At 31.6% G+C, this 51,410-nt stretch carries 44 protein-coding genes and 1 pseudogene; 25 read left to right on the top strand and 20 right to left on the bottom strand.

From position 1 onward, the window contains the following. From B0A66_RS22885 to B0A66_RS14010, 11 genes and pseudogenes are all read left to right on the top strand, one after another. A pseudogene (locus tag B0A66_RS22885) lies at positions 1-673 on the top strand (hypothetical protein); the annotation flags it as partial. Between the two features lie 187 nt (positions 674-860). Beyond that, positions 861-2,087, top strand: a complete 1,227-nt coding sequence (locus B0A66_RS14060) for a gliding motility-associated C-terminal domain-containing protein (protein WP_089050487.1) — start codon at positions 861-863, stop codon at positions 2,085-2,087. 118 nt (positions 2,088-2,205) lie between these two features. Then, complete coding sequence (locus B0A66_RS14055) at positions 2,206-4,509, top strand: O-antigen ligase family protein (protein WP_089050486.1); 2,304 nt, start codon at positions 2,206-2,208, stop codon at positions 4,507-4,509. A gap of 869 nt (positions 4,510-5,378) precedes the next feature. Further along, entirely contained in the window at positions 5,379-6,752 is a 1,374-nt protein-coding gene (locus tag B0A66_RS14045; RefSeq protein WP_089050484.1) for a TlpA family protein disulfide reductase, read from the top strand. Between the two features lie 476 nt (positions 6,753-7,228). Next, entirely contained in the window at positions 7,229-7,909 is a 681-nt protein-coding gene (locus tag B0A66_RS14040; RefSeq protein WP_244283489.1) for a Crp/Fnr family transcriptional regulator, read from the top strand. Between the two features lie 87 nt (positions 7,910-7,996). Continuing rightward, positions 7,997-8,398 carry a DoxX family protein gene (locus B0A66_RS14035; RefSeq protein ID WP_089050490.1) on the top strand — a complete coding sequence of 134 codons (402 nt, stop codon included), beginning with the start codon at positions 7,997-7,999 and terminating at the stop codon, positions 8,396-8,398. 109 nt (positions 8,399-8,507) lie between these two features. Next, positions 8,508-9,218: an NRDE family protein gene (locus B0A66_RS14030; RefSeq protein ID WP_089050483.1), complete on the top strand. Its 711-nt coding sequence runs from the start codon at positions 8,508-8,510 to the stop codon at positions 9,216-9,218. A 472-nt stretch (positions 9,219-9,690) separates the two neighbouring features. Continuing rightward, positions 9,691-10,674: a helix-turn-helix domain-containing protein gene (locus B0A66_RS14025; protein WP_089050482.1), complete on the top strand. Its 984-nt coding sequence runs from the start codon at positions 9,691-9,693 to the stop codon at positions 10,672-10,674. A 455-nt stretch (positions 10,675-11,129) separates the two neighbouring features. Continuing rightward, positions 11,130-12,113 (top strand): helix-turn-helix domain-containing protein, encoded by a 984-nt coding sequence (locus tag B0A66_RS14020; RefSeq protein ID WP_089050481.1) that lies wholly within the window; start codon positions 11,130-11,132, stop codon positions 12,111-12,113. A gap of 2,768 nt (positions 12,114-14,881) precedes the next feature. Then, on the top strand, positions 14,882-16,006 hold the full coding sequence (locus B0A66_RS14015) for a chitinase (RefSeq protein WP_244283488.1): 1,125 nt from the start codon (positions 14,882-14,884) through the stop codon (positions 16,004-16,006). Positions 16,007-16,286: 280 nt separating this feature from the next. After that, entirely contained in the window at positions 16,287-17,621 is a 1,335-nt protein-coding gene (locus B0A66_RS14010) for a lytic transglycosylase domain-containing protein (protein WP_089050479.1), read from the top strand. Positions 17,622-17,748: 127 nt separating this feature from the next. Here B0A66_RS14010 and B0A66_RS14005 read toward each other — a convergent pair whose 3' ends face one another. The 5 genes from B0A66_RS14005 to B0A66_RS13985 are packed head-to-tail and all read right to left on the bottom strand — an operon-like array spanning position 17,749 to position 21,991. Further along, positions 17,749-18,402 carry a nitroreductase family protein gene (locus tag B0A66_RS14005; RefSeq protein ID WP_089050478.1) on the bottom strand — a complete coding sequence of 218 codons (654 nt, stop codon included), beginning with the start codon at positions 18,400-18,402 and terminating at the stop codon, positions 17,749-17,751. Positions 18,403-18,405: 3 nt separating this feature from the next. After that, positions 18,406-19,488 carry an RnfABCDGE type electron transport complex subunit D gene (locus tag B0A66_RS14000; RefSeq protein ID WP_089050477.1) on the bottom strand — a complete coding sequence of 361 codons (1,083 nt, stop codon included), beginning with the start codon at positions 19,486-19,488 and terminating at the stop codon, positions 18,406-18,408. Beyond that, positions 19,488-20,744: an electron transport complex subunit RsxC gene (gene rsxC / locus B0A66_RS13995; RefSeq protein ID WP_089050476.1), complete on the bottom strand. Its 1,257-nt coding sequence runs from the start codon at positions 20,742-20,744 to the stop codon at positions 19,488-19,490. The genes B0A66_RS14000 and rsxC overlap by 1 nt, the downstream gene beginning before the upstream one ends. Positions 20,745-20,760: 16 nt before the next feature. Continuing rightward, positions 20,761-21,696: an FAD:protein FMN transferase gene (locus tag B0A66_RS13990; protein ID WP_089050475.1), complete on the bottom strand. Its 936-nt coding sequence runs from the start codon at positions 21,694-21,696 to the stop codon at positions 20,761-20,763. Beyond that, on the bottom strand, positions 21,677-21,991 hold the full coding sequence (locus B0A66_RS13985) for a hypothetical protein (RefSeq protein ID WP_089050474.1): 315 nt from the start codon (positions 21,989-21,991) through the stop codon (positions 21,677-21,679). The genes B0A66_RS13990 and B0A66_RS13985 overlap by 20 nt, the downstream gene beginning before the upstream one ends. Before the next feature lie 231 nt (positions 21,992-22,222). Here B0A66_RS13985 and B0A66_RS13980 point away from each other — a divergent pair, with 231 nt between their 5' ends. Beyond that, positions 22,223-22,828, top strand: coding sequence for a biliverdin-producing heme oxygenase (locus B0A66_RS13980; RefSeq protein ID WP_089050473.1), 606 nt, complete (start codon positions 22,223-22,225; stop codon positions 22,826-22,828). Continuing rightward, positions 22,818-25,088 carry an ATP-binding protein gene (locus B0A66_RS13975; protein ID WP_089050472.1) on the top strand — a complete coding sequence of 757 codons (2,271 nt, stop codon included), beginning with the start codon at positions 22,818-22,820 and terminating at the stop codon, positions 25,086-25,088. Before B0A66_RS13980 ends, B0A66_RS13975 begins: the two co-directional genes overlap by 11 nt. A gap of 93 nt (positions 25,089-25,181) precedes the next feature. Here the strand turns inward: B0A66_RS13975 and nadB are convergent, their stop codons facing one another. Together nadB and nadA are read right to left on the bottom strand one after the other, a co-directional pair. Continuing rightward, positions 25,182-26,705, bottom strand: a complete 1,524-nt coding sequence (gene nadB / locus B0A66_RS13970; protein ID WP_089050471.1) for an L-aspartate oxidase — start codon at positions 26,703-26,705, stop codon at positions 25,182-25,184. Positions 26,706-26,733: 28 nt separating this feature from the next. Continuing rightward, the gene (gene nadA / locus B0A66_RS13965) at positions 26,734-27,666 is read right to left on the bottom strand and encodes a quinolinate synthase NadA (protein WP_089050470.1); all 933 of its coding nucleotides are present in this window, start codon (positions 27,664-27,666) and stop codon (positions 26,734-26,736) included. 473 nt (positions 27,667-28,139) lie between these two features. On the opposite strand from nadA, the gene B0A66_RS13960 reads away from it, so the two are divergent. Next, positions 28,140-28,418 carry a hypothetical protein gene (locus B0A66_RS13960; RefSeq protein WP_089050489.1) on the top strand — a complete coding sequence of 93 codons (279 nt, stop codon included), beginning with the start codon at positions 28,140-28,142 and terminating at the stop codon, positions 28,416-28,418. A 51-nt stretch (positions 28,419-28,469) separates the two neighbouring features. On the opposite strand, the gene B0A66_RS22880 is transcribed toward B0A66_RS13960, so the two are convergent. The 6 genes from B0A66_RS22880 to B0A66_RS13935 form a co-directional block, all read right to left on the bottom strand. Next, positions 28,470-28,613, bottom strand: a complete 144-nt coding sequence (locus tag B0A66_RS22880) for a hypothetical protein (protein WP_165766620.1) — start codon at positions 28,611-28,613, stop codon at positions 28,470-28,472. A gap of 11 nt (positions 28,614-28,624) precedes the next feature. Further along, positions 28,625-29,431 (bottom strand): mechanosensitive ion channel family protein, encoded by an 807-nt coding sequence (locus B0A66_RS13955; protein WP_089050469.1) that lies wholly within the window; start codon positions 29,429-29,431, stop codon positions 28,625-28,627. Positions 29,432-29,649: 218 nt separating this feature from the next. After that, positions 29,650-29,868, bottom strand: coding sequence for a hypothetical protein (locus tag B0A66_RS13950; protein ID WP_089050468.1), 219 nt, complete (start codon positions 29,866-29,868; stop codon positions 29,650-29,652). A gap of 153 nt (positions 29,869-30,021) precedes the next feature. After that, complete coding sequence (locus B0A66_RS13945; RefSeq protein WP_089050467.1) at positions 30,022-31,068, bottom strand: glycoside hydrolase family 130 protein; 1,047 nt, start codon at positions 31,066-31,068, stop codon at positions 30,022-30,024. 803 nt (positions 31,069-31,871) lie between these two features. After that, on the bottom strand, positions 31,872-32,525 hold the full coding sequence (locus tag B0A66_RS13940; protein ID WP_089050466.1) for an SRPBCC family protein: 654 nt from the start codon (positions 32,523-32,525) through the stop codon (positions 31,872-31,874). A 64-nt stretch (positions 32,526-32,589) separates the two neighbouring features. After that, the gene (locus B0A66_RS13935; RefSeq protein WP_123868242.1) at positions 32,590-32,769 is read right to left on the bottom strand and encodes a hypothetical protein; all 180 of its coding nucleotides are present in this window, start codon (positions 32,767-32,769) and stop codon (positions 32,590-32,592) included. Between the two features lie 301 nt (positions 32,770-33,070). Here B0A66_RS13935 and B0A66_RS13930 point away from each other — a divergent pair, with 301 nt between their 5' ends. From B0A66_RS13930 to B0A66_RS13890, 10 genes are all read left to right on the top strand, one after another. Further along, positions 33,071-34,129: a serine hydrolase domain-containing protein gene (locus tag B0A66_RS13930; RefSeq protein ID WP_089050464.1), complete on the top strand. Its 1,059-nt coding sequence runs from the start codon at positions 33,071-33,073 to the stop codon at positions 34,127-34,129. A gap of 296 nt (positions 34,130-34,425) precedes the next feature. Next, positions 34,426-34,812, top strand: a complete 387-nt coding sequence (tssD, locus tag B0A66_RS13925) for a type VI secretion system tube protein TssD (protein WP_089050463.1) — start codon at positions 34,426-34,428, stop codon at positions 34,810-34,812. Positions 34,813-34,962: 150 nt separating this feature from the next. Beyond that, on the top strand, positions 34,963-35,358 hold the full coding sequence (tssD, locus tag B0A66_RS13920) for a type VI secretion system tube protein TssD (protein WP_089050462.1): 396 nt from the start codon (positions 34,963-34,965) through the stop codon (positions 35,356-35,358). A gap of 41 nt (positions 35,359-35,399) precedes the next feature. After that, positions 35,400-37,205, top strand: coding sequence for a type VI secretion system Vgr family protein (locus tag B0A66_RS13915; protein WP_089050461.1), 1,806 nt, complete (start codon positions 35,400-35,402; stop codon positions 37,203-37,205). A 2-nt stretch (positions 37,206-37,207) separates the two neighbouring features. Beyond that, the gene (locus B0A66_RS22875; RefSeq protein ID WP_165766619.1) at positions 37,208-37,375 is read left to right on the top strand and encodes a hypothetical protein; all 168 of its coding nucleotides are present in this window, start codon (positions 37,208-37,210) and stop codon (positions 37,373-37,375) included. Further along, a complete protein-coding gene (locus B0A66_RS13910) occupies positions 37,362-38,450 on the top strand; it encodes a hypothetical protein (RefSeq protein WP_089050460.1) in 1,089 nt (362 codons plus the stop codon). The genes B0A66_RS22875 and B0A66_RS13910 overlap by 14 nt, the downstream gene beginning before the upstream one ends. After that, positions 38,429-39,103 carry a DKNYY domain-containing protein gene (locus B0A66_RS13905; RefSeq protein ID WP_089050459.1) on the top strand — a complete coding sequence of 225 codons (675 nt, stop codon included), beginning with the start codon at positions 38,429-38,431 and terminating at the stop codon, positions 39,101-39,103. Before B0A66_RS13910 ends, B0A66_RS13905 begins: the two co-directional genes overlap by 22 nt. Positions 39,104-39,338: 235 nt before the next feature. Then, positions 39,339-39,944 carry a hypothetical protein gene (locus B0A66_RS13900; RefSeq protein ID WP_089050458.1) on the top strand — a complete coding sequence of 202 codons (606 nt, stop codon included), beginning with the start codon at positions 39,339-39,341 and terminating at the stop codon, positions 39,942-39,944. After that, positions 39,941-40,615, top strand: coding sequence for a DKNYY domain-containing protein (locus tag B0A66_RS13895; protein ID WP_089050457.1), 675 nt, complete (start codon positions 39,941-39,943; stop codon positions 40,613-40,615). Before B0A66_RS13900 ends, B0A66_RS13895 begins: the two co-directional genes overlap by 4 nt. Positions 40,616-40,694: 79 nt before the next feature. After that, on the top strand, positions 40,695-41,123 hold the full coding sequence (locus B0A66_RS13890; RefSeq protein ID WP_089050456.1) for a DUF3592 domain-containing protein: 429 nt from the start codon (positions 40,695-40,697) through the stop codon (positions 41,121-41,123). 4 nt (positions 41,124-41,127) lie between these two features. Here B0A66_RS13890 and B0A66_RS13885 read toward each other — a convergent pair whose 3' ends face one another. The 7 genes from B0A66_RS13885 to B0A66_RS13855 all read right to left on the bottom strand — a co-directional run bounded on the left by B0A66_RS13885 (position 41,128) and on the right by B0A66_RS13855 (position 50,168). Then, on the bottom strand, positions 41,128-41,784 hold the full coding sequence (locus tag B0A66_RS13885; RefSeq protein ID WP_244283487.1) for an alpha/beta hydrolase: 657 nt from the start codon (positions 41,782-41,784) through the stop codon (positions 41,128-41,130). Between the two features lie 68 nt (positions 41,785-41,852). Continuing rightward, positions 41,853-42,686, bottom strand: coding sequence for a 4,5-DOPA-extradiol-dioxygenase (gene ygiD / locus B0A66_RS13880; RefSeq protein ID WP_089050488.1), 834 nt, complete (start codon positions 42,684-42,686; stop codon positions 41,853-41,855). Positions 42,687-42,855: 169 nt separating this feature from the next. Next, complete coding sequence (locus B0A66_RS13875) at positions 42,856-43,686, bottom strand: helix-turn-helix transcriptional regulator (RefSeq protein ID WP_089050454.1); 831 nt, start codon at positions 43,684-43,686, stop codon at positions 42,856-42,858. 122 nt (positions 43,687-43,808) lie between these two features. Next, positions 43,809-45,281: an efflux transporter outer membrane subunit gene (locus B0A66_RS13870; protein ID WP_089050453.1), complete on the bottom strand. Its 1,473-nt coding sequence runs from the start codon at positions 45,279-45,281 to the stop codon at positions 43,809-43,811. A gap of 9 nt (positions 45,282-45,290) precedes the next feature. After that, positions 45,291-48,404 (bottom strand): efflux RND transporter permease subunit, encoded by a 3,114-nt coding sequence (locus B0A66_RS13865; protein ID WP_089050452.1) that lies wholly within the window; start codon positions 48,402-48,404, stop codon positions 45,291-45,293. Between the two features lie 48 nt (positions 48,405-48,452). After that, on the bottom strand, positions 48,453-49,544 hold the full coding sequence (locus B0A66_RS13860) for an efflux RND transporter periplasmic adaptor subunit (RefSeq protein WP_089050451.1): 1,092 nt from the start codon (positions 49,542-49,544) through the stop codon (positions 48,453-48,455). Between the two features lie 267 nt (positions 49,545-49,811). Further along, positions 49,812-50,168: a hypothetical protein gene (locus B0A66_RS13855; RefSeq protein WP_089050450.1), complete on the bottom strand. Its 357-nt coding sequence runs from the start codon at positions 50,166-50,168 to the stop codon at positions 49,812-49,814. Positions 50,169-50,455: 287 nt separating this feature from the next. Here B0A66_RS13855 and B0A66_RS13850 point away from each other — a divergent pair, with 287 nt between their 5' ends. Beyond that, complete coding sequence (locus B0A66_RS13850) at positions 50,456-51,355, top strand: hypothetical protein (protein ID WP_089050449.1); 900 nt, start codon at positions 50,456-50,458, stop codon at positions 51,353-51,355. Positions 51,356-51,410 lie beyond the last annotated feature (55 nt).

The following is a 51,410-nucleotide window of genomic DNA, read 5'->3' as shown; positions in this document are numbered from 1 at the left end:
TGACTTAACACCAGCTTTAGGAGCTGCCACAACAGTTTCTAATTCATCAGTAGTAAACGCTTTGGTAACTACAGTAAATGGGGTTGTTGCGCCATCAGTTAATATTGTTAATTCAAATAATATTACAGCAATAGATGGAAAATTAGTTTCTAGTGTGAATGGTGTTGTGAGTACAAATACTGTTGATGTTTTAATTTCAGCAAGTAATGGCTTAACAGTTACAAATGGAGATGTTGCTTTAGGAGGTACTTTAGCAAATCCTACAACGGTTACTACTTCAGCTGCAAATACATTAGCAATAAGTGGTTTACAAGCGACAAGTTCTATTAGCACAGATAAAATTTTAGTTGTCGATGGAACGACAGGAGTATTAAAAACTACGTCTTCTATAGTAAATGCGATTTCAACTAAAACAAGTAATTACACTGCATTAGCAACAGATGAAACTCTTTTGGTAAATGCAACTGGAGGAAATGTAACAATCACATTGCCTTCTGCAAGTTCTTCACTTGGGAAAAAATATGCTATCAAGAAAATTGATAATTCAACTAATAATGTAGTTATAACGACTGCTGGAGGTACAATTGATACACAAGCTTCTATAACTGGTAGTGTTTGGTTACAAAGATGGGTTATTCAATCAGACGGAACCAACTGGTATATCATTAATTAATATTTTTAGAGGTCGGTATTTATTACATTTAAAATAGAAATCGGCCTCTAATTTATTTAGAATGTTAGGTTGTTGGTAGAAAAATTATTAGAGAGAACAAAATATCTTCTTTGCAAGAATGATAAATTTATCTTTCAGTTTTCTGTAAGCCAATAACCTAATTATTTCTATAAAAAAATAAAAAGATATGAATGTAAATAAAATATTATTCTTTTTACCATTCTGCTGGTGTGCTGTAGAGGCTCAGGTTGTTAGTAATACTGGTGTTATAACGATAAATCCAAAAACAACAATGAGTATTGTTTCAGATTTTGATAATAAAAGTAATGGAACACTCTGGAATGATGGCGAATTGTCATTGTTAGGTCATTTTAATAATGATGGTTTGGTAACCTTCAGTCCAACAATAAAAGACGGAAATACTCGATTTGATGGTAATTCGAAACAAGTAATTACAGGGACAGAAATTCCTGAATTTCAAAATATAATGTTTAATAATAGTGCTGCACAACCTGCAATTGAATTACATAATGAAATAAATATATCAGGAACAGCAGATTTTGCACAAGGTATTGTTAATAATCAAGATTTCGGAGGAATGGTTGTTTTTGAAGAAAATGGAAATCATGTTCACACAAATACATCCAGTTTCGCTACCGGAGAGGTTACAAAAAAAGGAGGTACATCCTTTACGTTTCCTGTTGGTGCTGGTGATCATTTCAGACATTCAGAAATTACGGGATCAAAAGATGCGTCAAATGTGTTTTTAGCAAATTATTTTACTAAAAATTCTAATCCTTCATGGCCTCACAGCAAGAAAATTGAAGAAATTGATGTTATCGATGATAGAGAATATTGGACTTTAGAAAAAAAAGGAGGTAAAGGGGATGTAATGCTTACTTTGAGTTGGGATGAATCCTCAACTACTCCAGGTGATATTGCTAATGCTGAAGAAGAAAATCTACATATAGTGCGTTGGAGTACAGAAAAAAATATGTGGGTAGATGAAGGAGGTGTTGTAGATGTTAGTAATAAAACAGTTTCAACTCCAGTAAGTGTATCCGGTTATGGTGTATTTACGCTTGCAAAAGTTTTTGCTTTTCTACCTTGTAAGTTAATAGTATATAATGCTGTTTCGCCAAATGGTGACGGTATGAACGATTACTTTAGAGTAGAAGGTTTAAATGCATGCTCGATAAGTCATAATTCCGTACAAATATTCAATCGCTGGGGTGTAATGGTTTACGAAGAAAGTGGTTATGGTGAAAGCGGAAAGCTTTTTAGAGGGTACTCAAATAAATTACCAAATAAACTATTGCCTGCCGGTACTTATTTTTATATTATTAATATGAGTTATGATGCTGGAGGAAAAAGCCAATCACACAAAAAATCCGGATATCTGTATTTGAATTAAACGTTTAAAGTTTTTTTCTCATAGTTCAGATTCGTTTTAGTAGTGATTAGTGTTTTTTTGTACTTTTAAGTTTGTTAAATTAATATAAAGGTATTTATGAAATAAATATTAAATCATTATGAAAACTGAGAATAAAATTGAAAAGTTTGATAAAACTGATACTTTGCGTCTTGCATTTTTAATTGGGTATTTGATAGTTATTTTTTTTCCCTCTTTTAATGCAATTGAAGCTTTTAGTTTTCAGTATTTGTATTTAGCATTAATCAATATAATCATTGGCCTATATATTTATTATAGGCCTTTAATTTTTCCTTTAGATACATTTATTTTATTTAGAAAGAGTAGTATTTTTAAAATGTATGTACTGTTTCTTTTTCTTTGTGGTATATCCATATTTAATGCAGGTAACATTTCTCAGGCTTTAGTAAGTTTTAGTGAACTACTAATAGTATTTGGAATGTTAGTTAATATTACAATATTACTCTATAATAGATTGAATGTTATTTATATACTTTTTTTTCTGTTTGGTATTAATGTCCTGGCACAAGTCTTAATAGTTCTGTTTGATTTTACGAAGTCACTTGATTTGTCTCTACTTAAAGGCAACATGGGAAATATTAATATCCTAGCTGCAAGTCTGAATATAAAAATTCCATTTCTTCTTTTGGGTTTATTATACTTCTCAAATACGAAAAGAGCCGTTTTAATAGTAGCTTTTTTATTAAGTACAATTATTATTTTACTGACGAGCTCAAGAGCTGCTTTCTTAGGCTTATCTGCACAACTTATCATTGTTATATTGTGTTTTAAGAACACTTTTTTTCAGAATAAAAAAGATTATGCTAAATTATTGTACATAATTATACCGTTTGTTATTTCAATTTTTATTGTGAATATTATTTTTGATAAAGTTGGTAATTCAGATCGATATAAGTCAGTTGAAAACCGAATTAGCCAAATTGTATCGGAAGAAAGTTCTTCACAATTAAGGCTCGATTTCTGGAATAATGCAATGGAGATAAGTATTAAAAAACCATTATTTGGAATTGGTATAGGAAATTGGAAATTAGAAAGTTTACCATATGAAAAAATAATCATAGCCGGATCAGGTATTTCGAGTAATGTACACAATGATTTTTTAGAAATTACGGCAGAAACCGGAGTAATAAATGGACTACTTTATTTATCTCTTATTTTAAGTATGCTTTTTATTAATTTAAAGCGAATCATATATGGTAAAGAAAAAGAACCAAAAATAACTGCAATTCTTTGCCTGATGTTAGCTGTTAGTTATTTTATTGATGCTTTCTTCAATTTTCCACAATATATTCCAGCAATGCAGATAGGATTCTGTTTTTTGGTTGCACTGACAATATTGAACACTCCAAATAATGTTGAGAATAAAAATACTGGTTATCGTTCAAAAAGTATATTGATTTTTCTGATTCTTGGAGTGGTATGTAGTTTTTTTGCCTTTTCTAAATTTAAAGCTTCCCAATTAGAAAATAAATTTAAAATTTATCAAATTTTATATCGTGCAAATGAAACGCTGCCAACTAATGAATATAAATTGGAATCAAAAGAAATTATATCCAATTTACCTAATTTTCCCAATATAAGTAATTATGCAGAACCATTTATGGAGTATGCAGGTGTAGCACTGTATTATGAGAAAAAAGAGGAAGAAGCCTTAAAGTATTTTAAAGAAGCGCTTAAAATAAATCCTTATATGGGGATTTCTGATTGGTACATACATAAAATTGAATTTAATAAAGGAAATATTGAGAATGCATACAAACATGCCAAGATTGCATTTTATAAGAGACCGAGAAACATAGATTTTTTTCACACTTCAATTAAAATGGCAAATGAAAAAAAGGACACGTTAGAAATGTTGAAGATTCATGACTTATTTACTAAATACCATAAGAAAGCTGACTATTGGATTTATACTGCAGATGCACTCCAGCTATCAAATTACAGCCGTAAAAATTTAATTGCATTTGTTGATAAAGGCCTTAAAGAATTTCCAAAGGATACGATTTTAACAGCAAAAAAAGATAGCTATATATATTTAGAAAGAGATCTTTATATAAAAAAAGCTGATGAATTTGCTGCTAAATTACAATTTGATCAAGCGATTTTTTATTACAAAAAAGCTTTAAACCAAGATCCAAATAACGAGATACTAATTCAAAATTTAGGAATTTTATATTTTAAACTAAATCAATTTGAAACTGCAAAATCGTATTTGTCAAAAATTGTATCAAAATCAAGTTTGAAGGATGGTAAGACAGAATATGTTTTAGGAGTTTGTTTCATTGTTTTACAAAATAAAGAGAGAGGATGCTTTTATCTAAATGAAGCTAAGAATAGAAACTATGTTGGATCTGAATATCTATTAGATAAATACTGTAAATAGAACCAGTTCTGCAATTTTTTTATCAAAAAGCATTAATTTATTAATATCAAAATAATAGTAAAAATGAAAAATATGAATTTAATAATTTTTATGATTGTTGCTTCAATTTTTGTTCTTGGATTAAGAATAATAAAGAAAGTTAATGAACTGAAATAGATAGCACTTGTGAAAAAACACAATTAGTTTGATTTACTCCGGAGAAGAATGGAATTATGGCAAAGAAAAGAGCACTTGTATATGACAGTCAAAAAGGTTTCTCAAGATTTTTAAAATATGAATTCAAAGAGTAATATACATTTGATGTATATACGAATTTTAAGCAATTTGATGATGAAATAGAAAAGTATTCAATAATGTTGTTTGTAGTGTATTCAGATAAAGAAGTGCTGGACCTGTTAAGAATATACAAAAGAGGAATTCCCTTAATAGTTTCTACATTAAATCATGAAATGAAGTCTAAACTTGAAAATATTAAAGATATTTTACTTTTTGATCCGGATAAAGTGAAAAGCGAAATGCGAAAGGAATTAAAATTTTATTTAAATATTGTATCAAGCAACTAATAATTGACAGCCAAATCAATCTGTTTTTTAGTGTTTACATAATGAAGTGCTCTTTACTTTAGTGAAAATCTTGTCCTTTTAACTATATGTTCTTTTGTCTTTAGCTAAATTATGTCTTATTCTGATATTATTTAGATGTCATTAAATCAAAATATTCCTTCTCTTTGTAAAAGAAAATAGTAAAGCAAATTAATGTATTAAATATTCATCCTGCAGATGTAATTTTTATCTAATATTTCTCAATAAATCTGTTAGATGATTAAGATGGCTTTTAAAATTAATTTTAATTATTAAAAAATAAATAAGATGATGATCGCAATAAGACAATTATTCTTTTTTTTAGTGTTAAGCAATTTTATTGGATATGCGCAAATGAATTATACTGTTAAAGGTAATTTTCCGCAAGTTAAGAATAAGCAAATAGAATTAATTGGTTTTGAGGTTTTAAAAGATACCATTATCTCTAAAACTAAAAGTGATCATTTGGGGAATTTTGAACTTTCCTATTCAAAGAAGTATGTGGGTGGAGCATTATTAAAAGTAAAAGGTGAAAGTGTTCAGGAAGATATAACATTAGTTGTACTGCTTAATAAAGAAAATTTTGTCATCAATTGGTTAGATCTTGCAGATTATAAAACGCTTCATTTTGAGAATTCATTAGAGAATGATACATTTTTTAAAGGAATGACTTTATATCAGGAATCAGAATCTATTTTAGCCGGATTAAAGTATTTAAAACCTTTATATAAAAAGCAAGGCAATGAACTGAAATGGCTGGAAAAGGAAATAAAAGTAAAAGAGAGTATGCTGCCTTCTATGCTAAGTAAATTAGCAGAAACAAATTACGCAGGATATTATCTAAAAATTAGAAAGTTAGTTGCTGACATGCCTGTTACCGCTAGTAGTTATTCAGAAAGAATACCGGATACAGAAAAGCAATTTAAGACTATTAATTTTAAGGATGAGAGATTATTAAAATCCGGATTGCTGACACAATTAATTGAAGGATACTATCAGTTAATGGAAAGTTATGGAGATACAGAAATAGTTACGGAGCATTGTAACAGTGCTACTGATGCACTATTAAAAAGCCTGAACGGAAATAATGTGCTTAAACAAGAGATTGCAATATTTTTATTTAAGGTATTAGAAAAACGAAGTTTGTTTAAAAGTGCAGAACATGTTGCATTATACATGTTAAATGATAATTCTTGTTCACTTGACGATAGAAGTATTGGTTTTTACGAACAATACAGAAAAATGGCGGTGGGCAATCAGGCACCAGAAATAAAATTAGTTTCTGACAATAAAGAAATTAAAACGCTGTCTTCAATTAAAGCAGATTATAAGTTAGTTGTTTTTGGCAGTAGTTGGTGTAATAAATGCAAAGAAGAAGTCGTAGAGCTAAAAAATCAATATAAAGATTGGAAAGAAAATTACAATCTTGAAATAGTGTTTATAGCCCTAGATAGTGAGAAAGAAGCTTATGATGCTTTTATAAGTGATTTTGCCTGGATATCCAGTTGCGATTTTAAAGGATGGAAGACGCAAGCAGCAGTTGATTATTTCATTTTTGCTACACCAACATTATATTTATTAGATAGTAATGATAAAATACTCCTTAAGCCTTTTAGTGGTGCACAAGTAAATTCTTGGCTAATTGGCAATGGGAAAAAATAGAAAAAAATTATAAAAATGAAATAAATAACAAAATATAAGCAACCCTTAAAAGCTATATTTATTTCAGGATGATTAGTAACTCGGGGGGCAAATGATTGTTTTAAAGTTTGAATTCTTTTGTAGGTATTTGTTTTCAAGGTAGATCATCCCGAACGAAGACTCCGAAATGTCGTTATTTATTGTATCGTATTTAAGTCTTAACGCGATATTACATTTTATGCGCACAGTTTTAAACTGTGCGCTTTTTTTTGCTCTAATATTTTGCATTTAGATGCGAAAGCTAAATAATTTAAAATATATCAAAACCTATTTACAACTTAAAAGATGTCCTATTCTGTTATAAATAGAGCGTAATTAGATCAGTTTTTTTTGTCACTTTGTTAATATAAAAAGTATGTTTTTTTAGTGATTAACTTTTAAGAGTAAGTCACTAAAATTAATGTGAATTCTGGTAAAAAGACTAATTAGTTATTAAAATGATGTACGACGATTTAAAATATTGGTATTTGCGCGATCATGAATTGTTTACGAGTCTGAGTTTATCTCAACTAAAACAATTATCTATTATCACCGGATTTAAGAAAGCTTCTAAAGGAGAAATTGTTTATCTGTCATCGTCTGATGTTCCACGGATTTTTTTACTTAAAAAAGGTAATATCAAAATTGTAGCTGTTGATGAAGATGGTAACGAAAATATTAAAGACATTATTAAAAAAGATGATCTATTTGGAGAACTAAGCTTAGATACTGGTGGACAGTACGAAGAATATGCAAAAGTGCTTTCAGACGATGTAGCTATATGCAGTTTTTTAATGTCAGATTTTGAAAATCTTTTGCTTCAAAATCCAAGTTTAGCCCTTTCTTACACTAAACTAGTTGGGTTAAAAATGAAGCGTTTAAAAAATAATTATGATAATTTACTTTCTAAAGATGCTAGAATGAGATTATATCAGTTTTTGAAGGAATGGGGAGAAAATGAAGGAATTAAAAACGGAAATAGTATAAGTATCGAAAATTACTTAACTCAGAGTGAAATCGGTCAGTTGATTTGTACTTCAAGACAAACGACTACACAATTACTAAACGAAATGGAATTAAATAACCTTTTGACTTACAATAGAAAAGAGATCATTATTAATGATATTAGGAAACTATAAGTTTTTTGATTTTAAATAAATCGTTGTACTGATAGAGAACATATTTGAAATCAATAATAGATATAAAATTTGTAAATATATATGATTATGAAAATTGAAATAGTAACATTTTGGATTTTTAAATTAATAGCAGCTGGTATTTTACTTCACACGCTGTTTTTCAAATTTTTTGCGATAAAAGAGAATGTTTACATTTTTTCAGCATTAGGAATTGAAATGGATGGTATTATATGTCTAAGCCTACTTGAGTTGTTGATAGCTATTTTAATTTTAATTCCTACGACTACTATTTCAGGTGCAATATTAGGTAGTATTATGATGATAGGTGCTATTATTTCGCATTTATGGGTATTTGGAATCGAAATACAAAACGATAACGGATTTCTTTTTGTGCGGGCAGTAATAACCTTAATCTGCTGTCAACGTTTACTCTTTTTTACTAAAAATAAGTTATTCGAAATCTTAAAATTAAGGTATGCTTGTTATTAATGGACAAGTATTATATAAATGAATCAAATAATAAATATGACTTGGAATTTTTTAAATACTTTATAAATAAAAAATTTTATTGTCGTTTTTCATAATACATATAGAAAGCATGAGTACAGTAAGTTTTGTAAATAAAAATGGAGTTGTTACTATTACTTTAAACCGTAACGAAAAGGTGAGTCGTTCAACCGCGATTGCTCCAAGAAATTATAATCATAATGGTAAAAATGTATTTTATCCAAAAGATGTAAAATCAGGTGGGACATGGTGTTCTGTTGCTGAAAATGGGACAGTTTTAGTTCTTTTGAATGGCGGAAATAAATGTCACTTACGCAGACCTTTTTATCGCAAAAGCCGAGGATTAGTTGTGTTAGATTTGATATCGAAGTCGTCTCCTAAAGATTCCTGGAATGAAATTAATTTATCAGATATCGAGCCCTTTACTTTAATATTATATCAAGCACAAAAATTGTATAAATTAATTTGGGATGGAGTTGGAAAAAGAAAAATAATGTTGGATGAAACAAAAAATCATATTTGGTCATCGGCAACTTTACAAAATGAAGATATTATAGAAAAAAAGATAAATTATTTCTTTGATTTTTTAGAAGAAAACCCAATATATTCAGCATCTGAAATCATGCATCTTCATAATCAGTATAAAGATTTTTATTGTCAGGATAATTTGATACTTAGCGAAGAGGATACTGTAAAAATGGTAAGTATTACTCAGGTAATTGTAGATAAAAATAGAGGAGTTATAAGATATTATGATGTACTTAATGAAAAAAAGGCATTATGTACTTTCAGTCATAATTAAAATATTTTAGGTGTTATTCATTGTTTATAAAGAGCTTAAAATTTAACTGCTAAGAAGCTTCATATTATACTCAATAATCACTTTCACAATATATGAGGTTATCATACCTGTAAAAAATTTAATTCTTAGATTTTGTCTTAGATAGAAATATTTGTAGAAAGAATTTATTTTTCGATGTAAGTATCTCTTGTTTAGTTGTTTATTGTGTTTTTAGTATCGTGTATCGGCTTGTTTTCATCTTTTCAAAAAAGTCCTGAATTGATAGGATTTGAAAATATTTATTCGTCAATTTTTAGTCTCTTTGTATAGTAAAATTACTATCATTCTGAGATACATAATAAGAGTTTTATTTTAAAATTCAATCATTTGTAAAATACCCACTAGTAAAATTTACTTCAACATAGATTCGGTTTTTCAAAACCGGAAAAATTAAAAATTAAATTTTAGAGAACATTGTTTTTATTTTTAAATTATGAGAAAAATAGTACACAGTTATGGGGTTGAGTTAGATTGGGTTGAGCCATATGCAAAAAAAATGGGAGGTGAAGTGGTAGGAAATTTTGTTGTAATACCGGATAATATAAATACAGGAACAAGTTATTTTTTAAATTGTGATTTTGGAATTTCGGCGTTTTATCTGGATGTTTTATATCAAAAGCAAATTCATTTTAGACAAGTAAATAAGTCAAAAGATTTTATAGGTATATATTTTAATCTTACTGAAGGAGAAGCTATTTTAACAGCTGATGATGTAGCAAATCCAATTGGTAAATGGGGATACAATTTAGCTATTGTAGATAGTTCTTTTAAGTATGATTATATAGTGAATTCGGGATGTTCTGCTTTTGCGCTGTGTATATTTGTTAAAAAAGATGTTATAAAAAAATACTTTTTAAATACACCATCTCTAAAGGATCATGTTACCAAAATTTTTGATCCTAAGTTAAATACCATCGTCAAGTTTACCCGTATGAGTAATGATAGCTATCATTTGTTGATGGATTTGCGTTCAAAGGAGATACAGAGTCCAACATTCGATTTATATTTAAAAGGAACCATTCAATGTCTATTGGCTGAATATATTGAAAGACTGACTATTGAAGATATTGTAATAGATACGGTGAATGATAGAGACTTAATCGAAATTTTAAAGTCACAGGAATATTTACTAGGCAATTTAAAAGAGCCTTTCCCAAGTATCGCTTACTTAGCTAAGAAGGCAAATATGTCAGGATCAAAGTATAAAAACTTGTTTAAAAAAATTACTGGTTTAACACCTAATGGATATTTTTTTAATAACAAGCTTTTAGAATCAAAAAAGCTTTTAGGAAAAAAGACGCTAACAATAGCGCAGGTATCTGCTGAATTAAATTTTTCTAATCATTCTTATTTTGCAGCAAAATTTAAGGAATTCTTTGGAATGTCTCCAAATCATTTCATTAAACAATTGTTATGACCATTTAAGAATACGAAGGGGAAATTATTTTATATAGAAATTTAAATTAAGGAATTGTTAATAGATTAAATGGAATAAAGCTTTAAGCCTCTCAATCAATGTAGTAGTATATAGATTTGTTATTTTGGTTGATTTTGATTTCTGTAATTGAGAGAAGGTACGTTGAGAGGTTTTTTTTTAGACCATTTAAAGATTTGTTTATTAGCAATGAATATTTTTTAGGCAGTTTAAGTCAGCGTAAAACAAATCTAAAATTTTCTGTTCCTCTTGATCAATGAAAGAGAGAGAAACTATTATTGGCTTTAATATCTGAAAATTAAAGTGGGAAGGTCAAGAGGATGAAGATTTTTTTAAACAATACTTATTGTTCATAAATAACTATGATCAAGGATTAATTTTTATTTTCTAAAATTATTAAGTATTGCCAAACTATATTATACAACAATCACTGTAAAATGAAAGAGATAAATCACTACTATACACTTACATCAGAATGGCATAATGCATTAGCAAAACAACTTGGTGCGACTGTAAAAAATAATAAATTATTATGTTTACCGGAATCCATAGGCAAGGGGCATTCTTTATTTTTAGAAGTTGTTCCAGGTCTTTCGGCTTTGCTATTGGATATTGAGTTATCTGTTCCCCTTAAAATTACAAGATTAGAAGGCGAAAATGATTTGCGAATCTTCCATTTTGATTTAAGTGATGAAGTAAATTCTATTCAAGTAGAAGACTCTATTTATCCAATTGGATATACTGCAAATTTAGGTTTCGCAATGACAAGTAATGATGTTGAAAATACACACAAGTATGATACAAATAAGAGAATATATTCTTTAAGATTAATAGTTGACAGGGAGCTTTTTGACCCTATATTAGAGGATTTAAACAAGTACGAGAACAATAAAGATACTTTTAATCAAAAAGCCTTATATTTTAGTGATTACATCGATAGTAACAGTAAAATTTTGCTCTATTCTATTAAGAATAAATCGATTTTAGATAATGCTTTTGATTTTCATCTAAAAGGAATCTCTTTAAGCTTACTTGCTAATTTTGTTAACAGATATGCAAAGTCAACTACAGTAAGTCGGTACATTAAAGAGTCAGATTTAGAGAGATTTAGAAATTCTACACAGTATTTGAGGGATAATTTAAAAGATAAATTCCCTGGCGTACCTTATTTGGCTAAAAAAGCTGAAATGTCTGCTAGTAAATATAAAAGCCTTTTTCAGAAAATTGAGAAAACAACTCCATACATCTATTTTGTAAGGAATAAAATGCTTCTTGCCAGAAAGCTTATTAAAAGTGGATCTTATTTATCAATAAAAGAAGTAGTCTGCGAATTAAATTATAAAAGGAAGGATTATTTTTCTGTTAGATATTACGAATACACGGGACGAAAACCCTCTGCAGATTTTGTAAAAAAGAAATAGTCATTTTGTTAAAATCTAATATTGTCTTAAAGTGATATTATGTAGACGTAATTATTAACTAATTCTTCGTCTCTTTGTAGTGTAGATTTTAGTAATTAATTTTTTTCTATGTTACATTGTGTGAAAAAAAGAAAAAGAATATTTGCTGGAAAAACACTAGAATGTTCTAATGATTGATATCGTATAATTAAGAAATATATAGTGATTAACACCACTGCAAAGATTTTATTTAGTTAGTTTTTTACGTTAGTTTTAGTTAGTAAGAAGAGACCGGTTTGTAGAGAGCTGGTCTTTTTTTGTATAAAAGTTTTTGTTGCTGATTAGAGAAATAATTAGTCTTAAAGTGATATTATGTAGACGTAATTATTAACTAATTCTTCGTCTCTTTGTAGTGTAGATTTTTAGTAATTAATCTTTTTCTCTATTAAATTTTGTAAAAAAAGAAAAAGAATATTTGCGAGAAAAACACTAGAATGTTCTAATGATTGATATCGTATAATTAAGAAATATATAGTGATTAACACCACTGCAAAGATTTTATTTAGTTAGTTTTTTAAGTTAGTTTTAGTTAGTAAGAAGAGACCGGTTTGTAGAGAGCTGGTCTTTTTTTGTATAAGAGTTTTTATTGCTGATTATTAGAGAAATAACTTTGTCTTTAAGTGTTATTAATTAAACGTATTTATTGGCTAATTCTTCGTCTCTTTGTAAGGTAGATTTTTACCAACAAATCTTTTTTCTGTTATACTTTGCTTTAAAAGAGAATAAAGAATACTTGTAAAAAAATGATAGGACTTCGACAGGAATGTTTCGATGATCACTAACAAAAATAGTAGTATTAGAATTAAAAAAAAGAAAAGATTTCTATAGAGTAAGATTACTACACAGACTTTATTTAGTTTATAAGAAAGACCGGTTTGTAGAGAGCTGGTCTTTTTTTTGTATAAGAGTTTTTATTACTGATTATCAGAGAAATAACTTTGTCTTTAAGTGTTATTAATTAAACGTATTTATTGGCTAATTCTTCGTCTCTTTGTAAGGTAGATTTTTACCAACAAATCTTTTTTCTGTTATACTTTGCTTAAAAAGAGAATAAAGAATACTTGTAAAAAATGATAGGACTTCGACAGGAATGTTTCGATGATCGCTAACAAAAATATTAGTATTGAAATTCAAAAAAAGAAAAGATTTCTATAGAGTAAGATTACTACACAGACTTTATTTAGTTTATAAGAAAGACCGGTTTGTAGAGAGCTGGTCTTTTTTTGTATAAAAATTTTTGTTGCTGATTATTAGAGAAATAACTTTGTCTTAAAGTGATATTATGTAGACGTATTTATTAGCTAATTCTTCGTCTCTTTGTAGTGTGGATTTTTAGTAATTAATCTTTTTCTCTGTTATATTATGTAAAAAAAAGAAAAATAATATTTTCAAATATAATACTAGAATATTTATAATGATAGATATCGTATAATTAAGAAATATATAGTGAGTAGCACCACTGCAAAGATTTTATTTAGTTAGTTTTTTAAGTTAGTTTTAGTTAGTAAGAAGAGACCGGTTTGTAGAGAGCTGGTCTTTTTTTATATAAGAGTTTTATTAAAAATTATTAGAGAAATAACTTTGTCTTTAAGTGTTATTAATTAAACGTATTTATTAGCTTATTCTTCGTCTCTTTGTATTGTAGATTTTGAATAACGAATCTTTTTATCTGCTGAGTTATGTTTTAAGAGAAAAAAAGAATACAGTTAAAATCACTTAGATTATTGTGATGATTTATATAGTATAATTGAAAATATAAAGTGATAACCTCACTGCAAAGATTTTATTTAGTTAGTTTTTTGAGTTAGTTTTAGTTAGTAAGAAAAGACCAGTTTGTTAAGAGCTGGTCTTTTTTTATTTGCAATAATTAAGGATTATTGATTTTTAATAAATAAAACTTTAATGGTTGATAATCACTAAAATAATTTTGTCTTAAAGTAATATAATGTGAATGTATTTATTTGCCGATTCTTCGTCTCTTTGTAATGTAGATTTTGAGTAACAAATCTTTTTTTTGAGTTTTACTTTTATGAAAGGATAAATACTTTGAAAGGAATGTTTCGATGATCGCTACCAAAATAAAAGTATTCAAATTCAAAAATAAAAGATATTTAATGATCAGTATTATTATAAAGATTTAGTTGGTTTAGTTAGTTTTAGTTAGTAAGAAGAGACCGGTTCGTTAAGAGCTGGTCTTTTTTTATTTGCAATAATTAAGGATTATTGATTTTTAATAAATAAAACTTTGATGGTTGATAATCACTAAAATAATTTTGTCTTAAAGTAATATAATGTGAATGTATTTATTTGTCGATTCTTCGTCTCTTTGTAATGTAGATTTTGAGTAACAAATCTTTTTTTTAGTTATACTTTTTTAAAAGGATAAAAGATACTTATGAAAAGGAAGAAGACTTTGACAGGAATGTTTCGATGATCGCTACCAAAATAGCAGTATTCAAATTCAAAAATAAAAGATATTTAATAATCAGTATTGTTATAAAGATTTAGTTGGTTTAGTTAGTTTTTTAAGTTAGTAAGAAGAGACCGGTTCGTTAAGAGCTGGTCTTTTTTTTGTTAAGACTAAGAACAATTATGTCTTTATCTGATAGCATTTAGAAATATTTATATCGGGCGATGTCTTAAATTTCAGCGATGAAATATTTATTAATTATTGGCATTAAAAGGAAATTCATCTAAAAAAATAATGTCAGAAAATCCATTTTTTATTTATGAAAAGAAAATTATCTATTTCTGTGCTAAGCTTATTTTGCTTTTTAGTACTAATGTCTTCCTGTGACAAAGATAGCATACGGGTAGAAGATCCTAAAACAGAAAAGCCTGAGGTACCAAATCCAGAAAACCCAGCCCCGGAAAATCCAAATCCAGAAGTTCCGAATCCGGAAATTCCACTTCCAGGTTCCGGTGAAAATCAAATCGAAAAGCTTATTACTCCTGAGCAATTTTTAGAATTGTTTCCATATCGCTATGGAGCAGATGTAAATAATAATTGGATAATTGATCCTTCAAAAGACTTTTATACTTATGATGCTTTAATTAAAGCCGCTAATCAAATTGCAGATGTTAAAGTTGTAATTGAAAGAAAAGGTTTCTTTAAAAAAATTACTCGTACTCAAAAATCGACCAATCAAACAAAAATAATTAAAGAAGATCCTGAATTTAGTGCTTCGTGGAATAATGAACCTCTAATAAAGGACGAAGTTGATTATGCACATTTTATTAATACAGGTTCTCTTGAGGATCGTAAAAAAGAACTTGCCGCCTTTTTAGCTAATATATCTCATGAAACTACAGGAGGCTGGGCAACAGCTCCGGGAGGACCATTTTCATGGGGATTGCATTTTCGTGAAGAAGTTGGTTATGAAAATGGAGGTCTTGGCTACAGACAGGACAATGCAGATTTTCCGCCTGCTCCGGGACAATCATATCATGGTCGTGGACCAATTCAATTAAGTTGGAATTACAACTACGGACAAATGAGTGAGTTTTTGTATGGAGATAAAAATATTCTACTTAAAAATCCAGGAAATGTAACAAAGGATGCAGCATTGGCATTTCAAACTGCAATATGGTTCTGGATGACACCTCAGGCTCCTAAACCTTCATGTCACGCAGTAATGGTTGGAGCCTGGAAGCCAACCCAAGAAGATATTACTGCCGGACGTAAACCAGGTTTTGGTATGACAATTAATATTATTAATGGAGGACTAGAATGTAGAAGACCTGATAGTGATAAAACACAAGATAGAAGAGGTTTTTATCAAAGATACCTTACTGTGCTAAATGCTAGTGATCCTAATTGTGAGTGTAAATGTGATACAATGCAATTTTACTAAATGGTAACAATCTATTAATTCAATATAAACGGGATAAATTTTCGGAATTATCCCGTTTTATAATAATCTAGATAGTTACAACTGCTTATCTTCAAATCGTTAAAGATTAATTGTGTCCTTATCTAATACTTATTGAAAGTATTAATTTTCAGACATTACCTTACTTTGCATAGTTGATTATTTAGAAACATTGCCCGTTACAAATCCTAAGTATGATGCTTAATGAAAATATTAATCAATACGCTTAAATTAAAATAACAACGTATTAATTCTTAAAATTATGAAAACTGCAAATACCACACTTTACTTTTATCTATTACTTTTAATTCCATTCTTTTCGCAGCTAACCGCTCAAAAAAAAGATGTGAAAATAAAATTCGAAAATAGTATTAGCCTTGATTCTGTAAAAAAATCATTTGTAAAGGATGATATGGTAGCCCGTGTTGACAGTTTATGGTTACATGAACTAGTAAGCCTAAACTCTTTAAATGATCTGGATGAAAATAGTACAGAAGATGTAAATAATGAGAAAGTTAATTTAGAATTACCAACACAGCTGCTTAAAGAGAGATTGGCTGAAATGAATGCTAAATCTCCATTTAATATAGAGTATAATGAAGGGCTTGAAAGTCTTATTAAATCGTTTCTTAAGTACAGAAAGAAATCATTTGGCAGATTACTAGCAGTTTCAGAATATTACTTTCCTATGTTTGAAGAGGCTCTGGCAAAAGAAAAAGTTCCATTGGAGATTAAATATTTAGCCGTTGTAGAATCAGCTTTAAATCCCAGAGCAGTTTCTAAAATGGGAGCAACTGGTCTTTGGCAATTTATGTATCATACAGGAAAACAATACAATCTTAAAATTGATTCGTATGTTGATGAACGACATGATCCTTTAAAAGCATCTGCTGCAGCCGCAAGATATATGAGCAGCATGCATAAAGTTTTTGGAGATTGGGATTTGGTATTGGCATCCTACAATTCAGGACCAGGTAACGTTTCTAAAGCAATTAGACGTTCTGGAGGAAAGAAGAATTACTGGAATATTAGAAAACAACTTCCAAAAGAAACACAAGGTTATCTTCCTGCATTTTTGGCAACAATGTATCTTTATGAATACCATACACAACATGGTATTGAATCTGAAAAATCGTTGTTACAGCACTTTGGAACAGATACGGTAATGGTTAAAAATAAAATAAACTTTAAACAAATCTCTGATCTGATCGATATTCCGGTTAAAGAATTAGAACTTTTGAATCCAAGTTATAAACTTAATACAATTCCGGTTTATAACAACCAGAAACATTACTTGAGATTGCCATTAGATAAAATAGCTGTTTTTACTTCTAATGAAGATAAAATATATGCTTATGTTGCAAGTCAATCTAGTCTTCGTGAGCGACCAATGCAATCATCAAAAGCAATCGCAGGTAAATCTAAAAATAGTGGTAATAATGCATTACAATTGTACACCATAAAAAAAGGAGATACATTAGGAAGTATTGCCAGAAAGTTTGCAGTAAGTGTTACCGATTTAAAGAAATGGAATAAGATAAACGGAAATAAAATTGCCATGGGCAAAAGTTTAAAAATAAAAGCAAAAATCAATTAATAACTAAGTGATTACCACCCTTTGACCCCCAAAATCTAAGTATAATAAATAATACATTTTAGTTATTAAAAAAGCTGTACCTTCTGGCACAGCTTTTTTGCATTTATGTGATTAGCCCTTGGTATGATTAGTGTATTATCTTTACTCTTTCAGGAATACGTTTTGGCGCTGTAGGCGTTTCAGCAGCATAACCTAATGATATGTTGATAGAAACTTCATAACCTTCCGGAATATTAAGTAACTTAAGGATATCCTGATTTTCAGGAAGATTTAAAATAGGAACAAGTGAACCAATTGGACATGTGCCTAAACCTATTGCATGCGAACTTAAAAGTATATTTTGCAATATGATACCGCTGTCTAGAGAACTTGTACCGCTATTTTTGTCTCTCGCAATAACAATAAGTGTTGGCGAATTATGAAAAATACTAAATCCCGGTTCGCGATAATGAGCGGCACTTCCCTGAAATTCTTTGCCTTGAGCAAAATTCAAAAAACGATCATTTATTTCTTTTAAAATCTGTTTGTTCTGAACTACTCGTACTTCCCAAGGTTGTTTGTTTAAGGCACTAGGCGCAAAAATGGCACATTTCATTATAGTGTCAATTTGGGCTTGCGTTACTTGCTGGTCAGTATATTTACGAATTGATCTGCGGGTTAAGATATTGTCAAGTATCGCTTGCTGTGATGTACCTTTATACACTTTTTGTTCGACTGGAGTATCCTGTTTGCAAGAGAGCATCGTAATTAAGATGGTGCTGATAAGAATTATTTTTCTCATGTTTTATATGGGATTATGAATGTTTTTTATAAATGAAAAATTGAATTTGAAAGTAATGTAAACAATATAGATGTAAATAAGATATTTAATAAAATCATAGTAGTGTAAAGTTATTATAGCTAATGCAACTGTAATAATAGCCAGCGTTAAAAGGAATATTTTTTCTGTTTTAACGGCATAGTCTACTTTTTCTCCCCAAGCTCTCGGTCTGAATATTTGGTTTATAAAAGGAGTGAATCCGTTTAGTAATAAGATAGAGTAGGATAAGTATTCAAAGCGGACATTCCCTAAAATAAAGAATATAGAAACTAATCCAATCATACTTCCGTAGTAAAGCATGCCGGGATAACCATTTGGACTTGATGGCATATCTGTTGCCATAAAAATGCTGCCCAAGACCATTCCTGCTATTGAATATTTTAATTCTAAATCGTAAGCACTACTAATCCATGTACCACATAGAAAAATGGTAAGAATTGTAAAGGGAATATGCCATGAGATACGTTTTCTGATAATTAGATATAGACCTCCAAGAACAATAAACAGCATAGAATATTCTCCTAATGCACCTGTAGTTTTAAATACCAGATTATTACTATACATTCCTAACAAACTATCATTTGCAAACAAGTGGAAATCTTTGATGTTACGAATCGAATTGGTTGACCAAATAGCAGCTGTAGACATTATAGGAAAAAAGGCAGTCATAAATTCTCTGCCCAAAAGTGCCGGATTAAAACGGTTTTTACCTAATCCGCCCCACAATAATTTTCCGAATACAATGGCACAAAACGAACCAAATGCAACAACATACCAAGGAGTGAGAGGAGATACTGTAAAAGATAATAGTAATGCGGTGATAATAGCTGATCCGTCAAGGAATGAATTGTATTTTTTAGCGTACAAAGCATTGAATAAGAAGTCAGTTACTAGACAAGTTATTACAGCAGTAGTAATAAGCCAGATAGCCGTAAAGCCAAATGCTGCATAAGCAGCCAATACAAGTGGCACTAGTGCAATAATGACATCAAACATAATGGCAGATACAGAATTTTTCTTTGCTTTTATATGGGGATTTAGATTCATTATAGTGCAATAGTGTTTTGTAAAATTTCTTTACCATGATAAATACTTCTCATAAGCGGTACATCGCTGGGGCATATATAAGCACAAGCACCACATTCTATACAATCCAAAAGACGGTGTGACAGCAATTGTGTTGTATTTTCTGTTTTAGCATAGCGGGCAAATTCCATTGGCATTAATCTTTGTGGACAGGCATTAGCACAATATCCGCATTCAATACAGTTGTATTTTTCGTTTTGAATCTCAGGTAAAATCAATACACCTCCGGTTCCTTTAGTTACAGGACTTTTATAATCTGTCACGGCTTTACCCATCATAGGTCCACCTAATACGATTTGTTGTCTTTCTTTTTTTGAAGCAGATAAATTAAATAAATGAGAGACCGGAGTTCCAATTTTTACATAGAAATTACCTTTTTTAACAGCATCTTCTCCTGATAACGTAATGACACGTTCTACATACGGTTTATTGTGAAATAAGGCATTATAAATTGCCCAAAGTGTTCCAATATTACTCAACACAATTCTGTGATCTAAAGGTCTGCTGCCTTTGGGTAATTCTTTTTTAGTAATAGATTTAATAAGCTGTAATTCTCCTCCTTGCGGATAAGTATTTGGCAATAGTTTGATTTCTACCGGAAAATCGCATAAACTGTAAAAGGCTTTTAGAATAGTTACTAATTCCTTATTTTGTTTTTCGATACCAAAAACAACTTTTTTCGCTTTTATTATTTTTTGAATACTGATTATAGATTTGAATAATGCTTCTGTTTTATTTTGCATTAAGGCATAATCAGCAGTAAGATAAGGTTCGCATTCGGCTCCGTTGATAATAAAAACATCAACATCCTCATTCCTTAAATTATATTTTAAGTGCGTAGGAAAACGTGCACCTCCGCTTCCTTCAATTCCGTATTGTTTTAGAATTTCAAGTATTGCTGCTGGTTCTAATTGTACTGACTTTTGTAAAGGAAGATCAATTGCAGTTTCTTTAAAATCATTTACAAGTTTAAGATGCGGTTTTCCTTCTATGATTTCAATGCCTTCAATAATTCCTGATGCAGGTGCATGCATTGCAGTCGAAAAAAGATCTTCGGCCTGAGCAAGCAATTCATATTTTTTTACATATTGTCCCGTTTCTACAATAGTCTTTAATACACCTTTATAACCATATAGTGGTAAATAAAACTCAGGAGGATCTGGAATGTTTTCTATCAGCACGTGTTTTGTAATATGTTTGAGTGAAAGTATATGCATTGTTTGTGTACTGTAATTATTGTAATTGTTCTTCGTTCAGAACAAATTGATTATTGAGAATACTGCCATTTTCATCCGTTAGAAATGATTTGAATTCAAAGTGCGCCTTGAGTTTTTCATTTAAATCATTAAAATTTTGAGCATCACAACTAAACAAGGCGGAGGAAAGTACATCTGATACAAAAGCATCTTTTGCTATAACACCACATTGAAGATTTGTTGACGGATATCCCGTCGCTGCATTGATGATATGACCATAGCGTTTTCCGTTGATCTCTTTGTACTGTTTTTTTACAGCAGAGAAAGAAAAACATTCATTTTGCAATGTTATTCGGGCAAGTGAATTGGTTTCATGAAAAGCATCTGGTATGTTGATTCCCCAATAAGGATGCTCGTTATTGTTTAATGTATAAATGGTGCTCCCACCGGCATTTACAATTCCGTCTGAAACACCTTCTTCTTTTAGCATCTTAATAACCTGATCCACTGCAAAAGCTTTGATAAATGATCCCGTAATAATTTCCTGTCCTTTTAGAATTTTTACGCAGTTATCTTTTATTTCAATATTTTGATATCCTACTTTTATTAAAGTCTCATTTATTGCAGAGGTAGAGGGAAGATTATTTTTGTTATGGTAAAATCCCCAGAGTTTAAGCAATGGCATCGCTGTAATGTCATAAGTTCCGTTGGTAAGCTCGCTTACGAGAATCAGCGTTTTTAATAGTTCAGTGACATGATCATCAACTTCTACCCATTCACCTGCATGTTTATTGATATTAAAAAAATGAGATCCGCTCTGATAGGAATTATACATTAGATCAGTTGTCTCCAGAATACTGAAAGCTTTATCGATTAAACTTTCACTAAAGTATACAGGGATTTTAATTTTTACATTACAGTAAAAAAGCTGACGGGATTGTGTTATGTATAAATTATTGACTGTCTGAGGCATTTTCGTCCGTATCAGTTTCTATAGTTGTTTTATTTTTCTTTAAAGCTTTAAAGTTTATTTTGCCTACATTAATTACCTGAAAATAGAAATTAGGATTACTCCATTTCTTAGAAACAGAATCATATTTTAGTTCCTGAATTTCAAAACGTTTTTCTACATCGTCGTTTGCGGCAAGAAGTAATTTGGCTTCTTTTTCGTCTTCTTTAGATTTGATATATTTTTCCCAAAATTCTCTATTGCCAAATAAAAAAAGAGCAATAGCCAAAAGGAATAATAAGATTGATTTCAATTTCATGCTTTGTAATTATGATTAAAGGCTCATAATTACAAATATAAGGTTCTAATGGGGATAGATTTGAATTTAAATGACGAATTAAATTCATCCTTATGACCTTTATCTTTGAGTTTTTTTAATTATAATAGCCGATAGGATTAAGAATAGTTAATATTTTTAGCGTGTTGTTGCTTATATTAGATAAAGCTTTATTTTTGCTTATTAAGACCACATTACCTATAATTTTTTGCTATGACGACAAATTCAGATATATCTCAGCCTTTTTTAAGTAATTTAAAAACTAAAACAGCTTCTTCTCATCAAAAACTGGAAAGTTTACCAGTTTCTGCTTCTATACTTTCTCCTAATATGAAAATGAATGATTATGCTCATTATCTTAGTTTAATGCATGATGTTCATACAAATTTAGAAGAAGAAATTTTTCCTTTATTGACTGATATAATTGATGATTTAAAAGCAAGAGAGAAAAAAGAACTTCTTGAGGCTGATCTTTCCTATCTTAATTATACTAAAACTAATTCAAATAGAGTTTTTAATAAAGAGAAAGTTTCAACTGCATTTGCTCTTGGAATTTTTTATGTAGTAGAAGGTTCAACATTAGGAGGAAGGTTTATTTTGAAGAACCTTGAAACAATTCCGGGATTAACAGAAGAAAAAGGAGTGTCTTATTTTAATGGATATGGAAATAAAACAGGAAGTTACTGGAAATCGTTTTTGAATTTACTTAGCACTTATGAAGAAGAGCATAATTGCGAGAATGAAATCATTGACGGCGCAATCTATGCTTTTGATTGCATCCACGACCATTTCCTGAATACGCGAAAGAATGAAAATTAAAGACATAGTTAACCGTGATATTGTTACCCTTACCAATTGCGAACATGAGCCAATTCATATTCCAGGAAGTATACAGCCCCACGGATTTTTATTAGGACTTACTGCAGATTGGAAAATTGACTTTGTTACAGCAAATACAGAAGTCTTTACGGGTTTGTCGTATACACAAATTATTGGAAAAGATTTTAGTGAAGTTTTTGGAAACGCTGCACAGAAAAACATAGAAGAATATTTTCTTAGAGATGAATCTCAGTTTGTTTTACCTATTGAAACTGAGCTTTTAGAGAATAAATATCAGCTCACTATTCATAAAAGCAACGATATTTATGTTCTGGAAGCAGAACCACAATTTTGTGAAAAAGAAAAACTTCCTGATGTGTACTCACAAACGATTCAGTTTGTGGCGCACATGAATAATACTCGTTCGCTTCAGGAACTGTGTGCTTTTGTTGCCGATGGTATTCAGCAAGTAACAGGCTATGACAGGGTAATGATTTATCGTTTTGATGAAGATTACAACGGAGAAGTATTTGCAGAGAATTGCCGTGAAGATCTGGAACCTTTTCTGGGATTGCATTATCCGCATACCGATATACCACCGCAGGCAAGAGAATTGTATTTAAAGAATCAGCTTCGATTGATTGTTGATCTTGATTACGACCCTGTTCCTGTTTTTACAACAGATGATCAGGATAATAAAAATCTAGATTTAAGTTTGTCCATTCTTAGAAGTACTTCCCCCATTCACGTTCAATATCTTAAAAATATGGGCGTAGGTGCAACGCTTACGATTTCTCTCATCCATAAAGATCGTCTTTGGGGACTAATAGCCTGCCATCATTATTCTGCTAAAAATATTTCTCCGGAAATTCGTCTGGCAGCTAAGCTTCAGGGACAATTTATTACTTCTCAGATTGATTTACGTCAATCAACAGAAGAATATCAAGTGGCACGAAGGACATCGCTGGCTCTGGAAAAACTTACGGGACTGGATTTACCATTAGGACATGAACAATTTCAAACACTGGTTGATAGTCCGTATTTATTACGTTTGTGTAATGCGGCCGGCGTTTCAATCTCAGTGGGAGGTGTTATTTATAAAAATGGTATTACTCCTGATGAAGATGAAATTAAAAATATTGTTACAGCAATTACCAATCATACCAAAGAACAAACATTTACAACCAAAAAGTTAAGTGGTGATTTTCCGCAATTGAATCATCATACCGATGTTGCCGGGGTTATTTTTCATGCATTGGGGAGTGATGACCATATAATTTGGTACAGACCACAAACCATATCAGAAATTAAATGGGCTGGTGATCCTGCAAAAGCAATTATAAAAGATAGTAAAGGACTGCATCCAAGAAACTCTTTTAATGTCTGGAAGCAAATTGTAAAGAACCAAAGTAGTACTTGGCTACAGCCGGAAATTAATTCTGCGGCTAACTATGCGCATGCGTTACACAAACAGATCATAATGTTAATGCTTCGGGAAGAAGAAGAAAAATACCGTTCGCAAAGTCTTGTTTTAAAAGAGACCAACTCAGAATTAGAAAATATTAACTGGATCAGTACGCATGACCTTCAGGAACCGCTTCGTAAAATTCAAATGATTATCTCTAAACTCCTAACTGAAATAGACGATGTTCCTGCAGCTTCGGTATTAGAATCGTTACAGCGAGTTTCTAAATCAGCCAATAGAATGCAAATTCTGCTGGAAGATATATTGAAATACACACGTATAAAATATACTAAAGACGCTTTGCAGAAAATCAATATGAACTTTATTATGGAGTCTACTCTTGATGAAATGAAAGACGTTATCTCTGAGAATAATGTTGTGATTGAATGCGAAAGCTTACCCGAAATTCATGGAATCAATTTCCTGATGAAACAATTGTTTTCTAACCTGCTTCAGAATTCAATAAAGTATGCATCGGCAGAAAGAGACTTGGTTATTAAAGTAACAGCATCACAAGAGCCGGAAATTAATATTTATTCGAATAATGTTTATTGTTACTGGATTACTTTCTCAGATAACGGAATAGGTTTCGATCAGCAATATGCAGATTCTATTTTTAAAATATTTACAAGACTTCACAATCAGGATGAATATAAAGGATCAGGTGTTGGACTTGCCCTTTGTAAAAAAATTATGCAAACCTGCGGCGGAAATATAAGAGCTGAAGGTAAAGTAGGCGAGGGTGCGGCAATCACCGTTTATTTTCCTTGTGATCCTGAGGATTCACTATTTTAAACAATAGGTAAAATATAATGAAAAAAGGGAATATTTAAAACAAGCGTTTATAATATTCCCTTTTTTGTTTGTTTCCTATCTGAATAATATCAATTAATTAAATAAAAAATCGGTTGTGTTTTTTCGCTCTATTGTACATTGCTTAATAACAATTTGAGCTGTGGTAATCATGTTAGAAAGTTCAATGACCGGAAGAATTATTTCACTTCTGTTAATCATTGCTACTGTTGCGTTTTTAATTCTTTCTACTTTTGCTTTAATGTTATTAATATCACTGTCTTCATTCGTATAAAATGTGGTCATAATATTTTGAAGTTCTTTTTTTAATGCATTTGTTTTTTCGCATTCTGTTTTGATTTTAGCAAAAGGAAGCTGTGGAACAAATACTTTAATAGAAAAAGGAAATTCTTTAATGGTATTGCAGATATTTTCAGAAGCCTGGTGTGCAAAAACAATTGCTTCGAGAAGTGAATTAGAAGCCAGACGGTTTTTACCATGCAAACCAGTTCTGGAGCATTCGCCTATGGCATATAAATTTTTGATTTTTGTTGCTCCATTCTCATCGACTTTAATACCTCCACACTGATAATGAGCGGCAGGAACGATCGGAATCAGGTCTTTTTCAGGATATAACCCTAATTTGTTACAATGCGCTGTAATGACCGGAAAATGCTTGTAAAATGCTGTTTTGTCTAAATGTCTACAATCTAAATAAACATGATCAGTTTGTGATTGCTGCATTTCCATGCTTATTCCTTGCGAAACAATATCACGTGTCGCCAATTCACCTCTCGAATCATATTTAAACAGAAATCTTTTTTCGTCTTTATTAACAACATGAGCACCAAATCCCCGAACAGCTTCTGATATTAAGAAGAAAGGATTTTTTTCTCCTGCATATAAAGCAGTGGGATGAAACTGAATGTATTGCATGTCTTCAATTTCAAGTCCAAGTCTTTCTGCCATAGCAACACCATCGCCAGTTGCTATTTCAGGATTGGTAGTATTCTCAAATATTTGCCCTGATCCGCCAGTGCATAAAACAATGGTACGGCTGTTGATATATTTAATCTGATTATTGGACTGATCGTAATAGAATGCACCACTACAAACCGTTTCGTCTCTTTTCTCTGTGTTGAGGTCAATTACAAGATGATGTTCCAGAAGATGAATATTAGGCATATTTTCTAAACTTCTCAATAGCGATTGCTCAATTTCTAATCCAGAACTGTCTTTATGATGCAGAATACGATTGTGGGAGTGTCCGCCTTCTAAACCAAGATCCCAATTTCCTTCCTGATTTTTATCAAATGAAGTGCCTAATGCTATTAATTCTTTAAGTCGTTGAGGTGCTTGTCGTATTACCATATTGACGATATTCTCATCACAATGTCCGCCACCGGACTGCAAAGTATCTTCAATATGTTTTTCGAAACTATCATTTACTAAATCGGTTACTACAGCAATACCGCCCTGAGCCATTTGTGTATTTGTTCTTTCAGCACTTCCTTTAGTCATGATGACAATAGATAAATCAGGACGTTTTTGAGCTGTTTTTAAGGCAAAGAAAAGTCCGGCAATACCGGAACCAATTATAAGTATATCTGTTTTAATCATGGTATTTTTTTAATGGTATTTTAATTTTTTATGACAACTCAAGCATTTTTGTGATAGGTTCAAGTGCTTGGATTCTAAGTTTCTCATTGATTGAAATTTCCGGACCTTCATTTTTAAGGCATTGAAAAAGTTTTTCTAGTGTATTAATCTTCATGTAAGCACATTCGCTACACGCACAGGTATTGTCCTGTACAGAGGGTGCCGGAATCAACGTTTTTTCAGGAACAGTTTTGGCAAGCTGGTGCAATATACCTGCCTCTGTAGCAACAATAAATGTGGTAGCGGTATCCGTTTTTATAAAATTCAATATTCCGGAAGTCGAACCAATATAATGTGCTGTTTTCAGAATATGACTTTCAGACTCAGGATGAGCTGCGATTTTTGCGGTGGGATTGTTTTTATAGATTTCAATTAACTTGTCTAAAGAAAATGCTTCATGCACAACGCAGGAACCCTCCCAAAGAATTAAATCCCGCTTTGTTTGCTTTGAGAGGTAATTTCCTAAGTTGCGATCGGGGGCAAAAAGAATATTTTTGCTCGATGGTATTGAATTTATAATTTTTTCAGCATTTGAGGATGTACAAACGATATCGCTCAAAGCTTTTATTTCCGCAGAACAATTAATGTATGTTACGACAACATGCTCGGGATATTTTTCTTTAAATAATTTAAAATCATCATGATGACAACCGTCAGCAAGAGAGCATCCGGCATTGATATCCGGAAGTAAAACTTTTTTATTAGGGTTCAGTATTTTTGCCGTTTCTGCCATAAAGTAAACACCAGCAAAAACAATAATGTCAGCATCTGTTGTTTGTGCTTTTTTTGATAGTTCAAGACTGTCTCCCACAAAATCTGCGATTTCCTGTATGTCTTCACTTTGGTAATAGTGAGCCAGTATAATGGCATTTTTTTCGGTTTTTAATCTGTTTATTTCAGAAATCAGATAGGATTTGTTCATTCTCGACGGATTATAAAAATGATTTAGACATAGGTATTTCCTAATATCTTATGTTATCAATTAAATTTGTTTTCTGCGATCATCCTTTACGAACAAAAAACAAATATTTAAGAAACAATTTAAGACTAAGAATCTAAGAGGTGTTTTCATAATGTATTATTTTTGAACATTTTATGGATAAATTTTCATGATGCAAAAATAATAACGCTAACTTTCTTAAAACATGATTATAATCATGCTGTATGAATTTTATTTTACTTTTTTAAGGAAATATTTGATGAGACACTGAATCTATTGTGAATAGAGTTGAAAAAAAACATTTAAGGACAATAAATATTAAATTTATTCACAAAGGAGGTTAGTAAGTTGTTGATAAATAGTGGTTTGTGTTGGTTGTTTTGTAGCTGTATTAATCAATTTAATTTCTAAATTTGAGTATTGACAAGGTGAGTGCTAATTTAAAAATAGCTATGATGGAAAAAGCAATACAATTAAAAGTTCGGAAAGAACTAAACAATCAGCAACAGTTTAATGTTATCAAATTAAAAGGCAGTTTAATTTCTAGCGGGTATACAGAAATTATTCATATTGTAGATGAGGATGAAGAGTATCATATTAACTCTTTTGAGACAGCCTCTGGAAGTAAAAACGAAGTGCATGATTTTATTACAGCCTTTATTACCAGAGAAAATCTGGAAGACACAATCTCAATTTTAGATAAAAAATTTACAGATAGATTGTTTACTATTTAAAAAGGATCGGTGTCTGAAATACTAAGATCTGAAATACTATAATTTGTTTTTTTATGGGTTGTTCTTTACCAGAATAGACTTTTTGACTTCAGTGGTAACCTTTTCATTGTTTCTTGATGAGGTTGATTTTATTGTTGTTTTCTTGTCAGAAGTTCTGCTGCTTGAAACGTTGTTTTTATGATTTGAAGTAGTCATAATTATGATTTTTATTTAATTATAAAGTCATTTTCTTTTAGGGCTTCTGCTACTTTAATTACCACTTCTGATCGGTGTTTACCGTCTGTGATGGTTCTGTCTGTAACAACCCAATAACGAACATTAATTTGAATGGTACTTCCTGTAATGCCGGACACTACAGCTGAGTTAGAGTAACCTTTATCTACAACAGCATTGTCTGTTTCCATTACCTGAGTGATGATTTCAATAGCTTTTCGGTAATCTGATCCGTATTCAAGACCAATAGTAAAGTCCTGCAATAAAAAGCCCTCACTATTAAAATTTACAAGGGTGTTTTTAACTAAAAGGGCATTAGGAATATAAATGTTCTTACTGTCGCTTTTTACTTGTGTATCACGCAGGTTAAGCGCAACAACTTTACCTTTTACTCCATTGCTTTCGATGATGTCGCCTACAGAAAAAGGACGTTTAAAAGCGAGCAATATTCCAGCAAGGAAATTTTCTCCAATATCTTTTAAGGCAAAACCAATTACAAATGCTGATATTCCAGCACCGGCGAGTACACTTTGTGCTACTCCTGTAAGACCAATAACGCGGAACATAAAAAGTAAACCAATTACAATAAGAACCGCTTTTATTAAATTGGCAATAAAAGTGGCTAGTAATGGGTCGTGCATTCTTGTTTTTAATCTTCGGTCTGCAAATGTTTTAACACGTGCTGCAATAAACCAGGAGATTAAAACTACAAGTATAGCCAGAAGTATCTTGGGTGTTATGTCGACAAGGCCATAATAGTAACCTTCCAGATGTTTAAAAATATCACTAATAAATTCCATATAGTTTTGAATTGTCTTAAACAATAAAATTAAAAATCGTCGTCGACATTATTTTACATGATAATAAGGCATGTTTTATATAATCTTTAGATATATTTAAGTTAAAATGTATAGTATAATGCATACAATAAAACCATTAGTTTGTTACTAATGGTTTTATGATCTTACTTAAAGTTATTTTTAAAGTAGTGTAATATTAATTGCTTATATTTAAATTCTTATGATTTATTATCCATAAATTTTTGCCCTTTATCTTCTATTGGAGGATTTGCTCTGGAAGAAAATTTACTTAAATATACAGCTTCATCACCCCAACACAAGAGTTCTTCTTTCGTAGAAAAATAAGGTATGTTTTGATCAACTTGTTCTTCATACATAGAAGTAGCGGTAGAGATAGAATTGTTTTGATTTTGTTCGATGGAGTTGTTTGGTGTCATAGCTTTATTTGTTAAGTTTAGATAGTAAAAGTCAGGATATAGTAAATAATTTTTGTAACGCAATGAGGATGTAAATGTAGAGAGAAGGTTTGTCAATTATTTACATGATTTTTAATAATAGTTATTTAATTGTCAGTTTATTATGCTATTTTTCTATTCAAGTTTAGAGAGGATTTCTGAAATAGAAAATTGCGCACCACAGACAAATTCATCAGCAGCTCCGTAATAAACAGTAAGCGTATCGCCATCGACAACATGTCCGTTAGTAAAAACAACGTAACCAAAGAAACCACTTAATTCATAGCTTTCTGTTGGTACCATTATAGGATCGATAGTTCTGGCTAGTACTTTTGAGGGATCTTCCAGATCCATTAGAAAAGCCCCCAGACAATATTGATGTTGGGCGTTTGCTCCATGATATATTTCCAGCCATCCCATAGCTGTTTTGATAGGCACAGCACCGGCACCAACTCTGGCACTATCCCAAAATCCAGGTCTTGTGCCTAAAAGAAATTTATGATTGCCCCAATGAATACCATCTGGAGATTCTGCGAGCCAGATAAAATTCCCTCCAATCTGCGGACTCGAAGGTCTGTGTAGAGCGTAATACGTACCATTTATTAATTCTTCAAAAATAGCACAGTCTTTATTGTGAGGAGGGAAAATCAGACCTTTGTAATCAAAATTTTTCCAGTCTTTAGTAATTCGAAGTCCCACACCAACACCGCTCGATGATACTGCTGTATACGTTATGTAATATTGATCGCCAAGTTTGCTGACACGCGCATCTTCGATACCAAATTGCTCGAGTTTTCCTGAGCCTAATAAAAGTGATAGGTCATTAGGTTCTGAAAAATGTATTCCGTCTTCGCTTGATAACAATCGTAAATGCGAAAGAGTAGTAAGATAATCTAAACCTTTATATTGTACAATTCTGGCATCTGTGGCGACTAGATCAGGATCAGAAAGAGATACTTCGATAATTTCTATTTCGCCAGCTGCATTTACTATCGGAAAAAATAAAACACCTTCTTTTTCAGCGATTGATTCTGCTACCCGAACCAATAACCATATTTTGCCTTCAAAAACAAAAACACCGGGGTTCAGTAAACTAATAATTTTGAGATCCTTGTTGCTGGGTTGCAAATCTTTAGGCTCTAAAAGTGGATTTTGTCTAAATCTGCGGGCAATATCACTCATACGATTTTGAATTTATTTCTACTAGTCTGAAGTTGTAACAGATTTGAAATTGCAAAATTTATATGCTAATAAAACATCATAATGAATTGAATTATAGCGTTGTAAAGTAAGTGATTAGGCTGGTTTTTCATTTTATACAATAAATAGCGAATGTTATAATATTCACATTCAATAAGATATCTAATGTAAAAAGAATAAAATAATAAGTTTATTTATTGCGTTACCAATAGAATGCTAATAAATAATAAAAAGCCTAGACAGAATATAAAACTAGCAGGATAATGTTATAAAATCTTCATGAAGCTGATTATGTAATTTTGTATTTGTACTACTAAAACAATTATTAGAAATATTCACATTGTTTAAAAGCGATAGAATAGGTTTTTAATATCTTAAAGTAGTTGTTCAAGTAATTTATTTTATTAATTTGATATTTAATTTATTAAATGATATAATAAAATCTATTTTTTTCAGTTAAAGGAAAATAGAATTAATATATGAAAAATAGTAAGAGCACTTAGGGGAAATAAATTTTACCTTAGTGGTTGATTATTTATTTATTTTTCTTGCCCGCGGTGTCTCATAGCGCTGCGGGTTTTTATTTGCTGTTTTTAAAGGCTTTAATTGAGTTTACTTAACTGTTTAGATTAATAAATAAAATCGCCACGAATTCACGAATTATTTTTATACGCTACTATAAAAAAGCGTATTCATTCGTGAATTTGTGGCGAAAAAACAATTTGGAAAGTCTCCAAAAAAAAAGCGTTAGATTCATATCCAACGCTTTTAGTTTTTTTTTTAAACTAATGAATAGATTCCATATATACCTGAAGATTTTTGATATCGTCGTTTACCATTTTTTCAAAATAAGGATTCAATAATTTTGCTGCGCTTTCTCCTGCAATTCCTAGTGGTGCGCGATAGGATATCATAACTTCAATTTCGGTTTTGTAACCTTGTGCTTTAAAAAGCACTTTACCAAAATTTTTAATAGGTGCATTAGGAAGCGATTGCCAGCTAATAACTTTCTCTTTTCGGTCTTTTATAATTTCCGCATTCCATGAAAGAGTTCCTATTCCTCCTGGTCCTTTCACTGTCCATTCTGATTGTGTATCACTAATTGTTTTTACCGAAGCCAGGTGATTCATAAACTTAGGCAGGTTTTCCAGATTACGCCAGAAAGAATATACGTAGCTAATTGGTCGGTTGATAACAATACTTGTTCTGATATTTACGTTCGTTGGTTTATCATTTTTTAAATGATCTACAGCGTTATAAATAGGGCAGTAGCCACTAATTCCTCTTGCCAGCATCGCACCTCCTGAACTGATTTGCGCAAGACTTTTATTTTCCTGTGCAAGTCCTTTATATAAAAGATACGAACCGCTTGTTACCATTAATATACGCTCTAATGTCGAAACATTGGCGGTACTTTTAGATGTTGATTTCGTTTCCATGTTTTAGATTTTTAATTAATATTTTCTATTGTTTTTTAAGATAGAATTTTTTGCCAGTTAGATTTTAGTCAGTAGCAAAATCTTCAGATTCGCTGTAGTTTTGATCAAAATCTTCTTCAAGATTATCGTCTTCACCACGTTGTTGCAGTTGCTCTTCATTGTAGTTTTCATTTTGAATGTGATCTACAGTTTCCGGATTATTCTGAATGTTATCATACTGGTTTTTGTTTTCGTCTGTTTTCATCTTATTGTAATTTAAATTTGCAATTGACTTTGTCATTAAACAGAATGACATCATTCAAATTTAGGCATGAGACGATAAAATAATTTTATAGAATTACAATTGAGATTTCTGTAATTACAAGTGTTTTAACTTGTACGGTGCTGTTTTTTTAGTTGTTTGTAATTACTCGTACTTGTTAAGAAATAACTCGTACGGATAATTTCGGAGAGAAATGCGTACGAGTATTTTCATTCGGTCGTGTAGGAATAGTATCTGCTGCATATTTGCATCAGAATAATTTTTTAAACCAAAACACCATATCATGAAAACATCATTTAAATTTTTAGCAGGACTATTATTAGTAACTACTTTTTCTATTGCACAGGATATTACAAAAAGAATTGATTCGATTATACAAGTTAATTATCAAAAAAATCCAAACGTAGGTATGAGTATTGGTTTTGTCAAAGACAATAAAGAATATTTTACAGCCCAAGGTAATTTGAATGCGAAAAGTAAAATTCAGATTGATAAAAATTCAGTATTCGAAATTGCTTCTGTCACAAAAATTATCACCTCAAATTTTATAGCGCAGGCCGTTTTAGAAAAAAAGATTAATATAGACGATTACATCGATGACTTTTTGCCAAAACAATATGCGCTTCAGGATAATCTTAAAATGAAAATAAGAATTTCAGATTTAGCGTCTCATCAATCAGGTTTACCGGATATTGATTTTGCAAAATTAATAGCGCTCAATCCACAACAGCCTATAAGCAATGTAACTTCTGAAACGTTGGCAAATTTGGTTAACAATTGCGCTGAACTAAAAGATTATGGCAAGTACCGCTATTCAACTATTGGTTACACCTTACTTGGGCAAATATTAGAAAAGGTATACAACAAAAGTTACGATCAGATTGTGAAAGAAAAAATGATCGCACCATTGAAGCTGAAAAACACTTTAACTAAAAATTTTGATGTCTCAAATACTACAGATGGTCAAAGTCCTGATGGAGCAAGCCAGCAATTTATGGAATGGAACGTTACTGCTCCTGCAGGATTAATAAAATCCAGTGCTTCTGATGTAGTAGCCTATTTAAAAGCTGTTCTGAATAAAGAAAGTACAATAGGAAAGGCCGCACTGTTAACAGAAAAAACATTTTATAAAGTAGACAACAGAGAATTAGGTCTTGGCGTAAATATCATGAGGGAAGATAAGAATACCGTTTATTTAAAGTCTGGAGATTCTATGGGGCAATCTTGTATAATTGCATATGACAGAGCTAAAAATTGGGGTATTATTATATTATTGAATGAAAGAAATTCAAAATTGAGACAGAGTATATTAGATCAGATTTATGAGACGGTACTTAAATAATTTTAGATAATAAAATTTTAATTTTTCGTATTTTTTAAGCAATAAATTCTTGTTATATTGTAAAGTATTGATTAGTGAAAAGTATTACAGAAAGAAAGATTTTAGTTAATAAAATCATGTAATATTTTTGTTTTTTATTAAGAATTATAGGGGTAAAATAGTGTTTTTTAAATGTAACTATTTGATTTAATGATAATTGTTAATTGTAAATATAATTTTATTAAATTTAGTTTGTTGAAACAAAATTATTTCTATTTTTACTGCATAATTAAATAAATAATTTAAATCTAAACATTATGTCATTCTTAACTACATTAACCGTTGCAGGTAAAGATTACAAAGTATTAAACGTGAGCTATGACTTAGCTCAAGAAACAGATGCTTCAGGGCGTCCATCTACAGTAACACGTGGAGGAAGAATTATGATTCAGGTTGAATCAACTGGTGGTACAGAATTGTTCGAATGGATGACTAACAACTTCGAAAGAAAAGAAGGTTCAGTAAAATTCATCAAACGTGATTCTAATGCTACTTTAAAAGAGTTAAAGTTTACTGAAGCTTACATGGTGAAGTACAAAGAAAACTTTGATCATAACAGTGAAAATCCGTTAACGGAGACTTTTATGATTTCTGCACGTAAAATTTCAATGGGTGGAGGAGAATTTGATAATGCTTGGGTTTAATCCTTTAGTATTATTTAAACTTTATCACACATAAAAACCATAAAAGGGAGTTCATGATGTGGACTTCCTTTTTTGCTTTAAACTGAAAACTTCTCGATGGGGCAGAAGCTTTTATAATTCACTAATCTACAATCTAAACACCACAGCAAAATGAGTTTTTTATCTAAATTACACATAGACGGAGAAGAATATAATGTTCTCGATTTTAATATTAGTTTTAAACAAGAAATAGACACAGCCAGCAAGCCAACAGGCGGAGCAAAAGGCGGTGTGATCAAAATAACAATTGAGGCAAACCAAAACACCGACTTTTTAAGCTGGATGTTAAACGGTGACCTTACTAAAGATGGTAAAATAGTTTTTTACAGACGAGATGCTTTAAGTAAAATGAAAGAATTAAGTTTTACGAAATCATTTTGTGTTGGCTATGACGAACAGTTTTCAAGCACCAACGATGTTCCAATGAAAATTACAATGGAAGTCGTAGCTAAAGATCTGACATTTGGAGATGCAAAATTCTCTAATAACTGGATTTCTTTAGCATAATTAGAGAAAGTAAATAAAGCTAATTAAAAAACAAGTACATCATGTCACATTTTTCAGAACAAGTTCATATTTCAGTAGGAAGTTTTAGCCAAAACGTTGTATATTATGATTTAAAGGTTTCTCAGAAAATGGGCGATCACCATCATTTTTCATTCGTTTGGCAATACACCGGTAAAGCAATTATAAACCCGGCAGATCAGGCAAAAGCTTTGAGAAGTTACTTAGGCGACGAAGTAATCTTTACTTTCAAAAGCCTTACTGGAATTAAGTTAATGAGCAAAGGTATTATTACTGAACTAACCTCAATTGATCTTCACGGAGGTCCGGCAGGATTACACGTTTCAGGAGTAAGTCACAGTATCGTTTTGGATGATATGAAAAGATCAAGATCTTTTAAAGAACGCACTATGGACGATATCGTAGTGAGTATTTTTGGCGAAGGTCCCGGCGAATTCTACCAAAGAGATTCTATTAAATCAACCTACCGCAAAGAATTCAAAAATCTGGTTCAGTACAACGAAAGTAATTTCGAATTTATAAACAGATTATCAAAACGTTACGCACAATGGTTTTATTTTGACGGAATGCGTATGCAATTCGGGCAAACCAAAGAAAGCAAAGTAAAACTGGTAAACGGAGCTTCACTTCATGGTTTTACGATACAAACGAATATGGCTTCTCACAAAATAGCTGTAGAAGGTTTTGATTATAATAGTGTTTCAACGCTTAAAAATTCCTCAGCCAAAACAGCTACAGGAAGTAAAGATAGTTTTGCAACGGTAATTGGTTACAATCAAGGAACCGTTACTAATCCCAATCTAAATGACGGAGTGTACACTGCAAACGCCAACAATAAAGAAGAGATCGAAGAAATGGTAACGATGCAAACCGCAGGAAGTGACGCCAACAGCGTTTACTACAGTGGAACATCGTATTTCCCAATTGGTGTTGGACAAGTATTTACTATTCAAAACCAAACGGTAGAACACGAACTTATTGCAATTGAAGTGGTTCACCATTCAGAAGTACACGGAAATTACTCTTGTGAATTCAAAGCAATTCCAGCCGATGTAAGTGCTCCACATTACACTGATGTACATGCTTTCGCAAAAGCAGAAACACAACCTGCACAGGTAAAAGACAACAACGATCCCGAAGGATTAGGAAGAGTAAAAGTAGAATTCTACGGCGCAAGTGGAACTGCTGTAACGGAATGGATTCGTATGGTACAGCCGTATTCCGGATCTGGAAAAGGTTTCTACTTTATCCCGGAAATTGGCGAAGAAGTACTAATAGGTTTTGAAGGAAACAATGTTCAGAATCCGTATGTAATTGGAACACAATACAACGGAAATGATAAAAGTGCCTATTCCGATAGTAAAAACAGCTTAAAAGCGATTCACACGCGTTCCGGAACTAAAATGATCTTTAATGACGAAGACGGAAGTGTTCTAATCGAAGACATTGGAGGCAGCAGCTGGTTAATGGATGGGAAAGGAAACATTAACGTTACCGCTGCTAAAGACATTACCATAAATGCAGGAGAGAATCTGAATATTACTGCAGGTAAAAATGTTTCTGTTAGTGCAGGCGAGAATATGGAACATTCTGCTAATAAAGATATAATGCAAACAGCAGGAGGGGATCTTAATATAAATGCTGCTGGGGATATTTTAGAAAATTCAGACAATCGAACAGAGATTTCAACAGAAACAACATCTCGTCAGTCAAAAAAATCAGAGTTGTTTTCTGATGAGATTGATATTAATAGTACAAAAGAGAATATAAAAATGAACAGTTCCAAAACGATAGAGTGGAATAGTGCAGAACAATCAAATCTTTTTTAGTTATGGCTATAAATAAAATTGCTAAAAATATTATTACAGTATCACAAAATAAAGAAGTTAGTATTTCTAAAAAATTTGTAGAAACAACAGAAGAAAAATATGTTGAGGCTACAAATGGTAATTTAGTTTTAACTTCTATGAAAAAAATCTTTTCAAATGGCAACACCTAATAATTCTTTCGGAAATTACGTAGCGGGGAAACCGACGGTATTGATCCCACCAACATTATCCTTATTTTGCGAAAAAATAAATACTTTACCAGCTAATAAAAAAATTTTATTAAAGTTTGTTGTTAGTGGAATTAGCAAAAAAGATTGGGGAGGTAAATATTCATTAAAACTGGTTCCTTCAGATCCTAAAATCAAATTATCGACTAATGAATTTGAAGTTGAGGAGGGGTGGACTATTCAGACAAATATTGAATCTAAGGCTGAAATTAAAGGCTCCTATTTGCAAGTCAAGATTAATGATAAGGATAGTAGTAGAATTAGTATAGACTTTACAAGTGATATTAAAAAGGATATTTTTTCAGATGTTGCGATAAAAAGATTACTAGATGAAAATACAAAACTAGCAGAACTTGTTGATTCGGACCACCCATTGCCTGAGTATGCAGGTAATTATTGTATGGCTGCTGCTGAGAGGGGAATTTCCGAATTACTTCAAGATTATAAAAATTTTTATGCGATAGATAAAAAAACTCAAAAAAGAAAGAATTCGGTATATTTTACAGGAAAGACTGCAATTGATAGAGGTAATGTTATGCATGGCCTGGGAAATGTAAAATCTAAATGGGAATTTGATAAATATAAGATAGATCACGATTTGTTAAAGAAATTAAACAGTTCAAAAAATAATAGTGATGCTAATAATGTTTTTCAATCAATCAATAATGACATAATAACGATATCAGAGGAATCTAAAAAAGCATTATATAATTTATTTTTAAAAGATATATCTTCCGTATTTGGTTTTCATGTTTATTATTTCTGTATTGTTGGTGGTTTTCATACGCTACTTCTTATCATCGATTCTACAAAAGGTCCTTGTGAATCTACCTATGCAATGTATGATCAGCATGGTATTAAATCAAAAGGACAGGGAAAATTAAGTGAAATAGGAGAAGGATTTAGAGCACAATCTAGTTTTAATTTTGCAAATTCATGTCTAAATAGATTTAAAGGCGGAAAAACAAAATATTGGGATTCAACAAAAACGTATCTATGGAAAATACAAAAAAAATAGTTTTATTACTTATCATATCTTTTTTTAGTTTAACAGGTTGTAAGTCGCAAAATAAAGAAATAAAATTACTAAGTAATAATTTATATAAAGATGATAAAGGGAATATTATTTTCCGTATTCGTGATCTTGAAGGTTTAAAAGAAGAGAAAGGATTAACTGTTAAAAATGATACTTTAAATTTTAGCCATGTATACGATAGTAAGACTAATACATATATAAAAAATAACGAAGTTATCGATTGGGAAACCTTTGATAATATATTCAATGACCCTAAGAATGTTGAAAAAACTAAGGAAAAACAAAATGGAATAACTTTTTACTGTTATTTTTCAGACAAAAACAATATGTATCTCTATCCTTTTTTAAGTACCAGATTACTATTCATTAAAGGAAATGATTATGAAGTTTTGGGTGGTGCTTATTTAAAAGTAAACAATGAAATATACTGGAAGGCAAAAAAACTTGAATCTGTCGATATAAAAACATTTAAAACAATTCAAGTTATTAATGCTGCTGATTATCATGAATCTTCAATTGGTTCAGATAAAAATCATTTATATATTGGAAGTAAAATAATGAGTTATGAAATATTTAAATATAGATATAGTGAATATCAAGAGTTAAAGAATAAGTATTTTAAAGATGATATTTAATTTATTACATCTGTTTATTTTTTTACTTTAATATTAAATGAAAATTAACGAGATATCACTTCTTTAAGGGAATTTGTTATTTACAAATCAGTTTATTGAGGTGGTAACAATGGTTTGGAAAAGTTGTTAATGTTCACAGAGGTAAAAAATTAAAGAGAAATGCAGATTTTGATGAATATGGAAATGTTTACGCAACAGGAAGGATATGTCGTTAAGATTTTAAATTCGATAAAGAATGCGTAAAAAAAAAATATTAATAACTGTTCTATTTGTTTTTCAAGTAATTACTGCGCAAGATAAAAGTAATTTACCAGTTTATTCTAAAAAGGTAATAATAGGTTTTGTAAATGAAGATTCCAAAGTTGAGAGCTGTAATGAATGTTATGTATTAGATACTTTAAAAGTATTAACTAAAAATATTTTAGTTAAATCAGAAGTTCAAATAACTAAAGTAGCTGATAAAACTAAGTTTGCCAGATTGTATACTGTAGAATATATTCAAAAAAATAAAAATGGAATATTGAAGTTTAATAATATAATAAACTCAACATTTAATGAATTGTACATAAAGAATATTAATGGTAAATTATTAATATTTAGACAGCTTACTTATAGTAATTCATCTGCAAAAATAAAAATCAATGAGGACGATTATGTGGATTTCCCTTCTAGTTTAATTTGTATGCAAAATTGTAATATTACAATAGAAAATAATACTTTAGATTTTATTGATTTATTTAATTATAAGAAAGATGTTGAATGTTTTAACTGTCCAAATAGATATTCTTTACAAGAATGTATCATGATTAAAAAGAAAAAACAAAAATTTTCCTGGAAATGACACATATTATAAAAATGAATAAAACAGTTTTATATTTACTATTGTTAGTGCTTCTTATCAGTTGTAAAGCGCAAAATAAAGAAATAAAATTACTAAGTAATAATTTATACAAAGATGATAAAGGGAATATTATTTTCCGTATTCGTGATCTTGAAGGTTTAAAAGAAGAGAAAGGAATGACTGTTAAAAATGATTCTTTAAATTTCAGTCATGTTTACGATAGTAAGACTAATACATATATAAAAAATAACGAAGTTATCGATTGGGAAACCTTTGATAATATATTCAATGACCCTAAGAATGTTGAAAAAACTAAGGAAAAACAAAATGGAATAACTTTTTACTGTTATTTTTCAGACAAAAATAATACGTATCTATATCCTTTTTTAAGTACCAGATTACTATTGATTAAAGGAAATGATTATGAAGTTTTGGGTGGTGCTTATTTAAAAGTAAACAATGAAATATACTGGAAGGCAAAAAAACTTAAATCTGTCGATATAGAAACATTTAAAACCGTTCAACTTGTTAATACTGCTGATTATCATGAACTTTCGATTGGTTCAGACAAAGATCACTTATATGGTGGAAATGAAATAATGAGTTATAAAGAATTTAAAGATAGATATAGAACAGATGAAGAGCTAGAGCGTAAGTATTTTAAAAAATGATTAAGAAGAGCATTTTAAGTATAGCTGGAGAACTATTATTTTACAATAACTAAAAAGAAGAATACGCATTAAATAATACATGAAAAAAAACAAATTAAAACTATTCTTATTAGCAATAGGAATTATTCTTTCGGTTATAACTGTAAAACTAATGTATGATAGTACTAATTATTTAAACAATGCCAAACGTGCATGGGCTACTGTTACAGGGTACAATGTTAAATTAGTGGAAGAAGATATAAAGCGAAATGGAAGAACGGTAACAGAAAAGAGAAATTATTATTATCATAAATTTCAGTTTAGAGATCAAAAAAATAGAGTAATACAAGTAGAGTCTAGTATAGGAAATGGAGATTCAGGTGCCTATCAAATTGGAACTAAAGTGATGGTACTCTATATGGAAGACAATCCTAAAGATGCAATGATAAATAATTTTACAAATTTGTGGTTAAGAGCTTTTATCTTAGGATTTTTTGCATTCGTTTTTTTACTTATTGGTTACAACTGATGTTTTACTGTTTTAAAATCCAATTGATAACATCGTTTAACATAGCAGGATTGATAGTATGATCTTCGCTATACTGATGAAAATTAGGATTTAATTCCTTAGATTTCAGGTAATCCTGAGCATCAAGAGCATATTGAAATTTCAATACAGAATCATGCGTACCGTGCGAAATAAAGATTTTCAGTTTCTTAAGTCTGCTTTTATCAGCAACAACAGGCTTTATTTCGGGAAGTAATCTTCCACTCATTACCGCAATTCCGGCGATCTTTTCAGGTTCAGTCAGTGCTACACTATAACTCATAATTCCGCCTTGGCTAAAACCCATTAAATAAACTTGATTTTCATCGAAGCTTTCTATTGTTTTTAGATCTTCAATAAATTTCAAAATTTCTTTACGGGAGCTTTCTGCCTGAACTTCATTAATTACAGATCCGGCGGCAGTAAATTGTACCTGAAACCAAGCAAAACTATTAGCGCCTAATGTTATTGGTCCTCGTGCAGAAACGACTAGAAAATGATCCGGAAGCGCATTAACAAATGAAAACATATTTTGTTCGTTACCACCAACGCCATGCATCAGGATTAACAAAGGTGGTTTTTGAGATTGTATTTTTGGATGCCTTACTATATAATGTAAAGCAGGTTTTTGTTTGGGTATCATAGTAAAATTTAAACTAATTATAACAACTAAAAGTAACAATGCGGAAATCCACAGGAATTTGGATTTTATCATGCCTTATTGATTATGACAGACATCATATTGAGTGATCCCGCAACAAGCGCATCATTAAATATTGTGGCTTTTTCGTCTTTTTCCTGTAATCCCAAAATATAAAGTAATGGATTGTAATGTTCCGGAGTTGGAATCGAAAGTTGTACTTCTTTACCCAGTTTATCATAACGTATTAATGACTGATGATCTCCATCCGTAATCAGGTGTTTGATTTTTTCATTAGCAGCAATTGCCCAGTCAAAACCATATCCAGGAATCATCATTTTGTCCCAGGCAGCCATTCGTAGGTTATGGATCGTGTTTCCACTTCCTACTATAAGCACTCCTTTTCTTCTCAAGGCAGCTAATTCTCGACCTAATGCATAATGATATTCAGGACCTTTAGTGTAATCCATACTCATTTCTATGATCGGAATGTCGGCATCAGGATAAAGGAATTTAACCACTGTCCAACAACCGTGATCTAATCCCCATTGATCGCTTAAACCAACTTCTGTAGAAGTAATGAGTTTTTGAGTCTCTAATGCAAGTTCCGGACTTCCAGGCGCAGGATATTGTACATCAAACAAAGCTTGCGGAAATCCACCAAAATCGTGAATCGTTTCCGGATGTTCTGCTGATGTTACAAAGGTACCTTTGGTTTCCCAGTGTGCCGATATACAAAGTATTGCTTTTGGTTTTGGTAACGTCTTTGCAATAGATTGAAAACCTTGGGTAAAAACATTGTCCTCGATGGCATTCATTGGGTTTCCGTGTCCTAAAAAAAGTATAGGCATTCGTTCCGTTGGTGCTAAGGTATCGGTAATATGGTGTAATGAATTTAGTTTCATAGCTGCTGCTCCTAGTGGCAAAAGTGCCATTGTTTTTAAAAAATCTTTTCTATTCATAACTACTTAAACAGATTTAGTATTGGTTTACTGCCTCTTTTAAAATTGTAGTACAAAGTTCTAAAATAATGACACCAAAAGAGTAACACAAATCAGAAGAATAGTTGTGGTTTTAGGAAATAAGCTTGGCCATTTCTTTGCGGTATTCGGTTGGGGTGAATCCGGATTTTTTCTTGAAGGCATGCGTGAAATAGGTTTTTTCATTAAAACCCAGTTCGTAGCCTATCTCAGCGATAGTTTTATCGGTAGTGATTAAAAGATTTTTTGCCTCAGTGAGTTTTCGGGTTTCTATAATTTCAGAAACACTTCGGTTTAAAATTTCCTGACAAATGATGTTTAGATTTCGGGTAGTCATAAAAAGCTTTTCGGCATAGAAATTTACATCTTTGGATTCTTTGTAATGTTCGTCCAGAAGTTTTAGAAAATTTTTGAAGGTATGACTTTGAATCTTTTTAGATTCATCATTGTTGAGATTCAGTTTTTTTCTTTCGGATTCAATAATTGTAAATAAACTGCTCAAAAGTTGTCTGATTATAGAAAGGTCAGGAGCAGGCTGAAGATATTCGTCATACATCATCGAACATAATACATCCAGACGCTCAAAACATTGATCTGACTGAAGTGAAATATTGGCTTTATCATGGTAAGACGAATAGAGCTGAAAAACCGTTTCGGCAATAAATTCGCTTTTAAAACGGATAGCCCAGAGGTCACATTCTCCGTTTTTAGCCATAGGTTTAACGCGATGGACTTTCCCCTGCGCAATGAAGCTAACAAAAGGCGCGTCTATTACTTGTGATTTCGAATCTATAAAATGTTCTAATTGACCGTTTTTTCCAATCAAAAGTTCTTCAAAATCATGATTGTGTGGTTCATTTGGAATTTCACTAATTCTTTCGGCTTCTGCAGCATCAACTTTGAATATTTTAAAAATTTCGGTCATCTAAGGAAAATAAAATATAAATGTAATCAAAAAAAAATCCCATTTCAAAAGAAATGGGATTAGAAAACTACAACGCTGAACCACTAATTCAAAGGGTAAAAGCATTATTGACCAACATTTAACTAATTTATTCCTCCTCCTAATGCTTTATACAATAGGATTTGAGAATTAGCATTCCTAAGTTGAATATCAACAAAATCAAGTTCAGCCTGCAGTTTGTTTTTTTGTGCATTGATTATTTCCAGATAATTGGCATAACCACTCAAATACAGATCATTGGATACGTTTACAGCTATTTCCAGATGATCAATTTCTTTCATTTTATATTCCAGAACATCTTCAAAAGCTTCATTTCGATGCAGTAAAGCACTCAATTCATTAAAAGCGGTTGTAACAGCATTTTGGTATTGTAGAAAAGAAATTTCCTGTCTTCTGTTCGAAACATAAAATTCCTGTTTAATTTGCCCTTTATTGAAAACTGGAGCCGTTAAGCCGCCTAATAATTGCCAGGCAAAAGATCCCGCATCAAAAAAAGTATTAAAAGAAAACGAGTTAAATCCAGCATATCCACCCAAATTTACCGTTGGAAAGAAGGCAGCACGAGCTGATTTCGCATCGGCATTACTGGCTAATAACTCAAAGTAGGCTTCAGCAACATCAGGTCTTTTGTGAACAATAGAATCTACACTTATCTTTTGGTTTAAAACCTCAAGATGACCTGATAAAAAATCAGTACTTCTGTCTATTTTTCCGCCATATTCGCCTAAAAGCGTTAGTAAAGCTTTCTCTGTTTGATCTATACTTAAATGTAATTCTGTTGCTTGAGCATAAATGTTGTTGTTTTGCGCATTAAACTGCTGTACAGCTAATTCTGTAGCTTTACCCACAGAACGTTGAGCTGAAACAATATCAAGTGCTTTTTCCTGCGTTTTTAAGTTATTCTCGTAGATTGCAGCTTGTTTGTCTAAGGCAATAAGTTTGAAATACAAATCGGCAACATCGGTCAAAAGTTTCGTTTGCAATAAACGCATACCTTGTTGTGATGCAAAATAGCGCTGACGTGCCGCTTTTTTACGATTACTCAGTTTACCCCAAATATCAGCTTCCCAGGAAACCTTTGCGCCAAGAAATAAGTTAGGCGTAACATCCGTATTGATTCTTTGTTTATCAGTAATATTCTGAGAAAAATTAGTATCATAATTACCAACACCATCCATCGTGTATTTACCATAACGAGTTCCTGAAATATCTGCCTGAAGATCTAATGAAGGAAGAAGTGCTAGTTTTGCCACTTTCAAATGAGAATTAGCAATTAGAATTCTTTCTTGCATGATTAGGAAATCAGGATTTTGAGCAACAGCTTTCTTTAGTAACTGTTCTAACTTTGGATCTTTAAAATACGTTTCTGTTTTTAAAGGAATAAACGGAGCTGAAACGTTTGAGGTGTCTTTTCTTTTCGCATCAAAGTTTTCAGGAAGTTTCGCAGCCGCTAACTTATCACTGATTTTGGGTGCAGAACAGGCAGTCAGAAGTAAAATTCCAACTAGCACAGCTGCACCTTTAAATTTTTTATATCGTTTAAATATGTCTTTCATTGTTTAAATTTATTTATTCATTCCTTTTTCAAGTTTTGCAAACAGTATGTAAAGTCCCGGAATAATCACCAGACCGAACACAGTTCCAATAAACATTCCACCCGCAGCCGCAGTACCAATCGAACGGTTACCAACAGCTCCTGCACCTGTAGCGATACAAAGCGGAATCAATCCTGAAATAAAAGCAAAAGAAGTCATAAGAATAGGTCGAAAACGAAGTCTTGCTCCTTCAATAGCCGCTTCCGTAATATCACGCCCAATTTTGTTTTGAGCCATAGCAAACTCTACAATCAAAATGGCATTCTTGGCGAGCAGACCAATCAGCATGACGAGTGCTACCTGAGCATAAATATTATTGTCTAACCCAACAGCTAGCAGTGCCAGATACGAACCGAAAACTCCAACAGGAAGACTTAGTAATACCGGAAATGGAAGTAATAAACTTTCGTATTGTGCTGCAAGCAATAAATACACAAAGAGTATACACAAAGCAAAAATGTAAATGGTTTGGTTTCCGGACAAAATTTCCTCGCGTGTCATACCAGACCATTCCAGTTCAAAACGGCTAGGCAGTTTTTCGGCAGCAATTTTTTCAACAGCTGCAATAGCTTCACCAGAACTAAAACCTTCCGCTGGTTCACCGTTAATCATTGCTGACATATACATGTTGTAGCGCGTTAAAACTTCTGGTCCGTACACTCTTTCCAATTTTATAAAAGTCGAAAACGGAACCATTTCTCCTGCGTCATTTTTCAGATACATGTCCAGAATGCTTTCCGGATTTTTACGGAATTGCGGACTTGCTTGCACCATAACTTTATACATTTGAGAAAAACGAATAAAATTGGTAGCATAAAACGAACCTAGCATAGTCTGCAAGGTCGACATGGCATTGTCTACTGAAATTCCTTTTTTAGCCGCCTGATCATAATCAATATGAATTAAATACTGCGGGAAAGTAGCATCAAAACTCGTAAAAGAGTTCTGAATTTCAGGTGAAGCATTTAGTTCTTTAATGAAATTTTTAGTTACTTCATCAGTATTCGTAATGCTTCCTCCGGATTTATCGAGTAAACGAAGCTCGAAACCGCTGGTATTACCAAAACCGGGAACAGTTGGCGGTGCAAAAATCTCGATCTGAGCATCGTTTATTCCTTTTGTTTTTTCAGTTAACTGTGCAATAAAATCAGTTACAGAAATATCGCGTTCGCTCCAGTCTTTCAGGTTAATCATTCCCATTCCGTAAGAAGCACCGGCAATTTCAGTAACAATACTATATCCGGCAAGTGTCGTAACGTTGTCTACACCTTTAATCCCTTTTGCAATTCGCGTTACCTCGTCTAATGCTTTTTCAGTACGTTCTACCGTAGCACCTTGTGGCGTAGTTACACTTACGTACACCATTCCCTGATCTTCAGACGGAATAAATCCGGATGGTAAGAACTTACTTGTTCCCCAAGTTAGTAAGCAGAAAAGCACTAATAAACCAACGGTAATCGAAGTTCGGTCAGCAAATTTTATTAAAACTCTAATATATTTTGAAGTGATATTATCAAACCAAGTATTGAATTTGTGGAAGAAACGATCCAGTAAAGATTTTTTCTCTTTATTAGGATCATGAGCCTTTAGCATAATAGCACAAAGAGCAGGAGTAAGGGTAAGGGCGTTGATTCCTGAAATTACAATACTAATTGCCATTGTCAGAGAGAATTGCCTGTAGAAAACCCCAACAGGACCACTTAAAAAAGCAACCGGAATAAATACCGCTGCCATTACAATCGTAATCGCAATTACGGCGCCCGTAATTTCTTTCATAGCGCTAATTGTTGCCGGCAAAGGTTCCATGTGTTCTTCGGAAATCTTTACGTGAACAGCTTCGACGACGACAATGGCATTATCGACCACAATTCCGATCGAAAGAACCAAAGCAAAAAGCGTTAGTAAGTTGATCGAGAATCCCATCATCGACATAAAAGTAAACGAACCAATAAGTGCTACAGGTACTGCCAAAACAGGAATTAAAGTCGATCTCCAATCCTGAAGGAAGATAAAAACAACAAAAGCCACCAAAATAAACGCTTCGATTAACGTTCTGATAACTTCGTGTATGGAAGCATCAAGGAAACGCGATACATCATAAGCAATATTAAAATCCATTCCCGGAGGAAAAGAAGTCCCTTTTAGTTCTTCCATTTTTGCTTTAACACTTGCAATTACTTCAGAAGCATTTGAACCCGGACGCTGTTTCAACATGATCGATGCAGAAGGTTTTCCATCGGTTTTAGAAACCATTCCGTAACTCATTGCACCAAATTCAATATTCGAAATATCTTTTAATCTTAAGATGGTACCGTCAGGATTTGCTCTTAAAGCGATTTCTTCATATTGCTTCGGTTCAAAGAATTTTCCTCCGTACTTAATTACATATTGCAATTGATTGTCCATTTGTCCGGATCCTTCACCAACTTTACCGGGTGCAGCAGAAATGTTTTGTTTTTGAAGTGAATTAATCACTTCGTTTGCTGAAATATTATACGAAAGCATCTTTTGCGGATCAAGCCAGACACGCATCGAATATTCTTTCTGTCCCATAATTTCAGCACGTCCAACACCATCAATACGCTTTAATTCCTGAAGAATATTAATATCCGTAAAGTTGAAGATAAACTGCTCATCCTGAGTTTTATCCGTACTGGTGATGTTTAGATACATCAACATACTATTCACCTCTTTTTCGGTAGTAACTCCGGCACGAATTACCTCTTCCGGAAGCTCATCCAGAATGGTGGTAACCCTATTTTGAACGTTTACGGCAGCTAAATCAGGATCTGTTCCTACTTCAAAGAAAACCTGAATAAGCGTTAATCCATCATTAGAAGTTACGGTAGACATGTACGTCATGCCCGGTACACCGTTTATGGCTCTTTCCAGCGGAAGCGCGACGGCATTGGCAGAAACCTCTGCATTGGCTCCTGTATATTTTGCTGTTACCGTTACAGACGGTGGTACAATATCGGGAAATTGGGTTATGGGAAGCTGAAACAAAGCCAGTAATCCCAAAAGTACGATCATAACCGAGATGATTAATGACAATATTTTTCTTTTGATAAATAACTCTATCATTATATTTTGTTTAGATTAATAATTAAAAAATGATTACGAAGTCAAAAATTACATTTGTTTAATGTTGATTTTATCGCCGTCTCTCAATGATTGTGCTCCTTCTTGTACAATCAGGTCATCTGTTTTCAGACCTTCATTTAAGATATAAACATCATCAAGAGTGCTTCCAATAGTTACATTGGTCATTTTAACTACTCCATCTTTTTGCACTACAAATACATATTGTTTGTCCTGAATAGAAAAAACAGCTTTCTGCGGAATTAATATCGCATTCGTTATCGGTTCTGAAATAATAAGTTTTCCAGATGTTCCGTGTTTGATAAATCCTTTCGGATTGTGAAATTTTGCTTTGTATTGAATGGAACCGGTTTCTCTGTCGATTTCTCCGTCAGCTGTTCTTAATTGGCCTTTTTGGTCGTACACCATTCCGTTTGGCAACACAAGTTCGATATCACCTTGTTTTTCAAGTGTTTTGTTTTCCATCATTTGGAAGTAGGTATTCTCCGGAATAGAGAAATAGGCGTACACATCATCCAATTGTGAAACAGTGGTTAGTAATGAACCATTTTCGATAAGACTTCCTTCTTTAAACGGAATTCTGTCAACCGTGCCGTCAAATGGGGCGCGAATTGTAGTAAAGTTTATTTGCTGGTTGATCGCTTTTCTTTCTGCTACAGCGTGTGCTACTTTTGCAGAAGCAGCATCATGTTTTGCCTTAGATAATTCTAATTCTTTATCGGCGATTACTTTTTTATTGAATAGGGTTTGCGCTTGTTCTTGTTCGACTGTTGCGATTCTTAAATCAGCCATTGCGCTTTTATAAATAGCTTCGGCTTTCAAAAGTTGAATCTGAAGTTCAACATCACTTATTTTGAATAAGATTTGTCCTTTTTTTACTTTTTGCCCTTCGCTTACATATACTTTATCAAGTAAGCCGGGAATACGAACGTGAATTTCTACATTGTTTTTAGCATGTACATCGGCAACAAATTTGCTCGAAATTATTGTGTCTTTTAACGTGACTTTGTAGACAGGAAGTGTTTTTATGTTGTTAGCATTCTTTTTTGCTTTATCGCCACACGAGACTAATACTAATAATGCTAAAGCATACAAAAGGAAAGGATTTTTATAAATGTTCATGATTTGGTATTAAAAAATTATATAAACTAGGTGACCTCCCTTATCGTTAAATAGGGAGTTTGAGTTTTGGAATTGGATACCGAAAAATTATCGGAATATTAAATAATAATAATGTGTACGAACACTTTCTTTTTTGAAAGCACCGTTTAAGGAATGTTTTTTAAGGCAGTAATAACAGCACTACATAGTACAACCATTACATAAATAAATACGTTATCATTCCAGAAATATCTGAAAGAGCATAAAAAACAAAAAAATATCTGAAATCTAGAAAAGCTGATACAAATGCAAATGGGTATGCCTTTGTATCTGGTATATTGAAGCTATACCATATATTAAACTCTTTTTATAAAGTTTGAAGTTGACTAAGTTGCTGAAATAAGGAATTTTGATTGTCGTACTTTGTTCTAAAGTAGCACGGCTTTTTGCTTTTTTCTTGACTTTGTAATGAACTTCTAAATTATTAGAAGAAAAATCAGAAGAATAGAAGATAATGTCGTCTGCCGCAACACTGTCTAAAGTAATACAATTATTGACAAAAACCTGGTGCTGTTGCGTTTCGGTGCCTCTAAAAAAAGAGAGCATCGATAGTAAAACGATATATATATACTTCGTATATTTCATTTATAGCACAGCCGTAAATAGCAGTTTTTAATTAAAAAGGCTTATAATTGTTGATGAAGCGCCAAATATAGCATTTTGAAAAAGAACAATTCTTAATTTTTTTTTAAAACTGTTAAGAATTAAAAATTTGATAATTTTTGGAAGGAGTTTTTATTGTTTTTGATTTTTAAATATATATTCGTTAAGCTTTTTTTATCAGCATAGACGATTAAATTGTTGCAAATGTAAAGTAGCGGACAAAGCACTTTTTTTATGAAGTATACATTTGAAAATTAAATCTTCTTATTATGAAAAAGTATCAGCTAATAGTATTTTTTAGTTTTTTAAACTTCTTATCTTATGCACAAGGTTGCAGCGATGCCGGAATTTGTTCAATTGGCAGTAATTTTATAGGAGAATCAGATAAATCAAGAAACACAATTGAAGTAGGAACCATATTTGGAAAAGGTCAGTCTGATGTAAGCTACATCTCTCCTTATGTACTATATAAACGCAATCTTACAGACCAGTTCTCGCTAAGTGGAAAAGTAACCTATTCATCATCCAAAGGTGGTTTCGGTACGATAGGTCAGTTGGGAGATGCTTACCTTGTTGGTAATTATACGTTTGAAAAGAAAGATAATTTACAATGGAGTAGTACTGTTGGAATTAAAGTTCCTTTTTCGGATTCTAATTCAAAAATTAATAACATTTCTTTACCAATGGATTATCAGGCAAGCTTAGGTACATACGATCTAATTGTTGGTGCTGATTTGCAATATAATAATTGGGGTTTTAATACATCACTGCAACTACCAGTTATAAACAACAATAAGAATTCATATTTTGATGAATATTCAACTTCTAATGACTTTGTATCGACCAATTTATTCGAAAGAAAAGCAGATGGTTTGTTGAGGGTATTTTATACTATTAATAAGCTTAACAGTAAGTTTAGCTTTAAGCCTAATGTATTGTTTATTTATCATTTTGGAAAAGACAGTTACCAGACAACTCTTGGAGAAAGAAAACAGATTGCAGGATCAGAAGGGGCGACTATAAATGGAAATCTAATAAGTTCTTATGCTATTAATAGTAAAAACAGTATTGAACTATCACTTGCAACTCCATTTTTATTTAGAAAAGTTAGACCGGATGGATTGACCCGCTCATTTACTGCCGCGTTAGTTTATCGATATAGTTTTTAATTGAGTTTTAATAATTCTATTAACGTCAGATATTGAATTTAAAAAACCGAATCTC

The organism is Flavobacterium hercynium, from assembly GCF_002217285.1.
Classification (GTDB): domain Bacteria; phylum Bacteroidota; class Bacteroidia; order Flavobacteriales; family Flavobacteriaceae; genus Flavobacterium; species Flavobacterium hercynium.
The sequence above is the reverse complement of the archived record's forward strand: the minus strand, read 5'-3'. Positions and strand labels throughout refer to the sequence as shown.

Bases quoted from the DNA above. Each gene is read 5' to 3' on its own strand.
- B0A66_RS14010 (WP_089050479.1), top strand. From the start codon at position 16,287: ATGAAAACTGCAAATACCACACTTTACTTTTATCTATTACTTTTAATT.
- B0A66_RS13960 (WP_089050489.1), top strand. From the start codon at position 28,140: ATGGAAAAAGCAATACAATTAAAAGTTCGGAAAGAACTAAACAATCAG.
- B0A66_RS13975 (WP_089050472.1), top strand. From the start codon at position 22,818: ATGAAAATTAAAGACATAGTTAACCGTGATATTGTTACCCTTACCAAT.
- B0A66_RS13985 (WP_089050474.1), bottom strand. From the start codon at position 21,991: ATGAAATTGAAATCAATCTTATTATTCCTTTTGGCTATTGCTCTTTTT.
- B0A66_RS13980 (WP_089050473.1), top strand. From the start codon at position 22,223: ATGACGACAAATTCAGATATATCTCAGCCTTTTTTAAGTAATTTAAAA.
- B0A66_RS13855 (WP_089050450.1), bottom strand. From the start codon at position 50,168: ATGAAATATACGAAGTATATATATATCGTTTTACTATCGATGCTCTCT.
- B0A66_RS14035 (WP_089050490.1), top strand. From the start codon at position 7,997: ATGAAAATTGAAATAGTAACATTTTGGATTTTTAAATTAATAGCAGCT.
- tssD (WP_089050462.1), top strand. From the start codon at position 34,963: ATGAGTTTTTTATCTAAATTACACATAGACGGAGAAGAATATAATGTT.
- B0A66_RS14020 (WP_089050481.1), top strand. From the start codon at position 11,130: ATGAAAGAGATAAATCACTACTATACACTTACATCAGAATGGCATAAT.
- B0A66_RS13910 (WP_089050460.1), top strand. From the start codon at position 37,362: ATGGCAACACCTAATAATTCTTTCGGAAATTACGTAGCGGGGAAACCG.
- B0A66_RS13890 (WP_089050456.1), top strand. From the start codon at position 40,695: ATGAAAAAAAACAAATTAAAACTATTCTTATTAGCAATAGGAATTATT.
- B0A66_RS13935 (WP_123868242.1), bottom strand. From the start codon at position 32,769: ATGAAAACAGACGAAAACAAAAACCAGTATGATAACATTCAGAATAAT.
- B0A66_RS22880 (WP_165766620.1), bottom strand. From the start codon at position 28,613: ATGACTACTTCAAATCATAAAAACAACGTTTCAAGCAGCAGAACTTCT.
- B0A66_RS13945 (WP_089050467.1), bottom strand. From the start codon at position 31,068: ATGAGTGATATTGCCCGCAGATTTAGACAAAATCCACTTTTAGAGCCT.
- nadB (WP_089050471.1), bottom strand. From the start codon at position 26,705: ATGATTAAAACAGATATACTTATAATTGGTTCCGGTATTGCCGGACTT.
- B0A66_RS14000 (WP_089050477.1), bottom strand. From the start codon at position 19,488: ATGAATCTAAATCCCCATATAAAAGCAAAGAAAAATTCTGTATCTGCC.
- B0A66_RS13870 (WP_089050453.1), bottom strand. From the start codon at position 45,281: ATGAAAGACATATTTAAACGATATAAAAAATTTAAAGGTGCAGCTGTG.
- B0A66_RS13905 (WP_089050459.1), top strand. From the start codon at position 38,429: ATGGAAAATACAAAAAAAATAGTTTTATTACTTATCATATCTTTTTTT.
- B0A66_RS13895 (WP_089050457.1), top strand. From the start codon at position 39,941: ATGACACATATTATAAAAATGAATAAAACAGTTTTATATTTACTATTG.
- B0A66_RS13875 (WP_089050454.1), bottom strand. From the start codon at position 43,686: ATGACCGAAATTTTTAAAATATTCAAAGTTGATGCTGCAGAAGCCGAA.
- B0A66_RS13915 (WP_089050461.1), top strand. From the start codon at position 35,400: ATGTCACATTTTTCAGAACAAGTTCATATTTCAGTAGGAAGTTTTAGC.
- B0A66_RS13885 (WP_244283487.1), bottom strand. From the start codon at position 41,784: ATGATACCCAAACAAAAACCTGCTTTACATTATATAGTAAGGCATCCA.
- B0A66_RS14045 (WP_089050484.1), top strand. From the start codon at position 5,379: ATGATGATCGCAATAAGACAATTATTCTTTTTTTTAGTGTTAAGCAAT.
- B0A66_RS14060 (WP_089050487.1), top strand. From the start codon at position 861: ATGAATGTAAATAAAATATTATTCTTTTTACCATTCTGCTGGTGTGCT.
- ygiD (WP_089050488.1), bottom strand. From the start codon at position 42,686: ATGAAACTAAATTCATTACACCATATTACCGATACCTTAGCACCAACG.
- B0A66_RS14055 (WP_089050486.1), top strand. From the start codon at position 2,206: ATGAAAACTGAGAATAAAATTGAAAAGTTTGATAAAACTGATACTTTG.
- B0A66_RS13950 (WP_089050468.1), bottom strand. From the start codon at position 29,868: ATGACACCAAACAACTCCATCGAACAAAATCAAAACAATTCTATCTCT.
- tssD (WP_089050463.1), top strand. From the start codon at position 34,426: ATGTCATTCTTAACTACATTAACCGTTGCAGGTAAAGATTACAAAGTA.
- B0A66_RS13990 (WP_089050475.1), bottom strand. From the start codon at position 21,696: ATGCCTCAGACAGTCAATAATTTATACATAACACAATCCCGTCAGCTT.
- B0A66_RS13900 (WP_089050458.1), top strand. From the start codon at position 39,339: ATGCGTAAAAAAAAAATATTAATAACTGTTCTATTTGTTTTTCAAGTA.
- B0A66_RS13865 (WP_089050452.1), bottom strand. From the start codon at position 48,404: ATGATAGAGTTATTTATCAAAAGAAAAATATTGTCATTAATCATCTCG.
- B0A66_RS13850 (WP_089050449.1), top strand. From the start codon at position 50,456: ATGAAAAAGTATCAGCTAATAGTATTTTTTAGTTTTTTAAACTTCTTA.
- B0A66_RS13940 (WP_089050466.1), bottom strand. From the start codon at position 32,525: ATGGAAACGAAATCAACATCTAAAAGTACCGCCAATGTTTCGACATTA.
- B0A66_RS13860 (WP_089050451.1), bottom strand. From the start codon at position 49,544: ATGAACATTTATAAAAATCCTTTCCTTTTGTATGCTTTAGCATTATTA.
- B0A66_RS13955 (WP_089050469.1), bottom strand. From the start codon at position 29,431: ATGGAATTTATTAGTGATATTTTTAAACATCTGGAAGGTTACTATTAT.
- B0A66_RS14040 (WP_244283489.1), top strand. From the start codon at position 7,229: ATGATGTACGACGATTTAAAATATTGGTATTTGCGCGATCATGAATTG.
- rsxC (WP_089050476.1), bottom strand. From the start codon at position 20,744: ATGCATATACTTTCACTCAAACATATTACAAAACACGTGCTGATAGAA.
- B0A66_RS22875 (WP_165766619.1), top strand. From the start codon at position 37,208: ATGGCTATAAATAAAATTGCTAAAAATATTATTACAGTATCACAAAAT.
- B0A66_RS14030 (WP_089050483.1), top strand. From the start codon at position 8,508: ATGAGTACAGTAAGTTTTGTAAATAAAAATGGAGTTGTTACTATTACT.
- B0A66_RS13930 (WP_089050464.1), top strand. From the start codon at position 33,071: ATGAAAACATCATTTAAATTTTTAGCAGGACTATTATTAGTAACTACT.
- B0A66_RS14015 (WP_244283488.1), top strand. From the start codon at position 14,882: ATGAAAAGAAAATTATCTATTTCTGTGCTAAGCTTATTTTGCTTTTTA.
- nadA (WP_089050470.1), bottom strand. From the start codon at position 27,666: ATGAACAAATCCTATCTGATTTCTGAAATAAACAGATTAAAAACCGAA.
- B0A66_RS14025 (WP_089050482.1), top strand. From the start codon at position 9,691: ATGAGAAAAATAGTACACAGTTATGGGGTTGAGTTAGATTGGGTTGAG.
- B0A66_RS14005 (WP_089050478.1), bottom strand. From the start codon at position 18,402: ATGAGAAAAATAATTCTTATCAGCACCATCTTAATTACGATGCTCTCT.